We start from the raw sequence: 50,394 nt of genomic DNA, 5'->3' as shown, positions 1-50,394 counted from the left end.
CCCCCAACCCCCTCCCCGCAAGCGATGAGGGGACTATGATGTACCTCATGTGATTAGGAAACGCTATATCCAAGTCAATTTTTTAACGAACCGCCATCTCTACGAGAGGCTTTCGCCAACGCGCAGCGTCTCCAAGAGTTGGCGCAGAGAAGCCAGTGCGTTGGGCGGGTTCCCCGACTTGTTCGCGCAGCGTCTCCCCTTGGGAGAAGCAACTGGCGCGACGCAGAGAGAAAAAAGAGAAGGAATAAAATTGCTTAACTGAACTGTATTGAGTGAGTTAAAAGCTAGTATTTGTGGTGAAATTTATAATTTTTATATTGTAAAAATAAATATTGCCTTTTTATGCTCAGAATATCCTACCTCTAAGTTTCCGTATCTTCCTCAACTACTTCAGATTTATCTTGTAACGGCTTCACAACTCGCGCGATCGCTTCTTGAATAAAAGCTTTAATAAATTCATCTCTGCGATTAATCTGAAACTGTTTCTGCACAACTTCCGTCATTCCACCATCACCCCAGTCTTGATCGTGACGAAAATATTCAATAAAACTTTTACCAGCAATTCGCGTTAAATAAGCTGCTGTCACGCCTTGAATCGCCCTACCAATCAGAAAGGTAGCAACATTAAGTTGCAACGCTGTAGATAATAACTGAATCGCGCCTTTAACAATGCCCAAACTGGCGATAGTTTTTGCTAAAGAAAGGGCTAACTCTCGTCCCCGTTCCATATTCAATTCACAGCCGTAGACTCTGCCAATTTCCACAACCATTTGAGCGTTGACTGCGGCTGTCGCTAATAAATCCACAACTGGTATGGGCGTGACTGAAACTACACCAGCACCAATCCACTGAAAGCGTTCCACGATTTTGTCAGCTTGACGGCGACGCTGACTATCGATGAGTTTTCGCGCCTCGTCTCCCAATCGCAGAGATTGTAAAAGAATGTTATCTGCTACCAAATCTTCACCTTCGGCGCGTAAAACAGCAGCCGTGCGCCGCAACAAAGGGACAATATCGGGTTCTGGCTGGTAAGTTTCACCAGTTTCTAGTTGTGCAGATTGGGGATTAGCTGCGATCGCCACCACATCACTAGTAGCAATAAATCCCCGTACCCGTTGACGCAACCTAGCAAGGATGGCTTCTTTATCTTCATCTGTATATAAATCGGTTTTGTTAAGCACCAAAAGCGATCGCTTGCCAATTTCTGCTAACCCCCGCAACGGCTCATATTCTGAGCGCCGTAAGTCATTATCCACCACAAATAACAGTAAATCTGCTTCCGTCGCCAGTTCTCGCGCCATTTGTTCGCGTTCCGTTCCCGCCACCCCTGCTTCTAAAATTCCTGGCGTATCTGTAATTAAAATCTTGCGTTCTAATCCCTTCAACCGCAAACAATAGGTTTCGCCAACTTGGGTTGTACCCATCGGTGCATCCACTTGACCCACCATGCGTCCCATAATTGCATTAACTAGAGAGGTTTTGCCAGCACTCCCCGTACCAAATACCACTACTTGAATTTCACCCCGTGCTAAGTTCGCTTCAATCTCGCGCGATCGACTTAATAAAGCTTGGCGTGTGACTTCATCTTGAATTTGCGCTACCTGTTGGCGCACAGCTTGGAGAGTTGTAGAAGCAGCGTCAGATTTAGCCGCAGGAATTTGCGCCGCAGTGACTCGCTTGGGGTTGCGACGCGATCGCTTTTCCCCAGATTGAATTACCAATACATAATAGACAAAAGCGGCAACCAAGGCTCCGATCAGGACAATCAGCAGCAACAGCAGCAAATTGCCAAGCAACGGCGAATAGGACAATTGCCAATAGAGGCGCGATAGGGAATCAATTAGCCAGAGGGCTAGCCCCAAAATGACGATTAGACCAACAATTAGCGTTACTATGCGCGACAGAGGCATGGCTGGGAAAGATTAGTGGGTATTTAGTAGGCAGATGCTTCCGATCTTAATAGTTTCAGGATTTTTTGAGATCAAATTCAGATTGTTATATCTCAGTAGACAGATACTTCTTATCTTCATAGTTTCAGTATTTTTGACCAGGATAGAAAAAAGCCCCTTTTGATAAACTAAGAGCGCATTTTGGATTAAATGTGTTCTTATTTGCGTCTGGATTTCTTGTTTTTGATGAAAAACCGCCTAGTAAAAAATTCAACAGCGAGTAATACATGACTGCAACACCTCAATTAAAATACTTTAACTGGGTTCAACAAAGATTTCATCGCCTGAGTATTCGGCAAAAAATTTTTTATGGATACGGTTTGGCTTTGGGAGTTGCAGTTTTAGGGACAACAGCAGGGCTGGTAATAGGCGATCGCTATTTCCAACAAGCTAGACAACATCATCTATTGATAGATGAAGAAGGAAACTTGTTAAGTAGTTTACAAGGTAACTTGTTGAAAATACAGATCCATCAGCAAGAAGTAGTGCCTTTTTTGCAGCAGCCACAAGTCTTGCAAAAGGGAATTTCTCATTTCAAAAGCGATTTGGCAGAAACTGAAACGTTGCTTTCTCAGATGCAGGAATTTAGTCAAACCAATTCGCAAACGGATTTACAAACTCTCCTTACAAAGCATAACAGCATAATAGCGGGATATTTTGAACAACTCAGAGCGCTGATTCAGCAAATTTTGCCATTAAGTTCACAGCCGGAGGGAACATTAAAAGCACAGCAATTAATCTCAAAATTCAGTAAAAGTCAGGAGTCCGTGAAGTTTTATCAATTTGCTCATGAGTTAACCGACTTTGTTAAAACAGTTCGAGAAGGCCAAGAGGAATCTGATGTAGCCCAAGAAAAGGCTGCGCTAATCCAAGCTCAGATTATTATTGGTAGTATGGTGCTGTCAGTAGCGATCGCTGCTATCCTAGCTTTCTACACCAGTACAATCATTGCCTATCCGATTAAAGCGGTGACAGATATCGCCCAAAGAGTTAGTCAAGAAGCCAATTTTGACTTGCAAGCACCCGTAATTACCCAAGATGAAGTTGGAGCTTTAACTACTTCCCTTAACCAGCTAATTCAACAGGTAAAGCACCTTTTAGAAGAACAACAAGCTGAAGCCCAAGTCCGACTAATTCAAAGTGAAAAAATGTCTAGTTTAGGACGGATGTTAGCTGGTGTGGCTCACGAAATTAATAATCCTGTAAATTTCATTTCTGGCAATCTCGTACACGCGAAAACTTATACTGACGATTTATTAGCATTACTGCAAGTATACAAAGCCGAAGTTCCTCACCCTTCTACTGCCGTGCAAACTTTAGCAGAAGAAATTGATTTAGAGTTTCTCGAAGTAGATTTGCCAAAACTCTTTAATTCAATGAAAGTTGGCGCTGAACGCACGCGAGAAATTGTCCGAAGTTTAAAAGATTTCTCTCGTTTAGACGATGGCGAAGCGCAGTTAGTAGAGCTACACCCTTGTCTCGATAGTACATTATTGATTCTAAATAATCGCCTGAAAAATGGGATTAACCTTGTTCGCAACTATGGAGAGATTCCAGCGATTCCAGGCTATACAGGTTTACTTTATCAAGTATTTATGAATCTGATCGGCAATGCCCTTGATGCTGTAGAGGAAAAATCGGCTGATAATCCCGAATTTATCCCTAAAATCACTATTATTACAGAACGTTGCCCGAATGATTTGGTGATAGTGCGAATTGCTGACAACGGGCCTGGTATTCCACCAGAAAATCAGAAAAAGATATTTGAGACATTTTTCACAACCAAACCGCGAGGTATTGGTACTGGTTTGGGGCTAGCGATCGCATATCAAATTGTGGTAGAAAAACACAAAGGCAAGATTAGCTGTCAGTCTGAGTTAAATCAAGGTACAGAATTTGCGATCGCTTTGCCCACCGTAGGTATCACTTTACCGACTTCTCATCCCTGAGCTAGTAGCTTTCCAAAGTTAATTTTTTCACAATAACCAACAGCAAGTATCAGCTTGCGTGTTTAAATTTTTTAGTGGACTGACGAAAGTTTGCCTACACACGAACACCTCAAGCCATTTTTGGCAAGCTTTTTGAGAACAAAGGGAGAAATAAATTTATGGGACTTTTCGATCAAATTCTTGGGGCTGTTACTAATCCCAATCAACAGGGCAGCTTAGGGCAACTGGGAGGAATTATTAACACTGTACAACAGTTGAGCCAACAGACTGGCGCAGATCCTTCTACGATTCAATCAGTTTTATCAATTGTCGGTGGTCAAGTGCGTTCTGCTTTACAAGACAAGCAAGCTACAGACGGAAATGAAGCCGCACAAAGTTTAGTGAATCAATACGCTGGGACTTCAGCTAATCCCCAAGCAGTTGATTCGCTGTTTTCTCCTGAAATACAACAGCAAGTAGCTCAAGTTGCTGCCCAGCGCACTGGATTGGATGCTGGTATAGTTCAACAATTGCTACCTTTAGCAGTACCTTTAGTACTGAATTTTTTACAATCAGGCGCAAGCGCTCAAAATCCCCAAGCTGGCGGGAATCCTGTACTAAATTCCTTTTTGGATGCTGACGGCGATGGTGATGTTGATATCGCTGATGCTATCCAAATGGCAAGTCGGTACATGAGACAGTAATATTTTTCCCAACTCCCCACTTCTTTAGATATGAGCAATTGGCCCTTGCTAGATATTTAGCTAAGACATAGGCTGAGAAGATGGGGAATTTCCAAATATAAATCAGACAGTCTATGGCTAAAGTTTTTGACTGTATTACTGACGAACAGCAAGAGTTTATTGCAGCCCAACATCTTTTCTTTGTTGGCTCTGCACCCTTGAGTCCTACGGGTCATGTTAACCTATCTCCTAAAGGTTTAGGCTGCTTTCGCGTCCTCTCTCCCAGCCGAGTAGGTTACTTAGACCTTACAGGCAGTGGTAACGAAACCTCAGCCCATTTGCAAGAAAATGGGCGGATAACCTTCATGTTTTGCGCTTTTGAAGAACCCGCGCGTATCCTGCGTCTTTACGGTCAAGGAAACACGATTTTACCGAGTTCTCCAGATTGGGACTCTCTATATTCTTTGTTTGTACCGATGCCTGGAACTCGTCAAATTATCGTCGCCGACATTGAAAAAATACAGATTTCCTGTGGTTTTGGCGTACCACTCTATGAATATCGAGGTGAGCGCCAGACTTTAGTCAACTGGGCTAGCAACAAAGGTGAAGAGGGAGTTAGAGAATATCAACAGAAGAAAAATCTTGTCAGTATTGACGGTTTAGCGACACCCCTGAGTAAATTACCGTGACGTACCTACACCTCCTGAGTACAGCTAGGTGTAGGCTTCTCAGAGACTCTTCAATGAAAGTTATGGATTATTATATTCGTCCACTTACACAAGAAGACGAGGCTTTTCTTTGGCAAATGCTATATGAAGCAGCCCATCTCATAGAAAATGTTAATTTGACAGTACAGGATGCAATGAATAATCCTGATTTGGCAAAATATGTTAAAGATTGGGGACGTAAAGATGATAGCGGCTTTGTCGCTATTCTAGAAAGTAGTAATCAACCAGTAGGAGCGGCATGGCTGCGTCTATTGACAGGTGAAAATAAAGGATATGGCTATGTTGACGATCAAACTCCTGAACTAGCTATTGCAATTCTTCCTCAACATATAAATAAAGGCATAGGAACGCAGTTACTCACACATTTGTTAGCAACAGCTAAAACATCTTACCCATCAATATCACTTAGTACCAGAGCGACAAATCCAGCCGTGAGTTTATATAAACGATTTGGCTGGGAAGTTCTTGCTGACAGTGAGACAATCAACCAAGTTTGTGGTATCTCTTTTAAAATGAAAATTGATTTTTAAGGTCAAAGTTTGTCGCTTGTAGGGCAATACGCTTGGGTTAAGAAAATTGTAGGTTGGGTAGAACGAAGTGAAACCCAACAAAGTCACGGAAGTGTTGGGTTTCGTTCCTCAACCCAACCTACGGAGAAGGTCAATAAGAGAGCCGCCAAAGCGATCGCACGTTGCAAGCGGCTTTTTCGTGTAACATCAAAATAGTTGTGAAATCTCTATCTTCATTGGGAATTTTGCTTTTATGACCCTTTAGCATCGGTGTCACCACCAATTATTACTTGGAACAAGTTTCCAACTAAAGAGAAAAACGCCGAAACTAACACTACTAGCATTAAACTAGCAAGGGCAGCAAAGGGAGAGATGATGAATAAGAGTAACAGTGCAAGCATCAAAATCGTTAGTAATGTCTTATTCACCTTTTTCACCTTTAATAATTGATACTCTCAAGCTAACCAACTAAGCCATGAACTTTACCACAGTCAATAGAAGGAATTAGTCTTAATTCTCTGGTAAGATTTTGCAACAAAATTGAGTGCCAAAGTCTAATTTATAAATCAATAATCTGTCACTTCCCCTCTGTTAGACTTAACCTGTCCGTGTTTAGTTTTGTAGTCAAGGCGCTTTCTTTGAGAACTGCGAGTTGGTTTGGTCGGTTTGCGCTTTATGGTTACTACAACTGCGCTTTGAATCAGTTCTTGAAGTCGTCTCAAAGCTGACTCCCGATTGTTTTCTTGGCTTCGGTGTTCTTGTGCTTTAATTACAACAACTCCATCCTGGGTGATGCGTCGATCGTTCAGCTTTAAAAGCTGTTCTTTATAATAATCCGGTAATGATGAAGCGACAATATCGAAGCGCAAGTGAATCGCCGTGGAAACCTTATTGACATTTTGGCCTCCTGCTCCTTGGGAGCGAATCGCACTAATTTCAATCTCACTCTGCGGGATGATAACTTTATTGGAAATTTGCAGCATTACTCAGAAGGCAAAAAAGAAACTTTTCAATTTGGGATAAAAATCCTTTACTCAGTTTGTTCAGGAAAATCTATCACTAAGTGTTGGTCTTCATTGTTATCCAAATTCACCTCTAAAGTTTTTCCTTCTATTGTCACTTTATCACCCGGTACTAGTCGCCGCCCTCGTCGGGTTTCCAGCATCCCGTTTACTTGAACATCGCCACCTTGAATCATCAGCTTGGCTTGTCCTCCAGTTGGCACTATGCCCATCAACTTTAAATATTGATTTAACTTAATTGTGTTGTCTCGGATTTTCTTCATAGTCAATAAAGGTACACGATCTTAATTCTATCGGCGTTAGCGAGTATTCGTTCGCTTTTAGCGTCTCGTAGACATCGCCATAACAAAAACTGTAATGCCAGTTTATTATCTATAATGTTGATCGACAAAATTTCCAGATATTTAGGTGAACAAACTAGTCTGGAAAGTTCTTTTAGTGTGTTCAGGGGACTGGATCTATGATTAAGCTCGGTTTATTGGTACAGTCCCAGAATAACTCTTTGGGTATCGGAAAAGTTACGGAAATATCTGATGCCAATGCAAATGTTGAGTATTTCTGCTCAATAGGGCAACGTCTTCAAAAAACTTTACCTTTAAGTTCGCTCTCTGAGGTCAGGCTTGAACCCCAGGCTCGATGCTATATTAAGTACCAAACTCAGGATAAATGGATAGTTGGCAGAGTTTTCATCTGGGATGAAGATACAGAAATGTATCAAATTGATTTACCAGATAAGAAAACTGCGATCGCTACTGAAGAAGACATTTACGTTCGTTGTAATCTCCCAAACACAGACCCCATCGAAACTTTAGCGATGAAGGGTCACGAAACGCCTTACTTCCACGACAAAAGATTAGCTTTCGTCAAATCCTTGATTAAGCAACGCGCTGTCAGTCGCGGGATGACAGGATTGATTTCGGCAAATATTAATCTTTATCCTCACCAAGTTGAAGTTGTGCGGCGGGTACTAGAAGACCCAATTCAACGCTACTTGTTAGCAGACGAGGTGGGACTTGGAAAAACCATCGAAGCGGGTGCGATTCTCCGTCAATTCCTTCTGGATGAGCCGAAAAAAGGGGCGGTGGTATTAGTTCCGCAATATTTGCTCAAACAATGGCGGACTGAGTTAGAAAACAAGTTTTACATCTCCCATTTTGGCAAACGGGTAGCAGTGCTGGCGGTTGAAGATATCCATAAAATCAACCTGAAAGCGAGGATAGGCTGCTTAATTTTAGATGAAGCTCATCACATCGCAGCAATGGCAACCTCCAAGGATGCAACAGTTCGCCAGCGTTTTCAGACTTGCAAAGAACTTGCTCATAAGAGCGATCGCTTACTTTTATTATCTGCCACTCCTGTCCTGAATCACGAGCAAGATTTTCTGGCCATGTTGCACTTGCTCGACCCAACAACCTATAAAATTGGTGATTTAGCAGGTTTCCGCGCCAAAGTTGAAAGCCGTCAGGAAATTGGTAGACTTCTGCTTTCTTTTAAAGAAGGTGCGGAACCTGCTGTTATCAAAAGCAACTTGCAGCAACTACGAACCCTCTTAGCTGAGGATGAGTATTTACTGAAGCTGGCGGATGATTTAGAAAATTGTTTACAAGCAAATTCTACCGAGCAAGATCAAATCGTTCAAGCGATTCGGACTCACGTTAGCGATATCTATCGACTACACCGGCGAATGCTTCGCAACCGTCGCGCGGCAGTAGAAGATGTAATCTTTGACCGCAATTTTACGCCCAAAGAAGAGTACGATCTAGACGAGCGATCGCCTGATATCCACGAACTGCTCAATCAATGGCGGAGTGTTGCTCCTAGTGAAAAGCCATATCAGCGAATTTTTCTGGTGTTATTCCTAGCTGCTGGTACTTGGTTAGGCATATTAGAGCAGGTAATTACCGCCCGTTTAACTGGTAAGCCTCATGCTAAACTCATCCAGGAGTTTAAAGAAGATGATATTCGCCTATTAACTACAACCCCCAAATTCTCAGGGGAAGAAGAGATTCTGCAATCCTTCCTCAAAATTATTCGTCAACCCCAAGAGGACGGAGGACGGACAGAAAATTTGAAAACAGTAGTGCTGAATCAGTTAGGTACGTACTTTAAAATTCCTGCAAACGTTCGGAAGAATCAAAAAGAATTCATCACAAGGATACAGCAGAGAATCAAAAGACCAATTTCTGGCGATATTCTGCCCAAATTTATTGTATTTACCAGCTTTGTGCAAACTTGTGGCGAAATAGTCCGGTATTTGTCTGATACCTTTGGTGCAGAGACAATAGCCAAACATCAATTTGGAGAATCACCAGACAAAGTTGAGGAAGGGTTAAGTAAATTCAGGAATAACCCAAACTGCTTTATTCTAGTATGCGATCGCTCTGGAGAAGAAGGACTTAACCTCCAATTTGCCGATTGGTTAATTCATTTTGACCTTCCTTGGTCGCCGAATCAATTAGAGCAAAGACTTGGCAGACTTGACCGCATTGGCAGCAAAATTGGAGTCCAATCTTGTGTTTTGATTGGCCCCTATTTGGAAGATAGCCCCCACAATGCTTGGTATCAAGTATTAAAAGATGGCTTTGGTATTTTCCAACAATCAATTGCCAGTTTGCAGTTTTATGTGGATGATAAACTTGCAGAATTAGAAACAGCTTTGTTTCAATCAAGTGCTGCTGGATTGTTAGAGATGATTTCGCCAATTCAAGAGCAAATTGAAACTGAAATTGCCAAAATTAGCGAACAAAATGCTCTCGATGAAATTGATGCTAACGACGAAATTGCCACCGAGTATTTTCAAGAGCTAGATAATTACGATGCGTGTCATCTGGAAATGAAACGAGCAATTGAAGGCTGGATTTGTGAAGCACTGGGATTCAGAGGACTCAATAACCCCGACTCATCAGAGATGCGACGTTATCAACCTTCAACGCGGACATTAGTTCCCATAAATGAGTTAAAAAACCGCTTTGCTGATAGTTCATTAGACCAATTTGGTACTTATAATCGCCGAGTGGCAAACCAGAATCCTGGTATTAAACTATTTCGAGTTGGGGAAGGATTTGTCGAAGCACTTTTGAACTATATAAACTGGGATGACCGAGGTGAAGCCTTTGCAATGTGGCGCACTGATTCATCTTGGGATGCCAAAGAAGGGAAGGAGTGGTTTGGTTTCCAATGCAATTATGTAGTCGAGGTAAATTTAAGACTTGCCAAACAAGTTTTACTAGATAACAAACTAGATAGCTCTCAATTCAAACACTTGCAGCGCCGTGTTGATGCTCTATTTCCGCCAATTATAGAAACTATCTATGTTGATGGTCGCAAGGAGCCAATCCGCGTTGTTGAAGATAAAGCCCTCTTAAGTATTCTACAACGTCCATATAAAGATAAAAACAATAATCAAGGACGAGATTACAATCTGGCAAAAGAGCGCTTAGGAATTATTGACGATTTTGTTGACCCTAGTAAATGGCAAAATTTCTGTTACCAAGTGCGTAATACTTCTTCAGAATTACTCTCAAATCGTCCAGATTTTATTGACTTATGCCAAAGTTGTGCTAAAGTCGCTGAGAAGAAATTAGCCAATCGAGTCGAACAATTACGCCTGCGTCTGAACCAGCAAAGCTGGGATAATGCGTTAGCTGAAGAATTGAAGATAGAAACTGCTTTAAATGCAGCCATCCTCGAAGGAATTCGTCAGCCCCAGATTAGACTGGATTCTGTCGGCTTTATTGTTGTATCGGGGCGCTCGCTAATGCAATTTGAGTGATATCATTGATGTGCGGTTAAATAGCCGCCTTAGTAAGTATACTAACCCCACCCATCTAAGAGGTGGGGTTTTTTAAACTTGAAAATATCATCAGATAATCGTTTCTTCAATAATTTGCACTGTTGACTTGAACTACAGTTGTAATTGCGATCGCAAGTCAATCTACAGTTAATTCATTGCGGATTGATAAGTAGAACGACTTGAAAAAAACAAACTATGTAAAGTAATGTAACTTTAGCGAAAATCAGTTCGTAGTAAGGACTTTAGTCCTGATTTGAGAACTAAAGTTCTCACTACAAACCTTTAATTATTTACCCTGTTCTACTTATGTCTTCGTTACTGATGACATTGTTGTAAAAACATATATAGTAGTGCCTATACGCAAGGCAACTTGCCATTAGTAATTGCAACACTATGTTAATTAATGAATTAAGAGATATTAATTTTATTATATTCCCTGACTGGTCTAATTTAGAAACTGCGATGCCTTCTCTACGAGAGGCTACGCGAACGGCGAGCTTTCCTGCGGAACGCTGCGCGAACGCTAACGCAGAAGACTTAATAAATATTCTCAAAACTCTTTTCACACATCCAGCTAGACAAGATATAACACTATTAATTGACACTCAAAGTTTATCGGATGAACTACAAGATAATGCTAACTCATTACTTTTTGAGACTGTTCTGAAACTTAGTTTGGAAGAAGTTATCTGTGAAGACCTCAATGTAGGGCTTACAGGTCAGTTAACCACACAAGAATGGTCTGTGATTAAATCATTAATTAACTTTCGCATCCCAATTCAAAACGAAGATTGCTATATTATCCAACAAGCAGAAATTGCAAAAATTCCGATATGTGATTTGTCAGAAATTTGCCAGCAAATTGTTTATGAAGCTGCTCAGTTAGAATCTTGGCAAAGATGGGGTGACTATTTCGCAGACAGTGAATCGCCAGAAAAAGCTATCCCATATTACAGCAAGTATTTATCCAGTTGTCCACACCAGACTGACTATTATCTAAAGCTAAGTAATGTTTTCTATAAAATTGGTCAGATGCAAGGAGCTATCGAAACATTACACAACGGTATTAGCTATTGCCCTCAAGCAGAAGAACTCTATTTCTGGCTGATTATTCGCCTAAAGCAAAGCCATAAGTATGTGGAAGCTCGTAACTTCGCTCAACAGGTTACAGATAAGTTTCCTGAAAACTATATATTTAAGATATTGAGCCATCTTATGCTGCCAGAAATTTATCAAACTCCTGACGAGATTGATACTTATCGAGCATGGTTTCAGGATGGGCTAGAAAAACTCATTCAAGAAATAACAATTAATAGCCCTGATGAAGAGAAAAAAGCTTTAACAGGAATCAGGAATCATACAAACTTTTTTCTTGCATATCAGGCAAAGAATGATGTGCTACTACAGCAGCAATATGGACAGCTAGTTCACCAAATTATGGCGGCAAATTATCCGCAATGGATTCAGGCGCGTCAGATTTCTTCTATTAGCAACAATCAGCGAATTAAAATTGGCTATCTTTCCTATTTTTTGTGTGGCTGGAGCGGAACGGCTTTATTTTTAAACTGGCTAAAATATGCAGATAATCAAAATTTTGAAATTTATTCATATCATATAGGGCATCAAGTTGATGCTGCTACTAAATTATTTAATTCCTATAGTACAAAGTTCTATCATTTGCCGAATAATTTAGAACAAGTTTGTCAACAAGTTATTGATGACAACCTGGATGTGTTAATTTTTCCAGAATTAGGAATGGATGCTACAACATTATGTATTGCAGGACTTCGTTTAGCACCGATTCAATGTATGGCTTGGGGACAACCTGTAACTTCTGGATTGCCCACCATTGACTATTTCTTATCTAGCGAACTCATGGAACCCGTAAATGGGCAAGATCACTACACCGAAAGCCTTGTCCGTTTGCCTGGTGTGGGGATTTCCTATCCTGCGATCGAAGTTGACTCAATCCGTCGCAACCGATTATTTTTTGGATTACAAGAAGATGCTATTGTCTACATCTCTAGTCAAGCTGGCTATAAATATCTACCACAACACGATTACATTTATGCAGAAATTGCCCGTCAAGTTCCTAATGCTCAGTTTATGTTCCTTCGCTCTGGGATTTCTCAAGAACGTCTGAAACGGGTATTTGCGGCTGTAGGTTTAGATAGTCTAGACTATTGTGTATTCTCGCCTGTTTTACCCCGTGAGGATTACTTTGACTTGCTTTCGTTGACAGACATTTATTTAGATACCTTTGATTGGGCGGGTGGGAATACAACACTGGATGCGATCGCCTGTCATTTACCGATTGTCACTTGTCCTGGTGAGTTTATGCGAGGGCGGCACTCTTATGGTTTCTTGCAAGCTATGGGGGTAACTGAGACAATTGCTGATGATGCCTCGCAATATATCAAGATTGCAGTGCGATTAGCGGTAGATATTGATTGGCGTTCCTCAGTTCGTGAAGCTCTAAAACTGTCAATCAACGTTCTGTTTGACAATCCCACTGCTACCCAAAACTTAGAAGCATTCATCAAGCAGGCGATCGCTTTATCTTAAGTTCAAGCGATCGCTCCTATCCAATACTATAAATACTTCTGCAACAATAAGCCTAACTTTTCCTTTGTAGTTACTGGTGCTTTATCCAACTGAGTTAAAATCGCATATTGCAATGCTGAATGCGCCTCACTCGACGGCGGATTTTCACTCAATCGCCGCACAGTTTCTTGAATTACCTTTTGAGCGTTGGCAGCATTCCGCAGCAAATTACCAATTACCAATTCCACCGTTACACTATCATGATCTGGATGCCAACAATCATAATCTGTCACCAGCGCTAAGGTTGCATAAGCAATTTCCGCTTCCCTCGCCAGCTTCGCCTCTGGTAAATTCGTCATCCCAATGATTGTTGCACCCCAACTGCGGTAAAGATTTGATTCCGCCTTGGTAGAAAAAGCTGGCCCTTCCATGCACACATAAGTACCACCGCGATGGAGAGTAACTTCTGGTAAATTGAGAGATGCGATCGCATCTGCCAATACTACAGCTAAGTTCTTACAAATTGGATCGCCAAAGGCAATGTGAGCCACAATTCCCTCACCAAAAAACGTCGAAATCCGATTTTTTGTTCTGTCAATAAACTGATCTGGCACTACCATATCCAGTGGTTTCGCCTCTTCCTTCAAGGAACCCACAGCACTAGCTGAAATTAAATACTGCACTCCCAATTGCTTCATCGCATAGATATTAGCGCGAAAGGGTAATTCAGAGGGTAACAGCGTGTGATTGCGGCCATGACGCGCTAAAAAAGCTACTCGTGTACTATCCAATGTCCCCAGAATCAAAGCGTCTGATGGCGAACCAAAAGGGGTTTGGATATGTATCTCTTCTACGTCTTTGAGTGCGTCCATTTTATACAGACCACTGCCACCAATAATCCCAATACTAGCTTGAGCCATGATTCTGAACCTGTTTTTTACCGATCTGCTAAGTCATTTTACCGAAAAGAGGAGTAGCAGAGAAGCCAGGTTCTAACTTGGGCATTGGTATTAAGTTAATCGCCATCATAATGTTTAATCAATACTTAATGTATATAAATGTTAAGTAAATGCACTCCTGAGCAAGGAAAGAAAGTTAGGGTTATACTTTTGGGAAAAGGCTTATTTTAATCCCTGTTTTTAACGTTTTCATAAATCAATGACTCTCAATTTTCGTTTTGCGGTAGTCAGTGACTTACACCTGGCACTTCCCCACACAATCTGGGATCATCCTAGTCGGTTTCATCTGGTAGAAGTTAGTATCTCGGCGTTTAAAAGTGTACTCGAACATTTAACACAACTCGATTTAGATTTCTTATTGTTGCCAGGAGATTTAACTCAGCACGGCGAACCAGAAAACCACGCCTGGTTACAACAATGTCTAGCCCAGCTACCTTTTCCCGTCTACGTTGTTCCTGGGAATCATGACGTTCCCGTGCTGTTGGCCGATCGCCAATCAATCGCTTTTGCGGATTTTCCCTACTATTACACCAAGTTTGGCTATGAAGATCCGCAGCAGATGTACTACATTCGTCAATTGCTACCTGGAGTTAAGCTGATTGGACTGAATTCTAACTCTTTTAATGAGCAGGGCGAGCAGGTGGGGTGTTTGGATACCAAACAGCTAGGGTGGTTAGAAGAAGTGCTGGCGGCATCTGTTGATGAATTAGTTTTGGTGATGGTGCATCATAATGTGGTGGAGCATTTGCCCGATCAATCAAACCACCCACTGGCCAATCGCTATATGTTGGCGAATTCCACAGAATTGTTGCAGTTACTAAGGCGCTACGGAGTCAAGCTAGTATTTACCGGGCATTTGCACGTTCAGGATATTGCTTACTCAGATGGAGTATATGATATTACCACTGGGTCGTTAGTTAGCTATCCTCACCCTTATCGAGTGCTAGAGTTTCATCGGGATAACCAAGGTAAAGAATCATTGCAAATTGTATCTCATCGGGTAGAGTCAGTGCCTGAGTTTCCCGATTTGCAAGAGTCATCACGGCAATGGGTGGGCGATCGCTCTTTCCCCTTCCTAATCAAGCTACTAACTCACTCTCCATTAAACTTACCACTATCACAGGCAAAAGAATTAGCTCCTGGTTTGCGAGACTTCTGGTCAACAATTGCTGATGGGGATGCGGTATTAGACTATCCGCAGTTTCCATTAGAAGTGCGTCGCTACATTGAGACTTATAATGCATCGGCACAGCCTAATTCAGGTATGGCTACTGGTGGAACTCTGAGGCTAATTGATAACAACAGCACACTTTTGCTGCATTAGGAGTGATGGGTGTCTGTGTGAAGGTAAATTTTTTGCCTGGGCTAAAAGCTTAGTGGTCTATTCTCCACTATTTATTTTTAGATAGCGATCGCTCCTGCCATAATTCTCCGATAAAAAGTCACCTTGGCAGGGCTAAAGATCGCTCTTAAATCCAAAGGATATCTTTTGGCTAAGACTCCTATGTGCCTTTTGATGGATTGCATTTTGGAGCTTAAAAATCCATACTAATATAACTAGGGGATGCCTACTCTTCAAGTCTATGTTATTTAGTTATAGGCAGTGTATGCAGATGCCAAATGTTGATAAAATTAACTCTAAATTTACTGATGAATTAGCGGTTTTACGGCAGCGTGTAGCTGAGTTAGAGCGATCGGAAATATTTTATCAGCAAAGGCAAGCATCACTTGAGGAACAATTAACAAAAACAAGAACTCAACTAGCAATAGCTGTACAAAATCCCCAAAATCAAGTATTCGATGATGACATTGAATGCGATCTCGAACAGGAAAAATCCACAGGCTTGAATGTGCCAGAAAACATGGCGGGGACTTTACAGCAACTCCAACAAGAAATTGCAGAGCGGCAGCAACTGGAAATAATTTTTAAAGAGAGTGAAGAACGGCTAAGGTTAGCTTTAGAAGTTTCTCAGATGGGCTTGTGGGATTGGAATATTATTACCAATCAAGTCATCTGGTCGGAAAATTATGAGATGCTTTTTGGTTTAATTCCAAGTAGCTTTGATGGCCCTTATGAGACGTTTCAAAAGTGCGTTTATCCTGAAGATAAGCAATCTGTAATGCAAGGGATCGGCCACGCATTGGCACAAAAAACTGACTACAATGATGAATTTCGGATAGTTCGGTCAGACCAAAGCGTACATTGGATTTCTGCTAAGGGAAAATTTATCTATAACGATCGCGGGCAAGCGGTGCGGATGATCGGTATTTGCATGGAAACTACTGTGTGCAAGCAGGCAGAAGAAAGTACTCGTGAACTAACGACACAAGTTCAAGAACAAGCAAATATTTTAAATGCCATCCTCACCGCCTCTGTCGATCATATTTACATCTTTAATCGCAGAGGTTGCTATGAATATGTCAGTCGTGATGCAGCTATTATATTAGGTTTTCAACCCCAGGATATTATTGGAAAAACTTTGCAAGAACTGGATTTACCTACAGACCTAGTAGAACAGGTAGATAATCAACGACAAGCTGTGATGAGAACTGGGCAGCCAATCAAGGATGAGTGTAAATATGTAACTACTGATGGGGTGCATTATTATGAATACATTCTTACCGCATTGCGGAATTTCGACCAAAGTATTGAAGGCGTAATTATTGTTTCTCGTGATATTACCGAACACAAACGCGCAGAAAAATTGTTACGCGAAAGTGAAGCGCGATTTCGGCGTTTGTTTGAGTCTAACCTAATCGGGGTCGCTTTTTGGAATGTGGATGGCTTTGTGATCGATGCCAATGATGCTTTTCTTCAGCTAGCTGGCTACACTCGTGACGAGTTGGCTACTTTAGGTAGAATTAATTGGCAAGAACTTACCCCTATTGAGTATCAGCATTTAGACGATCGCGCCCTCTTGGAGGTGCAAACTACTGGAGTTTCCAAAATTTACGAGAAAGAGTTCATCCACCGCAACGGTAAGCGAGTACCAATTGTTTTGGGGATAGCCTTGCTGAATGATTCCCAAGAGAACGGTGTTGCTTTTGTCCTAGATATTACCGATCGCAAATTGGCCCAAAAAGAATGCGATCGCCTCCTCGACTGCGAAAGAACAGCACGCCAACAAGCAGAGATTGCCAACACAATTAAAGATGAATTTTTAGCGGTTCTCTCCCATGAACTGCGAACTCCGCTAAACTCCGTTCTGGGATGGTCGAAAATGTTGCGGACTCGCAAGTTTGACGAACACACCACTAATCGCGCCTTGGAAACCATTGAACGCAACGCCAAGTTACAAACCCAGCTAATTGAAGATTTGTTGGATGTGTCTCGCATCCTCCAAGGGAAATTAAACTTGAATATATGTCCAGTGAGCTTGGTAATGGTAGTTGAAGCAGCACTAGAAACGGTACGATTAGCAGCAGAAGCCAATTCAATTCAACTTAAGACCATCTTCGATCCCAGTTTAGGGCAAGTTATGGGCGATCCCAATCGCCTCCAGCAAGTCCTGTGGAACCTGCTTTCCAATGCAGTAAAATTTACACCACCAGGAGGACGGGTAGAAATTCGACTCATGGAAGTTGGTAATCAGATTCAAATTCAAGTTAGCGATACAGGTAAGGGAATTAACCCAGACTTTTTGCCTTATGTCTTTGATTACTTTCGCCAAGCTGATGGCACAACTACACGCACATTTGGCGGACTAGGTTTAGGATTAGCGATCGTGCGGAAGGTGGTAGAAATGCATGGAGGAAAAGTTCAAGCCGAAAGTCTTGGAGAAGGATTAGGTGCAACCTTCAGTGTTGAATTACCGCTTTTGGTGAGAAGCGAACAGGTTCGGCGGCAAGAGAATGAGTATTTAGATTGTGAACCGGAATCTTCACTCCTTTCAAACACTCAAGTTTTAGTGGTGGATGATGAACCAGATATCCGCGACTTAGTGAGCTTCATTTTGCAAGATTATGGTGTAGAAGTAACCGCCGTATCGTCAGCACAGGAGGCATTACAAGCACTGTCTGAGTCGATACCAGACGTTTTAATTAGTGATATTGGAATGCCCAAGACAGACGGTTATATGCTGATGCGGGAAGTGCGATCGCGATCGCCCCAACAAGGTGGACGCGTACCTGCGATCGCTCTCACAGCTTATGCAGGGGAAATGAATCAGCAGCAAGCACTAGCAGCCGGATTTCAAATGCATATCTCCAAACCAGTAGATCCAGATGTATTGGTGAAAGCGATCGTCAATTTGATTGAACCAAAACGATCTAGGTAGACATCCGAGGAACTTTCCATAATCTCAGTATTGTGCCACCTCTACTGCTTTCCTGCTAGACTCTTGATAGTCCTATGCTTTCAGGAATTATGTCATCTGTTGAGCAAATCATGAAAGAAGCCTTAGCTTTGCCCAGTGCTTTAAGAGCATTGTTGGCAGAAAAACTGGTTGAAAGTCTTGAATTTGATGTAGATGAAACACAACAAAAACTGTGGATAGAGGAAGCCAAGAAGCGTAGAGATGAAGTCCGAAACGGTACAGTTATACCCATTCCTGGAGAGGAAGCCTTAGCTAGGGTGAGACAACTTTTGGATTAATGAAGTACGTTTTTCACCCAACAGCATTAAGTGAATACGGCGAAGCGGTCAATTTTTACGCAGAGCGTCGAGTTGAATTAGCACAAGCATTTATTAATGCGATTGAGGATACAATTTTCCGAATCATTCAATCACCAAATCGCTGGGCTATTGTTGAGGAAAACATTCGTCGATGTTTAACACGCAACTTTCCCTATGGAATTTTATACACCATTGAGGAAGATTACATTTTGATTTTGGCGGTGATGCACTGTAGCCGCGAACCAGGATATTGGAAAGAGCGTGTTCAAGAAAAGCCATCGGGTGAAGAAACTGAACTTTAGGATGAGTAAATTAACCCAAACTAAACCAAGTTTGACAGTACGATAAATATAGACAGGATATAGTTTGTAATTCTATCTACCGTTTTCATGAAAATGACTGAGCAAGATGATTCTCAGCAATTGAGTGAACCGACCGACAAAACGATTACTAAGTCAGTCGATAATTCCTGGACAAACCGTCTTGGTGGTGTCTGGAACAAAGCAACAACACGTCTAACCCAACTGCTACCCGTAGAACAAGTGGCACAGACAGTTGTTGAATGGTTTAGTGTGAGCGAAACTCAGGTTGCAGAGATTTTAGAGAAAATCCGAGCCGAATTGCCAACCACAGAAGCGCTGCTGATTGGTAAACCTCAAGCTGGAAAAAGTTCCATTGTGCGGGGATTGACAGGAGTTTCTACTGAGATTATTGGTCAAGGATTTCGTCCCCACACACAACACACCCAGCGCTATGCCTATCCTTCCAATGACCTGCCATTACTAGTTTTTACTGATACGGTGGGGCTAGGCGATGTTAAACAAGATACTGAATTAATCATTCAGGAGTTAGTTGGCGATTTACAAAAGGAAACTCGTTCCGCCAGAATCCTCCTTTTGACTGTAAAAATCAATGATTTTGCAACTGAAACACTCCGACAAATTGCTAAACAGTTGCGCCAGAAGTATCCAAATATTCCCTGTCTGCTAGTAGTTACCTGTTTGCATGAGGTTTATCCTACCGATACCGTCGATCATCCTGCCTATCCGCCAGATTATGAAGAAGTTAACCGCGCCTTCGCCGCAATGCAACAAGCCTTCGCAGGAATAACTGACCGCTCGGTACTTATTGACTTTACCTTAGAAGAAGATGGCTACAATCCGGTATTTTATGGCTTAGAAGCACTGCGAGATTCTTTAGCAGAACTACTCCCACAAGCAGAAGCCGAGGCAATTTATCAATTATTAGATCGAGAAGAAGCTGGGAAGCAACTTGGCAACCTTTACCGAGATGCTGCACGCCGTTATATTTTGCCCTTTGCGATTATGTCTGCTACCCTGGCGGCTGTACCTTTGCCATTTGCTACAATGCCAGTACTCACTGCCTTACAAGTATCAATGGTGGGTCTGTTGGGTAAATTATATGGACAGACAATTACACCATCACAGGCGGGAGGTGTTGTGAGTGCGATCGCAGGTGGTTTTGTAGCACAAGCCATTGCACGGGAGTTAATTAAATTTATACCAGGTTTTGGAAGTGCGATCGCAGCCTCTTGGGCCGCCGCCTACACCTGGGCGCTAGGTGAAGCAGCCTGTGTTTACTTTGGTGATTTAATGGGAGGTAAGAAACCCGATCCCCAAAGGATTCAGTTAGTAATGCAAGAAGCGTTTCAGGCGGCGCAAGAACGGTTTAAGGGAATCAAACATTAGGAGTAGTTGTTGGGGTTTTCAACAAGTAGACCTTCGCTTCCGGCGGCTGCATTCTACACCTTCTCCTTTGCTGCTGGCACAATACCAAACTTATTTAAACCTGCATCAATTTCTCTAAGTAGTTTAAAATCCTCCTCTGGTAAGGGATAGCTGCTACTGCTGAACAAATCTCCACTAACAGCAGGCTGCTTTTCCAAAAAAGAGAAAGCTTGGCGAAACTGATGCGGTTCGGCTTTAATTGGTGAATCAAAGTGACAGGGAATAATCCACTGGAAATTCCAACTTGCAACTTTCTCAGCCCATTCAATGGTTTCTTGGGATGCGCGGTTGAGAATTAACGTCTGCAAAATTGGGGCGACAAACAACCGCCCATTACCTCGCAGAGCATCAAACGATCGCACCCAATTGGGATGCCATGTAAAGGGGTACAATCCAAAATAAGCTTTCCTTGAGCGTTCTGGGGCTTTCAAGCCATCTTGCAATACCTGACTCCATTGGGGTATATATAGTGCGCTTGGTTGAAAGTACAAAGCAAACAAACAGATGCGTTGCCAACCTTTACGGCGATTTATCTCAATGTCTGCAACAATATCAGAAGCCCGATCCCTGGCATGGAATAATAGGGGATATGGATCTAATAAAACGATCGCAGGTGGATCTTCTGGGATCGAAAGTATTGAATCTGTTACTAAAAGAGTATGCGATCGCTTGTGGAAAAAAGCAACCTCTGCAAATCGACCAGGGCCAAGCTCGATGGGGCCTAGGATTGCATAATCAAACTCATCAGCAAAGGGTGTTTTGCTACTATCTTCAGGGAGTACCTGAGTCCGTTTTGGGGGTAAACCAAGCCAGCTAAGGGGCAGATTTAGCGGAAAACTCCATTGATGAGGAGCTACAAATACCTGTGCAGTCGGAAAGTATCTGGCGAAGGGGCCGACAAAGACTTTGTGTTCTATACCGGAGATAGTCGGCAGGATAATATACTTAACATTACCATGTTCCACGACCAACTCATTCACAAGTCGGATGCACTCTGGAGTTGGTGCAACAGGCGCATAGATAAGAAGACCACCGGTTTCGAGTTTAACCACAGTCATGCGAATCGGCACAACTACGTAGAAAATGCCCTGAATCTGGTCAAAATTCCAGATTGTGTCCTTAACCATTTCTTTGCGGATTGTCTGCCGCCTACCATAAGGGTACAGTGGCAAAACAGGCCATAATCTCCATGAAAAATCTTTTGGATGTATCTGTTGTGCATTGACTATGCATTCATCATCAGCCACTCTGCAACCCCCTCTCACTTCCCAACACTGAAATTATTTTTATTTGCTATCCCTGAAGTTGGAGTTTAGCAAATTGTTGAGATAATCATATCAATTCCTAACTCATAATTTGTAATTCGTAATATCTCCGGCATAGTTCTTTCACAATAAAAAATCATGAATAAATATAGAATTTTAAAACCAGATCAAAGTTACACTTTTAGTCAATAGTTTTTGTTACCTAATCCCACAATAGATGTAGTAGCTGAGTTTGAGTACAGCTACGATCGCACAGAGCTAAAATTACCAAGATATTTTGCTGAGGTTAGCTATTTAGAATTTTTACAAAATTACTTGCAGCGCAATATAAAGCTTTTTAACCCGACGGCTGAAATATCAATCAGATAATTTATGATTGCTCCTATCCTAGCTGAAATCTGCGATCAAACAAAAGCTCAACTATATAGTGAGTATCCAATTAATGTGGATGAAAAGCTCAAAGGTACTTTAAATTATTACTTACATAAATCTAACTCTTTATTAGTGATTGAAGCAAAACAATCAGATATCAGAAGAGGGTTTACACAACTAGCGGTAGAATTAATAGCTCTGGCTCAGTCTCTAGATGAACAATCATCAATTTTATTTGGCGCAGTGACTAATGGAGATGACTGGAAATTTGGTACACTCAATAGACAACAAAAGCTAATTACAGAAGATATTAAACTTTATCGTGTTCCTGAAGGTTTAGAAGATTTGGTACGAGTACTAGTAGGCATCCTTTCATCTGAGGCTTGATGCAAGTTGAAAAACTTTCACGATCCAGAGTATGGTGATTTACTGCTTAACAATGTAGAGTAAGGGAAAAGTTACATTACGAAAGGATAATTTTGCCTATGTCATTGCAAATCAAAATTAACTACCCAGAGACACTTCCAGATGCCTTACAACAGACACGGGAACAATTTGAACAAGAAGCTAAATGGGCGATGGCAGTAAAACTGTTTGAAATGAAACGTCTATCTTCTGGTATGGCAGCTGCACTAGTAGATACAGATCGAGTTTCTTTTTTGCTTAATTTGCATCATTATGGAGTGGCTATGATTGATTTAACAGAAGATGAACTTCTTGCCGATCTAGAGAATGCCTAACACTGAGATAATTGTAATTAATACTGCTCCAATAATTAGTCTAGTAGCGGCTCTTGGTGATTTAGACGTATTGCAGCTATACACTCAAGTACTAGTTCCTTTTGAAGTTTGTCAGGAATTACTTGTTGGGGGTGTAAGTGGGTTTGCAGTCGCAGAATTTCAGGCAGCAACCTGGCTACAAAAGTGGCAAACTCCACTCAATATTTCACCTTTTTTGCTCAACTCGTTGGATTTAGGGGAAGCATCTGTAATTCAATTAGCTTTAAATAAAAGCATTCAAACTGTATGTATTGATGAGACTGTTGGTAGGCGGATTGCTAGATTGAGTGGTCTTAATCTCACAGGTTCTATTGGCATTTTATTGCGTGCTAAACAAGAAGGATATCCTGTGTTAATGCGCCAAGCTATTGAGCGTATGATAAACAGAGGAATTCGACTGAGTGAAACAGTCATCGCTGTTGCGCTCCGGCAAGCAGAGGAGACGGACTAATTCTTTCAACCTTTCGGTGATTAAAAACAAAACAGCGATGACTCACCATCTTTTAAAAGCATCAAAAGAAACCGTGCATCTGGGTGGTTTCTCCCATCTACTAGAACCAGCGCTCACTATTGATTCTGGCGATACGGTTGATGTGGAAACTTATACTGGTTACTACGTTTATGACAAAGCACCACCTGAATTTGTCACACCAGAATTTCTCGATATTTGCCAAAATCTTCTCCCAGAACGCAAGATTGCTGGGGGGCCGCATTTACTCACAGGGCCGATTTATGTGCGCGATGCCGAACCAGGGGATGTTTTAGAAGTACAATTAGATGCGATCGCACCTAGTTTACCCGTCGGCTTTAATGCCATTCGTACAGGTTGGGGAGCTTTACCACAGCAGTTTCCTCAACCTGCGTTGAGATTCATTCCTCTAGATTTAGCAAATAATATCGCGGAATTTCCGGCGGGTGCTGGCATCAAAATTCCCCTCAAACCGTTTTTTGGGATTCTTGGTGTCGCTACTCCAGAAACCTCCCGAACTTCTATCCCACCAGGTTCTTACGGCGGTAATATGGACAACCGGGAATTACTTGCTGGTTCTCGTTTATTTTTGCCGATTTTTGTAAAAGGTGCATTATTTTCTATTGGTGATGGGCATTCTGCACAAGGAGATGGCGAGGTAAATGTCACCGCCATTGAAACTTCTATGAATGGTAGAATTACCCTCAAACTTCGCAAGGATTTACAACTGACAACACCAATTGCCGAAACTCCAACTCATATTATTACAATGGGTTTTGCTCAAACCTTGGATGAAGCTTTAGAACTGGCTTTAAAAAACACGATCGATTTTCTGGAAAGCTTTGCAAATTTGTCGCCAGAAGATGCTTATGTATTGTGTAGTTTAGCTGTGAATTTTCACATCACTCAAGTTGTGAACAGTCCTAACAAAGGTGTTCATGGAATGCTACCTAAGTCAATATTTTCTCAGAAAATTAATTTATAGTTTCCAATCTAGCGACCATTTTTATGTCTAATATCTCGATCCAACTATTGTTAATCGGTTTAGTTTCTGGCATTGCTGGCGGGATGTTTGGTATTGGCGGTGGCGCAATTATGATTCCGGCAATGGTGTTAGTAATTGGTTTAGATCAGAAATTAGCTACAGGGACTTCTGTGGCTGCTCAAATTTTGCCAATTGGGATTTTAGCAGCCTTAGTTTACCATCGCAATGGTAATCTTAATATCAAATATGCGCTGATTATTGCAGTTGGTTTAATCGTGGGTAACTTCTTCGGGGCATTGTTTGCAAATCAGCCGTTTATTAGCAGCGAGTTGATGAGAAAGCTGTATGGTATCTTTGTGTTAATGATAGGTATTCGTTATCTACTATAGGATTACTATTTGATTTTTGAACGAAATTAGGTATTGTAGAGTGTGTTAGAACGGAGTTCGTAACGCACTATTATCAAGGGTTTGATGCCGTACTCTCCGCGATAATATCCTACGGATATTTTCTCCAAATCAAACCGGATTCCTATATAAAATTGAACAATTTAATTAAGCTTCAGCAATATTTTTGTTAAGCCATTACCCAACTGCTCAATAGATTCTTGCTGTTTCGGATCTTTTAAAGTGCCATCATGATTGAAGGCTTCGTAAGCTTTGGGTAATGCGATTTGATCGGGTAGTACCAAAACTTTGATGTTTCCCAAAATAGAACGCAGGTGAACCAACCCGCGCAAACCACCAAGAGCGCCTGGGGAAGCACTCATAATAGTAGCAACTTTACCTGCAAAAGCAGCCAATGGCGCTTCATTTGCGGCTGGACGGGATGCCCAGTCAATGGCGTTCTTCAAAACTGCTGTGAGTGAACTGTTATATTCCGGCGAAGCAATCAGCAATCCTTGATGAGAAATCAGCAAATCCTTTAAAGTGCGGGCGTTGGCAGGTAATCCTTCTTGAGCTTCCAAATCTTCATCAAACAGAGGTAGGGGCAAATCACGGAGGTCTAGATAAGTCACTTCTGCGCCTGCTACCTGAGCGCCAGCCGCCGCGATTTTTACCAGTTTTTTGTTGTAAGAATCAATCCGGGTGCTGCCAGCAAAGGCGAGGATTTTAGGTGTAGATGCCATAGTTCTATGTTGAATGGGAACGATTTGAGAGTTCAGCTGTATTATCCTGTTTTCACGCGATCGCTATTTGCTACCTTTACATTTTCTTTATAAACATCGCACCTACGGAATGTGGGTTAAAACCATAAAACTTCAATTTGACTTTTGAAAATATACTGAGACTAAAGAGCCAGTTTTATCTGAAATCAGATAGAATTCTTATATAGGACTAGTATTTGATTTCTGAAAAGATACGTAGGGTGTGTTAGCGACAGCGTAACGCACGATCGTCAAGGGTTTGGTGCGTTACGAACTGCGTTCTAACACACCCTACAATACCTAGTTTTGTTCAAAAATCAAATATGATTCTTATACTAACTGTAAGTACTTATTTAGATTCTGCTTATCTAAAGGTTCAGTTACAATATTATTTACCCCAATCATCTGACTTAATACTAAAAGACCAGCCTGGTGAATTTTATCCCCTCCTGTTGACGCTGAATAATATTCTAAAATATAAGGTTTGATATTGTTCTCAAAAAAATCAACAGCAGTTTTTAAAACACAGGAATCAGTATCTAACCCACAAATAAATACTTTTTGGATATCATTTTTATTTAGAAAATTAAGTGTCTCTTCGTTACAAGCGGTATATATAGTTTTATCAAAAATTACTTGAGCGAATGGTTCAATTTCATCCACAATTTTTTGTTCGACTGGTGACATTAAATCGTGCCAATTTAGATGTTTGACATAAGGACTGTTGGGTGTATTTATAAATTTTGTGAAGATGACGTGTTCAAAGAGATTTTGCTCTAATAAGGATTTAACCCTTTGTGGAATATGGCTTGTATTTTGAGTGATAAATCCATTTTGAATATCAATGATAAATAGGCAGAAGTTCATATAGTAACTACTATGCTTGATTGATTTGGACTGAAAACAGCGATCGCAAACATTACCGACTATTTTTCTTATTATCCAGATGTACAAACACTGAAGTAAATTTAGATGCTATTTGCTACCTTTAGATTTTCTCTAAAATTATGGCAAATTGGTCAGACTCTTATCTCGGCAAGTTACGACAAGTTGTAGGCGATCGCTTACTTCTATTATTTGGCGCACGTGTGATTATCGAAGATAACTTGGGGCGCGTTTTGTTGCAAAAGCGAAGTGATTTTAAACTTTGGGGACTACCTGGTGGCTGTCCAGAAGTCGGTGAATCTGCTGAAGAATGTTCAGCACGGGAGGTTTTTGAAGAAACTGGTTTAACAGTTAAGCGTTTTGTAGCCGTGGGGTTTTCTTCCAACCCAGCCTTTGAAACTGTAACTTATCCTAATGGCGATCGCGTCCAAAACTACATTTTAATTTTACGAGCCGTTGAATGGGAGGGCAGTCTCGCTTGCTTAGATAGAGAATCGCTGGCGCTGGAATTCTTTGATTTGACAGACTTACCTACGTTAATGCCAAACGATCGCCCCGTTTTGGAAAAGTTTCAAGAATACAAAAAAAGCGGCGAATTTCAATTATTCTAAAGCATTTTTTCTAAGAACTGCTTGGCGCGATCGCACTTAGGATTTTGGAAAAACTCGTTAGGGGTAGCATCTTCTGCTAAACTTCCCTGGTCGAGGAACATAATCCGATTGGCAACTTCTTTTGCAAAGCCCATTTCATGGGTAACGATCGCCATTGTCATCCCAGATAGCGCTAAATCTTTCATCACTTCCAGCACATCCTTAACCATTTCGGGATCTAGTGCAGAGGTGGGTTCATCAAACAAAATCATCTCAGGTTCCATTGCTAATGCCCGCGCGATCGCTACTCGCTGTTTCTGTCCCCCCGATAGTTTGGACGGATAGACAGACACTTTTTCTTCTAAACCTACCGATTCAAGCAATTCTAAGCCATGTTGTTCTGCTTTTTGCTTGTTTATCCCTTTCACCTTTATCGGTGCGTAGGTGACATTTTGCAGCACATTCATGTGGGGAAACAAATTAAAATGTTGAAATACCATTACCAAATGCTGACGCACCTTCGCAATGTTTGCCTTGGGATTGGTAATTTCTTGCTCGTTAAAGTAGATTCTTCCCTTGGTGGGTTGTTCTAGCAAATTTATGCATCGCAGAAAGGTAGACTTCCCTGAACCAGAAGGGCCTAATATAGCAACCACTTCGCCTTGATAAAACTCAGTAGAAATATCTTTGAGTACGTCGAGTTTTCCAAAGGATTTACATAAGAATTCTGTGCGAACTACTACATTATTCACTTTGTCGTAACCTCCTTTCTAAAGCCGATGCACTCAAAGTCATACCCATTACTAAAACATAGTAGATTAATCCGGCAAATAGCAGTGGTTCAAAATAAATATACTTATTTGCACCAACGATTTGAGCGCTGCGTAATATTTCCACCACACCAATGGTTGACACCAGCGCGGAATCTTTAAGCAATCCGATAGTTTCATTTACCAATGCTGGCAGAATATTCTTCAATGCTTGGGGCAAAATTATATCCCACATCATCAACCAATAGGGAACACCCATAGACATCGCCGCTTCACTTTGCCCTTTATCCACCGCTTGAATCCCACCCCTGATAGTTTCCGACATATAAGCGCCAGAATTCAAAGTAAAAGTTAATACCCCAGCTTGCAATGCTGAAATGTCATAGCCTGTAAGTTGGGGTGTTGCATAGTAAACCAATGCCAATTGTAATAGCAAAGGTGTGCCTCGAAAAACAGAGGTGTAGGCGTTAGCAACCCAGGTAAGCGGCTTGATGCCGAGAATTTTTAATAGAGATAGGATTGTTCCCCAGATTAACCCCAAGGATACAGATAATAGCGTGAACAACAAAGTTAAAGGAATTCCCCGAAGAATAAAGGGAATGTCGGGAAGAATTCTGGTGAAGTCAAGATTCAATCCGCCTTTGGCAGGAGTGGAAGATACAGGATTGGCGGTATTCTGTGAAAACCATTTGGCGACAAATTTATTCAATGTGCCATCATCCTTCATTTGTTGAAGGACTTTGTTAAACGGTTCTACAAAAGAAGAACCTTTAGGAAAAGCGATCGCAGATCCACTTGCTTCCTCTGAGGGAATAACATTAAATTCTAAATCTGGGTTAGCTTGGGCGAATCCCTTAGCGACGGTATCCTCAACGATTGCGGCATTGATTCGTCCAGATTTGATTTCTTGAACTACTTCCGGGACTTTATTGAGTTGCTTTAGCTGAATACCTGCAACTTTTTTAGCAATTTTCTGAGCATTTTGTTCTTGTATCGTTCCTAGTTGTACGCCAAGCTTCTTTCCTGATAAGTCTTGGGGCTGCTTCAGATTGCTACCTTTAGGAGCGACAATGGTATCTTTGGCTTCGTAATAAATAATTGAAAAATCAATATTTTTCTGACGTTCTGGAGTCGGAGTCATCCCAGCCATTACAAAGTCAGCCCGATTTGCTTGCAGTCCAGGAATTAATCCATTAAAATCAGATTCCATTATTTTAAGTTTAAACCCTAGTTTTTTAGCAAGGGTTTTGGCAATATCTATATCAAAGCCAACGATTTGGCGATCGCCTCCTTTCGTATCATAAAACTCATAAGGGGGATAATCTGGCGAAGTAATCATCGTCAGCGTGTCTCTACCTAAAGGTGAAGCTGCCTTTAGAGAATTACTTTGTCCTGTAATAATGCTAATTCCTACTACTGCTACAACCAGTATTGTTAATAGCCATCCTTTCTTTTTCTTCATAGACTTGATAATTATATAAATTTCATAGCTATCAAAAGATTTTAGTGTAGCTATAAGTTTTGTGCAGAAGCTTTTAAGTAGGTGGGCATAAACAAACTTAACTATGTAACGAAATGGAAAATACTTGAAACCTTTGCGATTGCTTCGTTTCACTCGCAATGACATAGTTATGAATTTTCCCGCCAACCTACTTAAATCTGCATTTGCTTTGTTGTTAAGACTCCTTAAAAATAGATAGGTATGGTTCATAAATAAAAGCTCGGTTACGTTTATTTCCAGTAACTTCTTCCACGATTCCTATATTACATAGTTCTCTGACTAGAATGTTAGCGTTAGTGTATGATAATTGGGTAAATTCTTGAGCCATTTCTATATTAAAAACTGGCTTGTAATATAGTTTTTCGAGTAAAGCTATAGCATTCCCTGCCTTCCGATTTCCCATTCGTTCCATTACTGTTTTACGATGTTCTTCTTTTAAATTAACTATTTGACGAGCAACAGTAGATGCTTCTTGGGAAACTTCATATACACCTTTTAAAAAAAACTTAAGCCAGCTTTCCCAGTCACCATTATCCCTGATAGATTGGAGATGATTGTAATATTGTAATCGGTATTTTTTGAAGTAATAAGATATATAGAGCAGAGGACGTTTTAATATATTTTTTTCACATAATAAGAGAGTAATTAGTAAGCGTCCTGTTCTTCCATTGCCGTCTTCAAAAGGGTGAATTGTCTCAAACTGAGCATGAGCTAATCCAATTTTAATTAAAGCTGGCATTGGAGCAGAGTCATGTAAAAACTTCTCAAAATTACTTAAAGCTTCTTGCATATCATGGGGTGGAGGTGGAATATAAGTAGCTTCCTTTAAATTACATCTTCCTTCACCAATCCAATTTTGGCTGCGGCGAAATTCTCCTGAACCCTTTTCAGAACCTCGGCCTTCTCTCAATAATTCTTTATGAATTTCACGGATCAATCGCAATGATAAAGGAAAATTATTTTCTAATCTTTCGAGTCCGTGATTAATTGCTGCAATATAGTTGACAACTTCGGTTACATCTTGCGGGTTGTCTGGTTCAACTGTACGGGATTCAAACTCAAGGACATCTATCAAAGAAGCTTGTGTTCCTTCTATCTGACTTGACAACACTGCCTCTTTACGAACATACATAAACACGAATAAGTCGGGATTAGGTAAAGCGTCTGTTGATCCATCTAAACGACCTAATGCTCTATCTGCTTGTGATAAAAGTTCTAACATTTCATCATCAATACATAATTTGGGTATAGGCGGTAAAGGATTAGGTATAAAAGCTTTGTATCCAGTAAGCTGTTCTATGTATCTACCTGCTCTATCGGTATCAATCATATTATTGATTTCATTCACAAGAGACAATTTTTCATCCATATTATCAAATACTCTTAGTATCAGCAATAAGAGTTTTTTTGTATTTTTACATGATATAATGGCACGTTTAATCTATTTAACTAGACAGCAAATCAAACTTTTATTTTTGTCGCTTCCAGCAGCTTGACGCTGGCATAAATAGCATCAATATAAGGTGTGGGAATTTGAGTGAGTTTTCCCAATTCTGCCACCGCGCCAACGATCGCGTCTATCTCCGTAGCGCGTCCGCCTTCAATATCTTGTAGCATTGAGGTTTTGTGAGCGCCAACATTTTCAGCCCCATTAATTCGCTGTTCTAAAGTGATGCCAAACTTTATACCCAAATTTTCGGCGATCGCTTGAGTTTCAGTCATCATTTGCCGCGCTAGTTCGCGGGTAAGGGGATAGCGGCAAATATCCTCTAAAGTAGCACCAGTTAAGGCACTGATGGGATTAAATGCCACATTCCCCCACAACTTGATCCAAATTTCTGTACGAATTTGATTGCGGATTGGTGCTTTGAATCCTGCCTGTTTGAGAGTTTGTGCCAATAATTGGATGCGATCGCTTTTACTCCCATCAATTTCACCGAGAGTAAAGCGATCGCCTTCAATATGTTTGATCACACCTGGTTCAATTATTTCAGTTGCCGGGTAAACCACACAACCAATGGCGCGTTCAGCACCGATACTAGCTTCAATAATTCCATCTGGATCGACAGATTGAATCCGCGTACCTTCATACTCACCGCCATGCTGACGAAAGTACCACCAAGGAACGCCATTTTGGGCTGTCACCACCATTGTGTGAGGATTGTAGAGTGCAGGAAGAGAGGGTGCGATCGCAGGTACACTGTGAGCCTTAACAGTTAAAATTACTACATCTTGTGTCCCCGCTTCCTCAATATCACTAGTTGCTAAAGTCGGAGTAGCAATTTGGCTAGAACCGTCTGCCATGAGCAACTTCAGCCCATTTTTTTGAATTGCTTCCAAATGAGAACCACGCGCAATCAGCGTCACGGCTTCACCTGCAAGTGCCAGTTTTGCCCCTAAATATCCACCAATCGCACCCGCGCCAACAATACAGATTTTCATTTTGTCAAAAAAATATGAGTCGTAGAAGACGGTATCTAGTTGCTTTGACAGCAACAGTTAAGGTGGTTAAGACATCAAAAGATCGTGAAACTTAGACACAAAAAGACTTTTCACCCAGTCCCCAGTCCCAAGTCCCCAGTCCCCAGTCCCTTGCCATACCTCAAACAGCTACACTTTGCATCGCTTTAAGTAAATCTTGATGAACAGATTTTGAGGCAGCTACGATCAATCCAGGCAGACTATAGTTTTTACAAGTATGCAGTGGCGGTAAAGTCGAACCATCCAGAGTAGTGACAATCCAGCCAGCCTCTTTTGCAATAAAAGCCAGTGCAGCACTATCAATAAATTTACCCGATTTGATGACTGCTCCACTCAAGTCACCACTGAGAATACCATTGAGATTGGGAATTTGAATATCGCTAGAGTAATCAGTTGCTATATCGATTACTTGATATCGATCTTTTAGTGAAGGTGCGATCGCATTCATCCCCCATCCCAACAAAATAGCAGGTTTGGCGGATGTTATATGTAAAGGGGTACAGGCTTCTAAGTTCATATCGAGCGTCCCTTTAAAAGCACCTTCACCTCGAAGGGCATAAAAATAAATGTTTTGGGCAGGGGAAATGGCAATTACTGCTTCAAATTCATCATAATTTAGAATACTGAGAATAATTTGGTAATTAGAATGTCCATCCATGTAAAACTTCGTCCCATCAATCGGGTCAAGTGTTACTAAGTAATCACCTTCTGAACCGAGTTCGGTAGCGCGAAAATACTTGGTATTATTAGAGCTTTCATATTCTTCACCATAAAAGCGAATCTCTGGGAAAGTGCCTAGTAATACTACTTCTACCAAATTTTGAATAGCCACATCTGCATCAGTCAGTGCAGCACTAAAAAAGTTGTTTGCTTGTTCTTTGGCGGGAAGTGCAGCAATTTTTGGTTGCAGAAAATTGGCATAAGCTGCTGCTACTTTCAGATGGGGGAGTAAAGTCTCTAAAATTAATCGGGTAGTTGGTGTTGTGGACATTGCAGCAAACTCCTTTCAGAAATAATCTATCATTAGTAGGGCGATAGAATTCTATATCTAGACAAAATTACGGTATCATTTCGATGCAATGATACCACCGAACTGCTTCTCCTGACTCCTGAATTCTTTCTTGTTAATGTTCTACGAGGCGTTTAGCACGTTTATGTTCATACATGAGCTTGTCAGCCTCTTCTATCAATTGTTCTAGCGAAACGTTTTCATTCAAGGTGCATTGTGTCACGCCAATACTTATAGATAGTTGATACAAATAGTTACGATCTTGATTATAGCGATCGATACTTGCTTGCAATCGAGGATAAAATTCATCTGTATTCTTAGAGCAGATAGGAACAAATATTACAAATTCATCTCCTCCTAGACGGGCAACAATATCAGAATCACGGAAAGTTTGCTTTAGTATTTGGGCTGTGTCAACGATCATTCTGTCTCCTATTTCATGCCCTAGAGAGTCATTAATCTGCTTTAAACCATCTAAATCAACAAACAAAAGACAACACAACATTTGTGTCCTCTGGGCAATTTTAAATTGCTGATTTGCCAGCCAAAAGAAACCCCGTCGATTATATAATCCTGTCAAATCATCAGTGAGAGATAGCTGTCTTATGTCTGCTTCAGCCTTTAGACGTTCTTGAATTTCATGCTCTAGGCGTTGATTTTGTTCGAGAAGTTGTTGGTATTGCTGTTTGATGAGTAGCTGGTTTTTGACTCGCATTAGCACTTCAAGTTCTTGAAACGGCTTGGTAATATAGTCTTGTCCACCCAGTTCAAATGCCTGAACTTTATCATTGATTTGGTCAAGGGCACTAATAAAAATAATCGGAATTTGATCTGTTGTTTTTGATGCTTTCAACTGTTGACAAACTTCATAGCCGTTCATTTCGGGCATATTGATGTCAAGCAAAATCAAATCTGGCGGATATCGATAAGCAGCTTGTAATGCCATTCTCCCATTGAGAGATTTACGGATAATATAGCCCTGCGACTCTAGTATTTTAGTTAACAATCGGAGATTATCGGGGGTATCGTCTACGATGAGAATATTTGTTTCAGAAGCAGATTTAAGTAAATTAGCCACAGTCGTTTTCGTGAATTTGGGTTAGAGTTGCGATCGCTTCTAGCTGGAAGTTATCGACCAGATATTTCAGGGCATTGGCGAGAACTTGCTCCTGGTTGGGGATTTGAGCGATGAGATTGTAGAGTTCGGCATCGTTGAGATCGAGTGCTGCTTGATGCACCTGAATAATCCACTCTGGCGGCATTACCTGAAAATCTTTGGCACTTAGGGATTTCCGATCTAACTCCGATAAAGCTTCTTCGCGGTAGCGGTAACGGACTCCTAAGTAGTGTGCCATTTTATCAAATAGAACAGTTTCTAGAAATGGTTTGGTGATATGGTCATTGCAGCCTGACTGAATGCTAGTGGTGTAATCTTCCTCAAAGGCATAGGCTGTCAGCGCAATAATCACTACATCTTTACCTGCTTGTGTGTCTCGAATTTGCTGGGTAGTTTCATAGCCATCAATTCCCGGCATTTGAATGTCCATCAAAATCAGGTGTGGTTGCCATTCTGACCACAGAGCGATCGCTTCGCTGCCGTTTTTGGCTGCACATACCTCGAACCCAACTGATTCCAATAGCCTGACGAGTAACTGGCGATTTTCTCTAAAGTCTTCCACTACCAGAATGCGATAATTTGGCTGTCCCGCTTCCAAACCGATAACAGCGCGAGGCGTTTGGGAGGCAATGATATCCACTGAGTTTACCAGACTCAGTAAAACCTCACAAATGAAAGTTGACTCTTGACTCAAGGTGCTTTGCACTGTAATATCACCACCCATTAACCGGGCAAATTGACGGCTAATCGATAAGCCTAAGCCTGTACCTTTAGCATGGCGACCTTCTTCTGTTTGCATGAAGGCTTCAAACACATTCTCTAGATCGGACTGAGCGATGCCACATCCAGTATCTTCAACTTCCAAATGAAGGGTGATAATTGCTTTGGAATTAGAGGAACTGCGTTGTTTTGAATTAAGTGAATTGACGAAAGCTTGTAATCGCAGGGTGACACTACCTGTTGTCGTAAATTTGATCGCATTGGTTAATAGGTTGAGCAGAATTTGGCGTAGTTTTGATTCGTCACCATACACATAGCGAGGAACGTTGGGATGCTGCTCTGCAATCAGATCGATTCTTTTCTCTAAAGCTTTGAGGGCAACCATATCGATGATGGAGTGAATTAGCTGATGCAAATCAAAACAGTTTTCTGTTAGCTGTAACTGACCCGCTTCAATTTTAGACATTTCCAACACATCATTGATCAGGGTTAGTAAGTGTTCTCCACTGCGGCTGACGATCCCTAAATGTTCTTGAAATTCAGATGGAATTGCGTCGCTACGATTCATCAACTGAGTAAATCCCAAAATGGCATTCAGGGGAGTTCTGAGTTCGTGGCTCATTTTAGCGAGGAATTGACTTTTGGCGCGGTTAGCGATCGCAGCTTGTTCTGCGGCTTGTTCTAAAGCTGTCTGGGAAAACTCCAGTACTACCAACATCAGCGTATTTCGCATCTCACTGGCGGCTTCTAGTTCGGCAACTTTCCAAGGCAAGGAAGTTTCTCGCACGGTTTCTTTCCACACTTCAAAGGACTTGCGGGGACACAAATGCATCTCGCCAATTTCGTTGATGGTGACTGCATCCTGGGGGTTGCCCGCCCAATTCACCGTCTGGATTTGCTCCGATCGAAACCAGAGAATGTGGTAAGACTTTTGCTTGACATGGTTGAATAAGATGGAAATTGCTAAGATGCCGCTAGCTCGATCTTTAAATGCTTTTGCTTGTAGATATAAACGTGAGAGGGAATCGGTAGCAAACACTCGTTCTTCGTTGTGTTGCACCAACCATGTCACAAGCTGCTGCACCTGGGTATCCGATGGCGTTTGACCAACTAATATCAGATGACCATCAAGCAAAATCGCGGCTCCTTGAGCATGAACTAGATCCAGTAATTGAGAAGAGTTTCGGCTAAAAACTTGCTCAAGCAAATTGGCATCCTGCAATAACTTCTGTTGCAGTTCATCCTGAATTGTTTTCACCTGCGTTCGGTAAATCTGCAATTCTCGTTCTTGCTGATGCACCAGTTCGATTGAGGCAAACTGTCCTAAAAACTCACAGGCTTTGCGAGTTTCATAATCCACTAGCTTCGGGCTGTAATGGTGACAGGCAATTAATCCCCAGAGGTGTTTGTCGTCGAGCAACGAAATCGTCATCGACCCAGCAACCCCCATATTCTGTAAGTATTCAACGTGACAGGGTGACACTCCCCGTAACAGAGAATTACTTAGATCGAGGGGTGCATCTGTCAGAGGATGGTTGGTGGGAATCAGCGACACAGGAGTGTAATTGACATCGGGAATGAATCGCATTCGATTGCGGTAAAACAATTTGTGGGCTGGTGCAGAAACATCTATTGCCAAATAGTGCAGTCCCAGATAGGTTTCTAAATGCGTCTGTTTCTCTTGGGCAATCACCACACCACTATCGTCTGCCTCAAAGCGGTAGATCATCACCCGATCGAACCTAGTCATCGCTTTCACCTCTTTGGCAAGGATTTGGGCTAGATTCGTCACGTTAGTAGCATTACGAAGATTAGCGATCGCAGCTTGCAGGCGGCGATAGAACTGGATTGAGTGGGTGCTTTTGATGGATCGCTGAGGTTCTAGTTCCAAGATCAACCCATCTACCATCCGGTGCATTACACCTCTGAATGTCTGATTTTTTCGTTGCCAATCGGTCTGGGCAACCTTCCGCCGTGTTTTTAGCTTAAACGGATTGCCAAGTTCTAGATTATCTTCAGTCAGGTAGCCAGCAAGTCGCTGCACTTGAGCGCGGGAAAACAACCGTCGTAAGGGTTTACCCAGTAATGCTTCTGCCGAAATCCCAAAAAACTGTTCCGCATTTTCACTAATCTGTAAAATTGTCAGCTGTGGCTCTTGCAGCATCACCAATATTCCATGCGGCTGAATATGACCGGGAGCATACACCGATTCATCACTGCACACTTCTAAAGCCGTTAGTCCCAAAGGGGTGAGTGAGGCTGTCATTTGTCCTTTGTCCTTTGTCATTGGTCATTGATCATTGGTCATTAGTAAGAGCTTTAAGCCTGTTTATGTTTCGTAATCTACTTGGTTTTTTTTGCGTCCACTTGCTTGTAGCAATAGATCCTCACCTAGATGAGACTATTATGACGCTTCAAAAGAACTGGAGCGCCCAGCTAAAAGATTGAACTCAGTAACTTGGTAACAAATTCCCGTAGTTCTTTAGCTGAGGAAGCTTTTAAGAAATTATTGACCGAAATCTGTGGGTAGATATTTAACAATCAGCCTGAAAGCACGTTTAAGATTTAAGTAAAGAAATATTTCGTAGCTTACAGGCATGAAACGCATCGTCTTGGTTGCTGGGTTTGAATCATTCAACGCTGACTTGTACAGGAAAGCCGCTTTTTTGGCTAACTCTCGCTGTCCTGAGTTGGATATTCGGGTATTTAGCGATCGCGATCTTACCAGCCAACGGGCCGAGGTAGAAGCAGCCCTTGATGGCGCTGATGTATTTTTCGGTAGCCTGCTATTTGATTACGATCGGGTTGTGTGGTTGCGCGATCGCATTTCCCAAATTCCCATCCGTCTAGTCTTTGAGTCAGCCTTAGAATTGATGAGTTTAACCAAGGTGGGTGACTTTGCCATTGGCGACAAGCCCAAAGGAATGCCCAAACCAGTTAAATTCATCCTCGACAAATTTAGCAACGGCCGAGAAGAAGACAAACTTGCTGGTTACATCAGCTTCTTAAAAATTGGCCCCAAACTACTGAAATATGTCCCAGTGCAAAAAGTCCAAGACTTACGCAACTGGTTAATTATCTATGGTTATTGGAATGCTGGCGGTTCAGAAAACGTCGCTTCATTATTTTGGACACTAGCAGAAAAATACTTAGATTTAAAAGTCGGCGACATTCCGCCGTTAATCGAAACCCCCAATATCGGATTACTCCATCCCGATTATCAAGGGTTTTTTGAATCACCCCGCGAATATTTAGAATGGTATCTTGTGGGGCGGGCATCTTGCCCGCCATTGTCAAAGGGCGGGCAAGATGCCCACCCCACAAAACCTGTTGTGGGGATTTTACTTTACCGAAAACATGTCATCACCAAACTACCCTACATTCCCCAACTAATTCGCAGTTTTGAAAAAGCCGGGTTAACTCCTTTACCCATCTTCATCAACGGCGTAGAAGGACACGTGGCGGTACGAGATTTAATGACAACCGATTATGAAATTCAGCAACGACAACTAGGTAATATAGAAACTCCCTCACTATCTAGTGAAGCAGTTAAAGTAGATGCGATCGTTTCCACAATTGGCTTTCCTCTCGTGGGTGGCCCGGCTGGTTCAATGGAAGGTGGCCGGCAAATAGAAGTAGCAAAACGCATTCTCACAGCCAAGAATGTACCTTATATTGTTGCCGCACCACTATTAATTCAAGATATTCACTCGTGGACGCGCCAAGGTGTCGGCGGATTGCAAAGTGTGGTGTTGTACGCCTTACCAGAATTAGATGGGGCAATTGATACCATTCCCCTTGGTGGTTTGGTGGGCGAAAATATTTATCTGATTCCCGAACGAGTGCAGCGATTAATTGATAGGGTGAAAAGCTGGGTAGCTTTGCGACAAAAACCTGCATCGGAACGCAAGATTGCCATTATTTTATATGGGTTTCCGCCAGGTTATGGGGCTGTAGGGACGGCTGCATTATTAAATGTGCCGCGTAGTTTGCTGAAGTTTCTCCACGCACTTAAAGAACAAGGTTACACCGTCGGAGATTTACCAGACGATGGGGAAGAATTGATTCGCTGGGTAAAAGAAGCAGATGAATCTAATCCTCTTGTGGGGCAGTCGTCTCGCCTGCCCCTAAATGGCGGGCAAGATGCCCACCCCACAAGTACTGTTAATGTTCGCACTCTAGAAAAATGGTTGGGATATTTGCAAACTTCCCGCATCGAAAAACAATGGAAATCTCTCACGGGAACTGGTATTAAAACCTATGGCGATGAATTCCAGATTGGCGGTGTGCAATTAGGCAATGTCTGGATAGGTGTACAACCACCTTTGGGGATACAAGGCGACCCGATGCGCTTAATGTTTGAACGAGATTTAACGCCTCATCCGCAATATGTAGCTTATTATAAATGGCTGCAAAATGAGTTTCAAGCTGATGCTTTAGTTCACTTTGGAATGCATGGAACGGTGGAATGGTTGCCTGGTTCTCCGTTGGGGAATACGGGTTATTCTTGGTCGGATATTCTGTTAGGAAATTTGCCTAATCTATATATATATGCGGCGAATAATCCGTCTGAATCGATGTTGGCGAAACGTCGCGGTTATGGTGTATTGATTTCTCATAATGTACCTCCTTATGGGCGGGCAGGTTTGTATAAGGAATTGGTGGCGTTGCGTGATTTGATTGCGGAGTATCGGGAAGATCCACAAAAGAATTATGTTTTGAAGGAAGGGATTTGTAAGAAAATTGTGGATTCTGGGTTGGATGCAGATTGTCCGTTTGCGGATGCTAAACGGTTGGGGATTGCGTTTACTCCTGAAAATGTGCGGATGTTTAGCGATCGCGCTTTTGATGATTATTTGGTGGTGTTGTATGAATATTTGCAGGTTTTAGAAAATCGGTTGTTTTCTTCGGGGTTGCATACTTTGGGGGAAAAGCCGAGTGAGGAGGAGTTGGAGTCGTATTTGGAAGCTTATTTTGGGGGGGAGGAGGAAGAAAACGAACCGCGTTCGCGTAGCGTCTCGCAGAGAAGGCGCGAAGGACGCGAAGAGGAGGAAAGGTTAATAAAGGATTTGTTGATGCAGTCTACGGATGAGTTAACAAATTTGTTAAGGGGGTTGAATGGGGAGTATATTCCGCCTGCGCCTGGTGGGGATTTATTAAGGGATGGGGCTGGTGTTTTGCCGACTGGGAGGAATATTCATGCTTTAGATCCTTATCGGATGCCTTCGCCTGCTGCTTATGAACGGGGACGGGAAATTGGTCAAAAAATTATTGCCCAGCATTTGGATGAGTATGGGAAGTATCCTGAGACGGTGGCGGTGATGTTATGGGGGTTGGATGCAATTAAAACTAAGGGTGAATCTTTGGGGATTCTGTTGGAGTTGGTGGGGGCTGAACCAGTTAAGGAAGGAACTGGTAGAGTTGTTCGTTATGAATTAAAGCCGTTGGCTGAGGTTGGACATCCGCGCATTGATATATTGGGTAATTTGTCTGGGATTTTTCGGGATAGTTTTGTCAATATTATCGAATTGTTGGATGATTTATTTCAACGGGCGGCTGATGCTGATGAACCGGAAGATCGCAATTTTATTAGAAGACACGCTTTGGCTTTAAAAGCCCAAGGTGTGGAAAATCCATCGGCGAGATTGTTTTCTAATCCTGCGGGTGATTTTGGTTCTTTGGTGAACGATCGCGTGGTGGATGGTAACTGGGAATCTGGTGAGGAGTTGGGTAATACTTGGCAGAGTCGCAATGTATTCAGCTACGGGAGAGAAGATAAAGGTCAAGCTAGACCGGAAGTTTTGAATACTCTGTTAAAAACTAGCGATCGCATTGTTCAAGAAATCGATTCGGTAGAATATGGTTTAACTGATATTCAAGAATATTACGCCAATACCGGCGGTTTGAAAAAGGCAGCAGAAAAACAAAGCGGTAAGAAGGTGACAACTAGCTTTGTGGAAAGTTTCTCGAAGGATACTACACCCCGCAATTTAGACGATTTGCTGCGAATGGAGTATCGCACGAAATTGGTAAATCCCAAATGGGCGCAAGCGATGGCGAATCAAGGTTCTGGTGGTGCTTTTGAAATTTCTCAACGGATGACGGCGTTGATTGGTTGGGGTGGTACTGCCGATTTTACCGATGATTGGGTTTATGACCAAGCGGCTGATACTTATGCGTTAGACGCAGAGATGGCGGATAAATTACGTAAGGCAAATCCTGAAGCTTTCCGCAATATTTTAGGGAGAATGTTAGAAGCGCATGGGCGGGGTTTCTGGGAAGCTGATGGTGATAAGTTAGATAAGTTGCGCCAGTTGTATGAGTTAACGGATGAAGAGTTGGAAGGTGTGACAGTTTAGAAGGTAGATACGTTAAAAGTTCAAATAAAAATTATTGTAGAGACGGCGATTTATCGCGTCTTTGCTTAACCGAACCGTATTGAAAGCGATGTCTACAACGGGCTACGCCTGCGCTATTAGGCTTGAAGCTGTAAAAATTTAAACCTTTGCAGCTAAGATTACTTCATGTATAAGAAAGGCTTAAGTTTTTCTTGCAAATGTATAAGCCGTTGCTGCAAACGCTTAATACTTTGCAACAAATGCTTTTCTATGTATAAGAAAGGCTTAAGTTTTTCTTGCAAATGTATAAGTCGTTGCTGCAATTGTTTAATGCTTTGCAACAAATGCTATTTCATGTATAAGAAAGGCTTAAATCATTGCAGCAATTGTTGTAACGAACTTATGAATCTCTTTAATACTGCAAATAGGATATAGTCTAAGTGAAATTAACTACATTTTGAGAAATATAATTGCAACTTATTTGCTATATTTTCCCATGACAATTAGAACCATTTTGGTATAAAAAAGTACTATTAACTTAATAGCAGAGATGCATTATGGCACGTCGTAAAAGAAATTCCACCGCTTTAGAACGAGCCGATCGCCGGATTGAAAGTTTACAATCTATCAGTGTAGAACTTGACTTTGGCGAAGGATTGACTATCCAAGCTTACACGGTGACAATTAACGATCTCCGGTCTAAGCTTGCTGCTTACAACACTGCATTATCTACCATTGACAAACTTACAGATGATGTGAATAACGCCGAAAAGACTGTAATAGCGATGTCAGAACAAATGTTACTAGGAGTTGGCAGCCGTTACGGTAAAACCAGCCCAGAATACGAGATGGCGGGTGGTGCTAGACGAGGTAATACCAAGAAGAAGCGAAGCGTACTAGGCAATTCCAAACCCACCAATTCTTTAGCAGCCGATTCTGTTGAGGTTTCTTCTGCAAATGGATCTATGAATGGGGTATCGGGTGCGATCGGGAGTTGAGTAAAATCTAATAGGTTTTAGTGTCAACTTCAGATCAAACACTCGATTTATCCTGGTTTGAGATCCCCCAACCCCCTTAAAAAGCAGGGCTGTTTCATTCCCTAAAGAGCGCTAAATATCAAGGGTTCTAGCGATTTAAAACTGATTGTTTTGTTACCAGCGTGCCAAGAAAATGAAGAATTTTACTGTTGTTCAAGCGCTTAAAAGTTCATCTTCTCGTCACCCTCACTTACATTTTTTTCGCTAACTATCTTGACAAATCCTGTTTGAAATGGAATGAAACAGCCCTGCCTTAAAAAGGGGGCACTAGTTCCCCCCTTTTTAAGGCTACGGTGTGAATTACCCCCCTTAGAAAGCAGAGATGTGTGTACAAACCCAAAAACGTTGGAGATCCCCCTAAATCCCCCTTAAAAAGGGGGACTTTGATTCCGGTTCCCCCCTTTTTAAGGCCTACCGTGTATACACAAGTTCTATTTGCAAGGGTTTCAAGACTTATAGACCCAATAAATTGTGATTACAAGTCCTCAATCAAGGGCACAGCACTGCTGTGCCCCTACGACAGATGTGGTTTTTGAATGATTCATGTTTGGTATTTCCTGTCAATGCCTAATGCCATTTCACGAAAACCTTGATACAGATACACTTCTCGTAGGGGCACGGCACTGCCGTGCCCTGAGCAACTTGTGTATACACCGTAGCTTTTTAAGGCTAGGGGGGATCTGTAAGTGCAAAGATACAGCCAGCCACTTTTCAAACAATCTTCTATTTCTTCAACTGCTGCACAAAAGCATTATGTTCCGGTGACTTCAACCCCGCTTGCACCACCTCCAACACGCGCACCATCTGATTGTTTAACAGCGCCTCCACCGCTAACCACAAACCTGGAAACACCCCAGAGCAAATAATTCCATCTGCACCGGGAGATAGTGGTTGATAGTCGCCATCAATTAGGCAAAACCATTCAATTTGATTCTCGTAAGATTGCCAGATTACGTACTCCAAAACCCCATTACGGCGATAAACCTGCTTTTTGCTCCCTGTATCGATTGCAACGCTACTCGCTGCAATTTCAACAATTAATTCGGGAGATCCTTCAATGTAACCGTCGCTGCTTAAACGGGTTTGTCCGCCTGCGTCTGGTTCAATAAACAGTACTACATCTGGCTGGGGTTCATTGTCTAAATCTAGTCTGACGGTTGGGGCATCACTCAAATCAACGCCAGGAGTAAATGATTGGTAGACTCCTAACCAAGTTATAACCCGACTGTGGGGTTTGCCATGTTGCTCATGTCTTAATGGAGATGCCACGTAAACAATTCCTTCAATCAGTTCTGCTTTCTTGATATGGGGTGCAGCCTCATAACGCCGTTCAAATTCAGGGCGAGTTAAGCGATCGCCATTTTCAAGCGGAGGCAGATGTCTCTGGGGTGAGTACTCTCTAACCATTTGCCAATCCTTGGAGTTGCGGGATATTTTTGACTTTAGCAAACCTCAGTTATCAGTTAGGATTTCTTGATTTGCTGCTTTCCTCAAATTCCAAAAATCATAAAATGTAATGTTAATTGTCATTGTGTGTTCTACTGTGCGATCGCTTACTCGCCCAAGTTAGGCATCGCCGACAATTGATGCTGCATAACATAGGCCAACTAGCTATCATTAGCTAAGTGGTATGCCAGATACGACGGCAATACCATTTAGTTAGCAGTCTCTATCAACTGCTTACACTCCCACCCATAAAAATTAGTTTAATCCACTTTCTATTCCCTACTCTCTATTTTCATCCGCATTACCTAAAAGTTCTCTAACTAGGTACGGGATACAAAAAATACAAAAAATTTCTCAAGATTCAAGATTAAGGATAAGACTATGGCAACCGAACAGTTAACTAGAGACAGCGACAATCTCGATTTAAATCAGCTACTAAGAACGCTGAATGCTGTTAAACAAGGTGACTTTTCTGCTCGGATGCCCATAGACCATACTGGTGTAGCTGGTAAAATAGCTGATACGCTCAATGATATTATCGATCAAAATGAGCGAATGGCGGCCGAATTACAACGGATTGGTAACGTTGTCGGCAAAGAAGGCAAAATTGCCGATCGCGCCTCTCTCGGAGATGTTCGGGGTTCTTGGTCAGATTGCGTTACTTCTGTCAATACTCTGATTACAGATTTAGTTCAACCAACAGCTGAAACTACGCGGGTAATTCGGTCAGTTGCCAATGGTGACTTATCCCAAACGATCGCAACAGAAATCGACGGCAGACCCCTGCAAGGTGAGTTTCTTCAAACTGCTAATATCGTCAACACGATGGTAGAACGTCTCGGTTCTTTTGCATCGGAAGTTACCAGGGTTGCCCGTGAAGTAGGAACTGAGGGTAAGTTAGGTGTCCAGGCTGAAGTGCAAGGTGTGGCTGGCACTTGGAAAGATTTGACTGATAACGTTAACTTGATGGCGGGTAATCTCACCGGACAAGTTCGCAACATTGCCGAAGTTGCAACTGCGATCGCAAATGGTGACTTATCCAAAAAAATCACTGTTAATGTCAAAGGTGAAATTCTAGAACTAAAAAACACCGTCAACACGATGGTGGATCAGCTTAATTCTTTTGCGAGTGAAGTAACGCGAGTTGCCCGTGAAGTGGGAACTGAAGGGAAGTTGGGCGTACAAGCAGAAGTGAAAGGTGTCGCAGGAACTTGGAAGGATTTAACTGATAACGTTAATTTGATGGCAGGGAATTTAACTGCCCAAGTCCGTAATATTGCGGAAGTTACTACTGCTGTAGCGAATGGCGATTTATCCAAGAAAATTACTGTTGATGTCAAAGGCGAAATTTTAGAGTTGAAAAACACCGTTAATATCATGGTGGATCAACTTAATTCCTTTGCATCGGAAGTAACAAGGGTTGCGCGTGAGGTGGGTGCTGAAGGAAAATTAGGCGGGCAAGCAGAAGTTCGGGGAGTAGCGGGTACATGGAAAGACCTTACCGATAGTGTAAATTTCATGGCGGGAAGCTTGACGGCACAGGTGCGGAATATTGCCGAAGTGACTACTGCTGTAGCAAATGGCGACTTATCGAAGAAAATCACCGTCGATGTGAAAGGTGAAATTCTGGAGTTGAAGAATACCATCAATACAATGGTGGATCAACTCAATTCCTTTGCATCAGAAGTAACAAGAGTTGCCCGTGAAGTGGGAACTGAAGGGAAGTTAGGCGTACAAGCAGAAGTCCGGGGAGTTGCGGGGACTTGGAAAGATTTAACTGATAACGTTAACTTAATGGCGGGTAATCTCACCGGACAGGTGCGAAATATAGCCGAAGTTGCCACTGCGATCGCAAATGGCGATCTATCTAAAAAAATCACCGTTGATGTCAGAGGTGAAATTCTTGAACTCAAGAATACCATCAATATCATGGTGGATCAACTCAGTTCCTTTGCCAGTGAAGTAACAAGAGTTGCTAGGGAAGTGGGAAGTGAAGGTAAACTGGGCGTGCAAGCCGATGTGCGCGGTGTTGCGGGTACTTGGAAAGATTTAACCGACAGCGTAAACTTCATGGCGGGAAGTTTAACGGCACAGGTGCGGAATATTGCCGAAGTGACTACGGCAGTTGCAACTGGCGATTTATCCAAGAAAATTACTGTAGATGTGAAAGGTGAAATTCTGGAGTTGAAAAATACCATTAACACAATGGTGGATCAACTTAATTCCTTTGCATCAGAAGTTACAAGGGTTGCCCGTGAGGTGGGAAGCGAAGGTAAACTTGGCGTGCAAGCAGAAGTGCGCGGTGTGGCTGGCACTTGGAAGGATTTAACCGACAGCGTGAACTTCATGGCGGGAAGCTTGACGGCACAGGTGCGGAATATTGCCGAAGTAACGACGGCGGTTGCAACAGGCGACTTATCGAAGAAAATCACTGTTGATGTTAAAGGTGAAATTCTGGAGTTGAAAAATACCATCAACACGATGGTGGATCAACTCAGTTCTTTTGCATCGGAAGTAACGCGAGTCGCCCGTGAGGTGGGAACTGAAGGGAAATTGGGTGTACAAGCGGAAGTGAAAGACGTTGCCGGCACTTGGAAAGATTTAACTGACAGCGTAAACTTCATGGCGGGAAGCTTGACGGCACAGGTGCGAAACATTGCGGAAGTGACAACTGCGATCGCAAATGGTGACTTATCCAAAAAAATTACTGTTGCTGTCAAAGGCGAAATTCTCGAACTCAAGAATACCATCAATATAATGGTGGATCAACTCAACTCTTTTGCAAGTGAAGTGACGCGGGTTGCTCGTGAGGTGGGCAGTGAGGGTAAACTCGGCGTACAAGCAGATGTGCGCGGCGTGGCTGGAACTTGGAAAGATTTAACCGACAGCGTGAACTTCATGGCGGGAAGCTTAACGGCACAGGTGCGGAATATTGCCGCTGTCACCACCGCCGTAGCTAATGGCGACTTATCGAAAAAAATCTCCGTTGATGTCAAAGGTGAAATTTTAGAGTTGAAAAACACCGTCAACACGATGGTAGATCAACTCAATTCCTTTGCAAGTGAAGTGACGCGGGTGGCGCGGGAAGTGGGAACAGAAGGTAAACTGGGCGTACAAGCAGAAGTTAAAGGTGTAGCCGGCACTTGGAAGGATTTAACCGACAGTGTAAACTTCATGGCGGGAAGTTTGACGGCGCAAGTGCGAAACATTGCCGAAGTAACCACGGCGGTAGCTAATGGCGACTTATCCAAGAAAATCACTGTCGATGTGAAAGGTGAAATTCAGGAACTCAAAAACACCATTAATACAATGGTGGATCAGCTAAATTCTTTTGCATCAGAAGTTACCAGGGTTGCCCGTGAGGTGGGAACGGAAGGTAAACTAGGCGTACAAGCTTACGTCAGAGGAGTTGCTGGAACTTGGAAAGATTTAACAGATAACGTTAACTCGATGGCGGGGAACCTCACCGGACAAGTTCGCAACATCGCGGAAGTTACTAAGGCGGTAGCAAATGGCGACTTATCTAAGAAAATTACCGTCGATGCCAAAGGCGAAATTTTGGATTTGAAGAACACCACTAACACGATGGTTGATCAACTCAGTTCCTTTGCCAGTGAAGTAACGCGGGTGGCGCGGGAAGTAGGAACTGAAGGGAAGTTGGGCGGACAAGCGCAAGTCCAAGGTGTTGCAGGTACTTGGAAAGATTTAACTGACAACGTGAACTCGATGGCGGGTAACTTAACGGCACAAGTGCGCGGTATTGCCAGAGTTGTAACAGCGGTTGCTAACGGTGACTTGAAACGGAAACTGATGTTAGATGCTAAGGGAGAAATTGAAACTTTGGCAGAGACAATCAACGAGATGATTGATACCCTAGCGACATTTGCCAATCAAGTAACCACAGTGGCGCGGGAAGTAGGAATCGAAGGGAAGTTAGGCGGACAAGCTAGAGTACCAGGGGCGGCTGGAACTTGGAAAGATTTGACAGATAATGTAAACGAACTTGCTGCTACACTGACAACTCAGTTAAGAGCGATCGCAGAAGTTGCTACAGCTGTAACTAAGGGCGATCTAACTCGTTCAATTGCCGTCGAAGCATTAGGCGAAGTTGCGATCCTCAAAGACAACATTAACCAGATGATAGCCAATCTGCGGGAGACAACGCAGAAAAACACTGAACAAGATTGGTTGAAAACTAACTTAGCCAAGTTTACCCGAATGCTGCAAGGTCAGCGCGACTTAGAAACTGTATCTAAACTAATTCTCTCAGAATTAGCACCCTTGGTAGGAGCGCAACACGGCGTATTCTTTCTGATGGAGTCTGCTGAAAATACATCATATTTGAAATTAATTAGTAGCTACGCTTATCGGGAACGCAGACATCTAGCTAATCGTTTCCACTTGGGTGAAGGATTGGTGGGACAATGCGCTTTAGAAAAAGAGCGAATTCTGTTGACGGAAGTGCCAAGCGACTATATCAGAATTTCCTCTGGTTTAGGAGAAGCCACACCCCTAAATGCCGTGGTGTTACCCGTACTCTTTGAAGGACAGGTGACAGCAGTCATAGAATTAGCATCATTCCGCCGCTTTAGCGAAATTCATCTGACATTCTTCGACCAGCTTACCGAAAGTATAGCGATCGTCCTCAACACGATCGCAGCATCGATGCGAACTGAAGAATTACTCAAACAATCGCAATCTTTGGCTGAAGAACTCCAAACCCAGCAAAGCGAACTCCGGGAAACCAACCAGCGTTTAGAACAACAAGCCCAATCACTCAAAACTTCCGAGGATTTACTCAAAGGACAGCAAGAAGAACTGCAACAAACCAACGCCGAATTAGAAGAAAAGGCAGAGTTGATGGCGATGCAGAAGAAAGAAGTCGAGCGCAAAAATCGGGAAATTGAACAAGCAAGACTTTCTTTAGAAGACAAGGCCGAACAACTCGCCCTTTCTTCAAAATACAAATCAGAATTTCTTGCCAATATGTCCCACGAACTGCGGACACCGCTAAATAGCTTGTTGATTTTGGCGAAATTATTGACAGATAATATCGATCGTAACCTCACTGCCAAGCAAGTTGAATACAGCCAGACAATTTACTCAGCCGGTACTGACTTGTTAACGTTAATCAATGACATTCTGGATCTCGCTAAAATTGAATCTGGAACTATGTCGATTGACATAACCCAAATGCCATTGGTAGACTTGGGCGAACAAATTGAGCGTACCTTCCGGCAAATAGCTGAAAGCAAAAGACTTGCCTTCATAATTGAATTTATTCCTGAATTGCCCATAACCATCTATACAGATGTCAAACGCTTACAACAAGTGTTAAAAAATCTCCTCTCCAACGCTTTTAAATTTACAGAGCAAGGTGAAGTCCGCTTGCAGATTGCGCTAGCAAAACAGGGATGGAGCAACGACCAAGCAACTTTGAATCAAGCTCAAAATGTCATCGCCTTCTCAGTCAGCGATACAGGTATTGGCATCGCTCCCGACAAGCAAAAAGTTATTTTCGAGGCATTTCAGCAAGCCGATGGCTCTACTAGTCGCAGATACGGCGGTACTGGATTAGGCTTATCAATTAGCCGCGAAATTGCCCGTCTCTTTGGCGGCGAAATTAAACTTACAAGTCAACCAGGTCAAGGTAGCACCTTTACATTCTTCTTCCCACAATTAAATCCTGAATCTACATCAACACAATTAAATACTCATCAGCCCTCACTCCTCACTTCTCACTCTTTACTTTCAACTCAACCCTTAGCGCTGATAAATGACGATCGCGCTACTATTGCCATAGGCGATCGCGTTTTGTTAATTGTCGAGGATGATGTGAATTTTGCCCGTATCCTCATAGATATGGCGCAACAGCAAGGATTCAAAGTGATAACAGCCCAAAATGGCAGTACAGGTTTATCATTAGCGCAGCAATTCCTACCTTCAGCCGTTTTACTAGATATCCGAATGCCAGAAATGGATGGTTGGACGGTATTGGATCGTCTGAAACACGACCCGAATACCCGCCACATTCCTGTACACATTATGACCGTTGAAGAAGGGCAACAACGTAGTTTGCAACTCGGTGCGATCGCATATCTGCAAAAACCCTTAACTAGCGAGACAATATCTCAGGCTTTAATCAAAATTAAAGGTTTTGTTGAGCGCCAGGTCAAAAATTTACTGGTAGTCGAAGACGATGACACTCAACGGCTTAGTATTGTCGAGTTAATTGGCAACAGTGATGTTTCTACTACTGCTGTTGCTACTGGTACAGAAGCCCTAGAAGCCATCCGTAACCAGCATTTTGATTGCCTTGTCCTCGATTTAGGGCTACCCGACATGACCGGGTTTGAACTGATCGATCGGATTAAACTTTTACCTAACGGTAAAACATTGCCAATCATTGTCTACACAGGTAGAGAAATTAGCAAAGCCCAAGAAACTGAACTGAGGCGGATTGCCGAAACGATCATCATTAAAGATGTGCGATCGCCCGAACGTCTCCTCGACGAAACAGCATTATTTTTACACCGAATCCAAGCAAATTTACCAGCACCTAAACGACAAATACTTGAACAACTGCATTCTATAGATTACTTACTCGCAGGCAAGAAAGCGCTAATTGTAGACGACGATATGCGTAATATTTTCGCGCTGACAAGTATGCTGGAGCGTTATCAAATCCAAGTGATATACGCTGAAAACGGCAGAGAGGGGATTACCCTATTGGAAAATACACCAGATATTGATGTGGTTTTGATGGATGTAATGATGCCAGAAATGGACGGTTACGAAACAACAAGCTTAATCCGCCAAAACGAGCAGTTTAAATCTTTGCCGATTATTGCACTGACCGCTAAAGCCATGCAAGGCGATCGCGAGAAGTGTATTGAAGCCGGTGCATCAGACTATATCACCAAGCCCGTAGATACCGAACAACTGCTTTCACTCTTGCGTGTTTGGCTATACCGATGAAGGGGAGGCAGGGGATGTAGGGGAGGC

General features: G+C 42.3%; 38 protein-coding genes. 21 read left to right on the top strand and 17 right to left on the bottom strand.

Annotated elements, in window-relative coordinates:
* Positions 1-362: 362 nt before the first annotated feature.
* Positions 363-1,910, bottom strand: coding sequence for a YcjF family protein (locus CDG77_RS14790; protein WP_094330115.1), 1,548 nt, complete (start codon positions 1,908-1,910; stop codon positions 363-365).
* Positions 1,911-2,176: 266 nt separating this feature from the next.
* Here CDG77_RS14790 and CDG77_RS14785 point away from each other — a divergent pair, with 266 nt between their 5' ends.
* From CDG77_RS14785 to CDG77_RS35460, 5 genes are all read left to right on the top strand, one after another.
* Complete coding sequence (locus tag CDG77_RS14785; protein WP_094330114.1) at positions 2,177-3,898, top strand: sensor histidine kinase; 1,722 nt, start codon at positions 2,177-2,179, stop codon at positions 3,896-3,898.
* A 158-nt stretch (positions 3,899-4,056) separates the two neighbouring features.
* The gene (locus CDG77_RS14780; RefSeq protein ID WP_094330113.1) at positions 4,057-4,581 is read left to right on the top strand and encodes a DUF937 domain-containing protein; all 525 of its coding nucleotides are present in this window, start codon (positions 4,057-4,059) and stop codon (positions 4,579-4,581) included.
* Positions 4,582-4,694: 113 nt separating this feature from the next.
* A complete protein-coding gene (locus CDG77_RS14775) occupies positions 4,695-5,249 on the top strand; it encodes a pyridoxamine 5'-phosphate oxidase family protein (protein WP_094330112.1) in 555 nt (184 codons plus the stop codon).
* A 62-nt stretch (positions 5,250-5,311) separates the two neighbouring features.
* Entirely contained in the window at positions 5,312-5,818 is a 507-nt protein-coding gene (locus CDG77_RS14770; RefSeq protein WP_094330120.1) for a GNAT family N-acetyltransferase, read from the top strand.
* A 9-nt stretch (positions 5,819-5,827) separates the two neighbouring features.
* The gene (locus tag CDG77_RS35460; RefSeq protein WP_143857031.1) at positions 5,828-6,013 is read left to right on the top strand and encodes a hypothetical protein; all 186 of its coding nucleotides are present in this window, start codon (positions 5,828-5,830) and stop codon (positions 6,011-6,013) included.
* Positions 6,014-6,048: 35 nt separating this feature from the next.
* Here CDG77_RS35460 and CDG77_RS36525 read toward each other — a convergent pair whose 3' ends face one another.
* The 3 genes from CDG77_RS36525 to CDG77_RS14755 all read right to left on the bottom strand — a co-directional run bounded on the left by CDG77_RS36525 (position 6,049) and on the right by CDG77_RS14755 (position 7,082).
* Positions 6,049-6,225, bottom strand: coding sequence for a hypothetical protein (locus tag CDG77_RS36525; protein ID WP_181154293.1), 177 nt, complete (start codon positions 6,223-6,225; stop codon positions 6,049-6,051).
* 138 nt (positions 6,226-6,363) lie between these two features.
* The gene (arfB, locus tag CDG77_RS14760; RefSeq protein WP_094330110.1) at positions 6,364-6,780 is read right to left on the bottom strand and encodes an alternative ribosome rescue aminoacyl-tRNA hydrolase ArfB; all 417 of its coding nucleotides are present in this window, start codon (positions 6,778-6,780) and stop codon (positions 6,364-6,366) included.
* 47 nt (positions 6,781-6,827) lie between these two features.
* Entirely contained in the window at positions 6,828-7,082 is a 255-nt protein-coding gene (locus tag CDG77_RS14755) for an RNA-binding S4 domain-containing protein (RefSeq protein WP_094330109.1), read from the bottom strand.
* Between the two features lie 197 nt (positions 7,083-7,279).
* Between CDG77_RS14755 and dpdE the strand changes: the two genes are divergently transcribed.
* Positions 7,280-10,591: a protein DpdE gene (gene dpdE / locus CDG77_RS14750; protein WP_094330108.1), complete on the top strand. Its 3,312-nt coding sequence runs from the start codon at positions 7,280-7,282 to the stop codon at positions 10,589-10,591.
* A 414-nt stretch (positions 10,592-11,005) separates the two neighbouring features.
* The gene (locus CDG77_RS14745; protein WP_094330107.1) at positions 11,006-13,177 is read left to right on the top strand and encodes an O-linked N-acetylglucosamine transferase, SPINDLY family protein; all 2,172 of its coding nucleotides are present in this window, start codon (positions 11,006-11,008) and stop codon (positions 13,175-13,177) included.
* A gap of 26 nt (positions 13,178-13,203) precedes the next feature.
* On the opposite strand, the gene CDG77_RS14740 is transcribed toward CDG77_RS14745, so the two are convergent.
* Positions 13,204-14,076, bottom strand: a complete 873-nt coding sequence (locus tag CDG77_RS14740) for an S-methyl-5'-thioadenosine phosphorylase (protein WP_094330106.1) — start codon at positions 14,074-14,076, stop codon at positions 13,204-13,206.
* A 238-nt stretch (positions 14,077-14,314) separates the two neighbouring features.
* Here CDG77_RS14740 and CDG77_RS14735 point away from each other — a divergent pair, with 238 nt between their 5' ends.
* A complete protein-coding gene (locus CDG77_RS14735) occupies positions 14,315-15,439 on the top strand; it encodes a metallophosphoesterase family protein (protein WP_094330105.1) in 1,125 nt (374 codons plus the stop codon).
* A gap of 77 nt (positions 15,440-15,516) precedes the next feature.
* On the opposite strand, the gene CDG77_RS38530 is transcribed toward CDG77_RS14735, so the two are convergent.
* Positions 15,517-15,642 carry a hypothetical protein gene (locus tag CDG77_RS38530; RefSeq protein WP_258169623.1) on the bottom strand — a complete coding sequence of 42 codons (126 nt, stop codon included), beginning with the start codon at positions 15,640-15,642 and terminating at the stop codon, positions 15,517-15,519.
* An 86-nt stretch (positions 15,643-15,728) separates the two neighbouring features.
* Here CDG77_RS38530 and CDG77_RS14730 point away from each other — a divergent pair, with 86 nt between their 5' ends.
* The 4 genes from CDG77_RS14730 to CDG77_RS14715 all read left to right on the top strand — a co-directional run bounded on the left by CDG77_RS14730 (position 15,729) and on the right by CDG77_RS14715 (position 20,439).
* Entirely contained in the window at positions 15,729-18,392 is a 2,664-nt protein-coding gene (locus tag CDG77_RS14730) for a hybrid sensor histidine kinase/response regulator (protein ID WP_094330104.1), read from the top strand.
* Positions 18,393-18,481: 89 nt separating this feature from the next.
* Positions 18,482-18,709, top strand: coding sequence for an addiction module protein (locus CDG77_RS14725; protein WP_094330103.1), 228 nt, complete (start codon positions 18,482-18,484; stop codon positions 18,707-18,709).
* The gene (locus tag CDG77_RS14720) at positions 18,709-19,032 is read left to right on the top strand and encodes a type II toxin-antitoxin system RelE/ParE family toxin (protein WP_094330102.1); all 324 of its coding nucleotides are present in this window, start codon (positions 18,709-18,711) and stop codon (positions 19,030-19,032) included. The genes CDG77_RS14725 and CDG77_RS14720 overlap by 1 nt, the downstream gene beginning before the upstream one ends.
* Before the next feature lie 93 nt (positions 19,033-19,125).
* Positions 19,126-20,439 (top strand): YcjF family protein, encoded by a 1,314-nt coding sequence (locus CDG77_RS14715; RefSeq protein WP_094330119.1) that lies wholly within the window; start codon positions 19,126-19,128, stop codon positions 20,437-20,439.
* 53 nt (positions 20,440-20,492) lie between these two features.
* On the opposite strand, the gene CDG77_RS14710 is transcribed toward CDG77_RS14715, so the two are convergent.
* Complete coding sequence (locus tag CDG77_RS14710; protein WP_094330101.1) at positions 20,493-21,725, bottom strand: DUF4336 domain-containing protein; 1,233 nt, start codon at positions 21,723-21,725, stop codon at positions 20,493-20,495.
* A gap of 390 nt (positions 21,726-22,115) precedes the next feature.
* On the opposite strand from CDG77_RS14710, the gene CDG77_RS37605 reads away from it, so the two are divergent.
* The 5 genes from CDG77_RS37605 to CDG77_RS14685 all read left to right on the top strand — a co-directional run bounded on the left by CDG77_RS37605 (position 22,116) and on the right by CDG77_RS14685 (position 24,737).
* Positions 22,116-22,502 (top strand): hypothetical protein, encoded by a 387-nt coding sequence (locus tag CDG77_RS37605; protein WP_223269815.1) that lies wholly within the window; start codon positions 22,116-22,118, stop codon positions 22,500-22,502.
* Positions 22,503-22,600: 98 nt separating this feature from the next.
* A complete protein-coding gene (locus tag CDG77_RS14700) occupies positions 22,601-22,855 on the top strand; it encodes a UPF0175 family protein (RefSeq protein WP_094330100.1) in 255 nt (84 codons plus the stop codon).
* On the top strand, positions 22,848-23,345 hold the full coding sequence (locus CDG77_RS14695) for a DUF3368 domain-containing protein (RefSeq protein ID WP_094330099.1): 498 nt from the start codon (positions 22,848-22,850) through the stop codon (positions 23,343-23,345). The genes CDG77_RS14700 and CDG77_RS14695 overlap by 8 nt, the downstream gene beginning before the upstream one ends.
* A 37-nt stretch (positions 23,346-23,382) precedes the next feature.
* Positions 23,383-24,348 carry an acetamidase/formamidase family protein gene (locus CDG77_RS14690; RefSeq protein ID WP_094330118.1) on the top strand — a complete coding sequence of 322 codons (966 nt, stop codon included), beginning with the start codon at positions 23,383-23,385 and terminating at the stop codon, positions 24,346-24,348.
* 23 nt (positions 24,349-24,371) lie between these two features.
* Entirely contained in the window at positions 24,372-24,737 is a 366-nt protein-coding gene (locus tag CDG77_RS14685; RefSeq protein ID WP_094330098.1) for a TSUP family transporter, read from the top strand.
* 161 nt (positions 24,738-24,898) lie between these two features.
* Here the strand turns inward: CDG77_RS14685 and CDG77_RS14680 are convergent, their stop codons facing one another.
* Positions 24,899-25,477, bottom strand: coding sequence for an NADPH-dependent FMN reductase (locus CDG77_RS14680; RefSeq protein WP_094330097.1), 579 nt, complete (start codon positions 25,475-25,477; stop codon positions 24,899-24,901).
* A gap of 348 nt (positions 25,478-25,825) precedes the next feature.
* Positions 25,826-26,362 carry an isochorismatase family cysteine hydrolase gene (locus CDG77_RS14675; protein ID WP_094330096.1) on the bottom strand — a complete coding sequence of 179 codons (537 nt, stop codon included), beginning with the start codon at positions 26,360-26,362 and terminating at the stop codon, positions 25,826-25,828.
* Positions 26,363-26,502: 140 nt separating this feature from the next.
* Here CDG77_RS14675 and CDG77_RS14670 point away from each other — a divergent pair, with 140 nt between their 5' ends.
* Positions 26,503-26,991 (top strand): NUDIX hydrolase, encoded by a 489-nt coding sequence (locus CDG77_RS14670; protein ID WP_094330095.1) that lies wholly within the window; start codon positions 26,503-26,505, stop codon positions 26,989-26,991.
* On the opposite strand, the gene CDG77_RS14665 is transcribed toward CDG77_RS14670, so the two are convergent.
* From CDG77_RS14665 to CDG77_RS14635, 7 genes are all read right to left on the bottom strand, one after another.
* Positions 26,988-27,722 (bottom strand): amino acid ABC transporter ATP-binding protein, encoded by a 735-nt coding sequence (locus CDG77_RS14665; protein WP_094330094.1) that lies wholly within the window; start codon positions 27,720-27,722, stop codon positions 26,988-26,990. The two genes, CDG77_RS14670 and CDG77_RS14665, sit on opposite strands and share 4 nt — an antisense overlap.
* Positions 27,715-29,202 carry an ABC transporter permease subunit gene (locus CDG77_RS14660; RefSeq protein ID WP_094330117.1) on the bottom strand — a complete coding sequence of 496 codons (1,488 nt, stop codon included), beginning with the start codon at positions 29,200-29,202 and terminating at the stop codon, positions 27,715-27,717. Before CDG77_RS14660 ends, CDG77_RS14665 begins: the two co-directional genes overlap by 8 nt.
* A 214-nt stretch (positions 29,203-29,416) precedes the next feature.
* Complete coding sequence (locus tag CDG77_RS14655; RefSeq protein ID WP_223269814.1) at positions 29,417-30,610, bottom strand: Fic family protein; 1,194 nt, start codon at positions 30,608-30,610, stop codon at positions 29,417-29,419.
* Positions 30,611-30,702: 92 nt separating this feature from the next.
* Positions 30,703-31,683 (bottom strand): 2-dehydropantoate 2-reductase, encoded by a 981-nt coding sequence (locus CDG77_RS14650; RefSeq protein WP_094330093.1) that lies wholly within the window; start codon positions 31,681-31,683, stop codon positions 30,703-30,705.
* Between the two features lie 160 nt (positions 31,684-31,843).
* Positions 31,844-32,713, bottom strand: coding sequence for an inositol monophosphatase family protein (locus CDG77_RS14645; protein WP_094330092.1), 870 nt, complete (start codon positions 32,711-32,713; stop codon positions 31,844-31,846).
* Positions 32,714-32,846: 133 nt separating this feature from the next.
* On the bottom strand, positions 32,847-33,809 hold the full coding sequence (locus CDG77_RS14640; protein WP_094330091.1) for a GGDEF domain-containing response regulator: 963 nt from the start codon (positions 33,807-33,809) through the stop codon (positions 32,847-32,849).
* The gene (locus CDG77_RS14635; protein WP_094330090.1) at positions 33,802-36,855 is read right to left on the bottom strand and encodes a response regulator; all 3,054 of its coding nucleotides are present in this window, start codon (positions 36,853-36,855) and stop codon (positions 33,802-33,804) included. The genes CDG77_RS14640 and CDG77_RS14635 overlap by 8 nt, the downstream gene beginning before the upstream one ends.
* Before the next feature lie 310 nt (positions 36,856-37,165).
* On the opposite strand from CDG77_RS14635, the gene bchH reads away from it, so the two are divergent.
* Positions 37,166-40,927 carry a magnesium chelatase subunit H gene (gene bchH, locus CDG77_RS14630; RefSeq protein WP_094330089.1) on the top strand — a complete coding sequence of 1,254 codons (3,762 nt, stop codon included), beginning with the start codon at positions 37,166-37,168 and terminating at the stop codon, positions 40,925-40,927.
* A 536-nt stretch (positions 40,928-41,463) separates the two neighbouring features.
* Positions 41,464-41,904: a hypothetical protein gene (locus tag CDG77_RS14625; RefSeq protein ID WP_094330088.1), complete on the top strand. Its 441-nt coding sequence runs from the start codon at positions 41,464-41,466 to the stop codon at positions 41,902-41,904.
* 762 nt (positions 41,905-42,666) lie between these two features.
* On the opposite strand, the gene CDG77_RS14620 is transcribed toward CDG77_RS14625, so the two are convergent.
* Positions 42,667-43,350 carry a Uma2 family endonuclease gene (locus tag CDG77_RS14620; protein WP_094330087.1) on the bottom strand — a complete coding sequence of 228 codons (684 nt, stop codon included), beginning with the start codon at positions 43,348-43,350 and terminating at the stop codon, positions 42,667-42,669.
* Between the two features lie 420 nt (positions 43,351-43,770).
* Between CDG77_RS14620 and CDG77_RS14615 the strand changes: the two genes are divergently transcribed.
* Positions 43,771-50,367, top strand: coding sequence for a HAMP domain-containing protein (locus tag CDG77_RS14615; RefSeq protein ID WP_094330086.1), 6,597 nt, complete (start codon positions 43,771-43,773; stop codon positions 50,365-50,367).
* Positions 50,368-50,394: the final 27 nt, after the last annotated feature.

The sequence above is a fragment of the Nostoc sp. 'Peltigera membranacea cyanobiont' 213 genome (assembly GCF_002245975.1).
In the GTDB taxonomy this organism is placed as follows: domain Bacteria; phylum Cyanobacteriota; class Cyanobacteriia; order Cyanobacteriales; family Nostocaceae; genus Nostoc.
Note: the sequence above shows the minus strand (reverse complement) of the source record. Positions and strands in the feature narration are given on the sequence as shown.

What these genes read in the sequence shown, in the direction of transcription:
- CDG77_RS14790 (WP_094330115.1), bottom strand. Translation starts at nt 1,910, where the DNA reads ATGCCTCTGTCGCGCATAGTAACGCTAATTGTTGGTCTAATCGTCATT.
- CDG77_RS14785 (WP_094330114.1), top strand. Translation starts at nt 2,177, where the DNA reads ATGACTGCAACACCTCAATTAAAATACTTTAACTGGGTTCAACAAAGA.
- CDG77_RS14780 (WP_094330113.1), top strand. Translation starts at nt 4,057, where the DNA reads ATGGGACTTTTCGATCAAATTCTTGGGGCTGTTACTAATCCCAATCAA.
- CDG77_RS14775 (WP_094330112.1), top strand. Translation starts at nt 4,695, where the DNA reads ATGGCTAAAGTTTTTGACTGTATTACTGACGAACAGCAAGAGTTTATT.
- CDG77_RS14770 (WP_094330120.1), top strand. Translation starts at nt 5,312, where the DNA reads ATGGATTATTATATTCGTCCACTTACACAAGAAGACGAGGCTTTTCTT.
- arfB (WP_094330110.1), bottom strand. Translation starts at nt 6,780, where the DNA reads ATGCTGCAAATTTCCAATAAAGTTATCATCCCGCAGAGTGAGATTGAA.
- CDG77_RS14755 (WP_094330109.1), bottom strand. Translation starts at nt 7,082, where the DNA reads ATGAAGAAAATCCGAGACAACACAATTAAGTTAAATCAATATTTAAAG.
- dpdE (WP_094330108.1), top strand. Translation starts at nt 7,280, where the DNA reads ATGATTAAGCTCGGTTTATTGGTACAGTCCCAGAATAACTCTTTGGGT.
- CDG77_RS14745 (WP_094330107.1), top strand. Translation starts at nt 11,006, where the DNA reads ATGTTAATTAATGAATTAAGAGATATTAATTTTATTATATTCCCTGAC.
- CDG77_RS14740 (WP_094330106.1), bottom strand. Translation starts at nt 14,076, where the DNA reads ATGGCTCAAGCTAGTATTGGGATTATTGGTGGCAGTGGTCTGTATAAA.
- CDG77_RS14735 (WP_094330105.1), top strand. Translation starts at nt 14,315, where the DNA reads ATGACTCTCAATTTTCGTTTTGCGGTAGTCAGTGACTTACACCTGGCA.
- CDG77_RS38530 (WP_258169623.1), bottom strand. Translation starts at nt 15,642, where the DNA reads ATGCAATCCATCAAAAGGCACATAGGAGTCTTAGCCAAAAGATATCCT.
- CDG77_RS14730 (WP_094330104.1), top strand. Translation starts at nt 15,729, where the DNA reads ATGCCAAATGTTGATAAAATTAACTCTAAATTTACTGATGAATTAGCG.
- CDG77_RS14725 (WP_094330103.1), top strand. Translation starts at nt 18,482, where the DNA reads ATGTCATCTGTTGAGCAAATCATGAAAGAAGCCTTAGCTTTGCCCAGT.
- CDG77_RS14720 (WP_094330102.1), top strand. Translation starts at nt 18,709, where the DNA reads ATGAAGTACGTTTTTCACCCAACAGCATTAAGTGAATACGGCGAAGCG.
- CDG77_RS14715 (WP_094330119.1), top strand. Translation starts at nt 19,126, where the DNA reads ATGACTGAGCAAGATGATTCTCAGCAATTGAGTGAACCGACCGACAAA.
- CDG77_RS37605 (WP_223269815.1), top strand. Translation starts at nt 22,116, where the DNA reads ATGATTGCTCCTATCCTAGCTGAAATCTGCGATCAAACAAAAGCTCAA.
- CDG77_RS14700 (WP_094330100.1), top strand. Translation starts at nt 22,601, where the DNA reads ATGTCATTGCAAATCAAAATTAACTACCCAGAGACACTTCCAGATGCC.
- CDG77_RS14695 (WP_094330099.1), top strand. Translation starts at nt 22,848, where the DNA reads ATGCCTAACACTGAGATAATTGTAATTAATACTGCTCCAATAATTAGT.
- CDG77_RS14690 (WP_094330118.1), top strand. Translation starts at nt 23,383, where the DNA reads ATGACTCACCATCTTTTAAAAGCATCAAAAGAAACCGTGCATCTGGGT.
- CDG77_RS14685 (WP_094330098.1), top strand. Translation starts at nt 24,372, where the DNA reads ATGTCTAATATCTCGATCCAACTATTGTTAATCGGTTTAGTTTCTGGC.
- CDG77_RS14680 (WP_094330097.1), bottom strand. Translation starts at nt 25,477, where the DNA reads ATGGCATCTACACCTAAAATCCTCGCCTTTGCTGGCAGCACCCGGATT.
- CDG77_RS14675 (WP_094330096.1), bottom strand. Translation starts at nt 26,362, where the DNA reads ATGAACTTCTGCCTATTTATCATTGATATTCAAAATGGATTTATCACT.
- CDG77_RS14670 (WP_094330095.1), top strand. Translation starts at nt 26,503, where the DNA reads ATGGCAAATTGGTCAGACTCTTATCTCGGCAAGTTACGACAAGTTGTA.
- CDG77_RS14660 (WP_094330117.1), bottom strand. Translation starts at nt 29,202, where the DNA reads ATGAAGAAAAAGAAAGGATGGCTATTAACAATACTGGTTGTAGCAGTA.
- CDG77_RS14655 (WP_223269814.1), bottom strand. Translation starts at nt 30,610, where the DNA reads ATGGATGAAAAATTGTCTCTTGTGAATGAAATCAATAATATGATTGAT.
- CDG77_RS14650 (WP_094330093.1), bottom strand. Translation starts at nt 31,683, where the DNA reads ATGAAAATCTGTATTGTTGGCGCGGGTGCGATTGGTGGATATTTAGGG.
- CDG77_RS14645 (WP_094330092.1), bottom strand. Translation starts at nt 32,713, where the DNA reads ATGTCCACAACACCAACTACCCGATTAATTTTAGAGACTTTACTCCCC.
- CDG77_RS14635 (WP_094330090.1), bottom strand. Translation starts at nt 36,855, where the DNA reads ATGACAAAGGACAAAGGACAAATGACAGCCTCACTCACCCCTTTGGGA.
- bchH (WP_094330089.1), top strand. Translation starts at nt 37,166, where the DNA reads ATGAAACGCATCGTCTTGGTTGCTGGGTTTGAATCATTCAACGCTGAC.
- CDG77_RS14625 (WP_094330088.1), top strand. Translation starts at nt 41,464, where the DNA reads ATGGCACGTCGTAAAAGAAATTCCACCGCTTTAGAACGAGCCGATCGC.
- CDG77_RS14620 (WP_094330087.1), bottom strand. Translation starts at nt 43,350, where the DNA reads ATGGTTAGAGAGTACTCACCCCAGAGACATCTGCCTCCGCTTGAAAAT.
- CDG77_RS14615 (WP_094330086.1), top strand. Translation starts at nt 43,771, where the DNA reads ATGGCAACCGAACAGTTAACTAGAGACAGCGACAATCTCGATTTAAAT.